The following is a 57,671-nucleotide window of genomic DNA, read 5'->3' on the forward strand; positions in this document are numbered from 1 at the left end:
GGAAAAGAATTAATTTTCTTTTCTTTGTTCTGAAAAAATATTTCATCTTTCTTTGAGATTCCTAACTTTCGCATTTATTAATTGAATTCAAGCTAAAAGAAATGTCAATTACTTTTTTTAGTGGTCTGAATTTTATTTCTTTCATGACTACCTTTTTTATTAGAGACAAATTATACGATAAAAAGTTTACTTTCAAAGCAAATTCAATCAATGAAACTAACGTTGAAGAAGTGCCAATTTTATTCGTTGATGGGGTTATTGTGAGGTAGTTCTGCACTACGTTCTCGTCTAGTTTTTTTCTTCCAATTTGAATATCCTACAATAAATATTCCTGCCAAAACAAAATAAAGCGTTCGGAGTAATTTTTCTTGGGATAAAAAAGCATCTTCAAAAGACATTTCGAATAGATCAATAATGGCGATGCAGAAGGAAACGATTAATCCCCAAATTCCACCATTCTTAATCTGAAATTGCCATCTTTCGCTCATAATAATTTATTTAGTTTCTCTTTTTATTTTGGACTTCCAAGAAGAGTACCCCAAAACAAATATTCCTAATAGGATATAAGCAACTGCTTTAAAATAAAAAAAAGGTTTACTAATTTGATCCATAAAAGAGACCTCTTTAATTTCAAATAAAATCATAAAAACAGTCATAAAAATACCCCATGGCAAACCTGTTTTAATCTGATATTTCCATCTTTCGCTCATAATAATATTGGTATGGGTTTAAAATTGGCTTTGTACTCCTTACTTTAATCCAGCTGATCCGTTAGTTTCTTAAAAACAGTTTTAGCATCTTTTCCTTCATATAGAATCGTATAAACAGCATCAATAATAGGAGTATTGGCACCATACGCCTGATTTAGTTTATAAGCGCTTTTCACCGCGTAGTATCCTTCGGCAACCATGCTCATTTCCATCATTGCTGATTTAACAGTATAGCCTTTTCCTATCATATTTCCAAACATTCTGTTTCTAGAGAAAATAGAATACCCCGTCACCAATAAATCGCCTAAATAGGCTGAGTCATTAATGTTGCGTTTCATTTTATGCACTTTCTTGATGAATTTTTTCATCTCCCGAATCCCATTACTCATCAAAACCGACTGGAAGTTATCCCCGTAGCCTAATCCATGTGCCATTCCTGCTGCAATAGCGTAGATGTTTTTTAACATGGCGGCATATTCCGTTCCTATAATATCGTCAGTAATTTTGGTCTTAATATAGTTTCCAGATAAATTTTTTGCAACAACCTTAGCTTTGTCCGGATCACCACAAGCAATCGTAAGGTAGGAAAGACGCTCCATCGCTACTTCTTCAGCGTGGCAAGGGCCAGTAATTACACCAATATTATAATAAGGAATATCATACTTTACATGAAAATGTTCCCCGACAATCAAACTTGTTTCGGGAACGATACCCTTTATTGCTGAAAAAATAATTTTATCTTGTAGCGAAACCGTTAGTTTTTCTAGTTCGGCATCTAAAAAAGCGGATGGAATAGCAAATATTATATAATCAGCATATGCTACAGCTTCATTAATATCGTTAGTCAGTTTTAGTTTTGTGGTATCAAATTCAACTGAACTTAAATAATTTGGATTGTGTTTAAAAGTTTTAATGTGCTCTATTGCAGCTTCGTTGCGCATGTACCATGAAATTTCGGTAAGGTTTACACATAACATTTTTGCTATCGCTGTCGCCCAACTTCCACCACCAATTACTGCAAATTTTATATTTTCGGCCATTTTTTATTGAATTTAATCAAAAGTACTTAAAAAACTATTAATCGAACAAATTAAATTAAAACGTGAAACCCAGTGTCTGCTCGGTTTTGAAATTTAATTATGTAACTATTTTGAAGTTAAAATAATTATTTTTGATTTTAGGTGCAATATAAGGAGGAGTATTTCGTTTTGTCTATAATTAATTTATTTTTTTAACAAAACTTCGAGAATTGATTTAGTTAGTTATATTTTAGAATTTTAAAAGGCGTCTCCATAGATAGGAAGACGCCTTTTTTATTTTATGCTGCTGTAAGTATTTGTAGTACTAAAGTTAATAACTCATTTCCACAATTGATTTTACCTTTTCCAAAGTGACATTTTGTTTTTCTCCTAATCCTAACCAGCCTCTTTCTTCAAAACGGTTTACAATGAAGTCAGCAGTTTTATCAAAATCTTTGGTGTAATCTGATAATTTAGTGTCCATTCCCATCGTATGGAAAAATTCAACTGTTTTGTTGATAGCTTCGTTGGCAATTTCATCTTCCGTTCCAGTCAAATTGAAAATACGTTTTCCGTATTGTGCCAATTTTCCTTTTTTGGTTTCAAACATCACTCGGTATAAATTTGGACCCACAACCGCCAATGTTCTGGCGTGATCGATTCCGTATAAAGCTGTTAATTCATGCCCAATCATGTGCGTTGCCCAATCCGAAGGAACTCCTTTTTGAATTAATCCATTCAACGCCATTGTGCAACTCCACATAAAGTTAGAAGCTAGAGCATAATCTTTAGGATTCTCAACTACTTCTGGACCCACTTGGATTAAAGTTTGCAGAATGCTTTCGGCAATTCTATCTTGAAGATATCCCTCGTGCGGATACGTTAAATATTGTTCCAAAACATGAGTGTAGGCGTCTACAACTCCGTTTTGTAATTGTCTTTTTGGTAAAGATTCAATTACCGTTGGATCGCATATAGAAAATTTTGGAAACAAAGCAGAACCACCAAAAGCTAATTTTTCCTGAGTAGCTTCAATGGTAACTACAGCTCCTGAATTCATTTCGCTTCCAGTTGCCGGTAAAGTCAATACAGTCCCAAAAGGAACCACTTTAGACAAATCTTTTATTAGTAATCTCTTTTGTAGAATATCCATTGGATTTCCTTCAAAATGAGCTGCTGCCGAAATGAATTTTACCCCGTCAATAACAGAACCTCCACCTACGGCAAGGATAAAATCGATGCTTTGTTCCTTGATTACATCAACCGCTTTCATCAATGTTTCGAAATGTGGATTTGGTTCAATTCCTCCAAATTCTACGATTTCAAAACCTTTTAGATTGTTGATTACTTGTTCATGAATTCCATTTTTGAAAATACTTCCACCACCATACGCCAAAAGGATTTTTGCTCCTGTTGGCACTAACGTGGATAGTTTTTCAATTTGTCCTTTTCCAAAAATTAAATTGGTAGGATTGTATAATTCGAAATTTAACATCTTTTTATTTTTTTGAATTCAATTGGTTTAATAATTTTTCCGCAACAAGTTTAGACGAAGCTGGGTTCTGACCTGTTATCAATAAACCATCTTCTATGGCGTACGGCTGCCAATCTCCAATTTTAGAATAGATCGCGCCATTAGCTTGTAAAGCATCTTCTAATAAAAAGGGTACTACATTCGTTAATTGTACCGCTTCTTCTTCGGTATTTGAAAACCCTGTTACTTTTTTACCTTTTACTAAAAATTCTCCATTTACTTTTACATTTTTAAGCGCTCCAGGGGAATGACATACAAAAGCGACTGGTTTTTTATTCGTGTAAAAAGCTTCAATTAATTCAATTGAGTTTTTATCATTTGCTAAATCCCACAATGGTCCATGACCTCCAGGATAAAAAACAGCGTCATAATCCGCTTGTTGAACATCAGCTAGTTTGTGAGTTTTACTAAGTTTAGCTTGTAATTCAGTGTCTTTGTCAAATCTTTTAGTGTCTTCAGTAGCTGCAGATGGATCGGAACTTTTTGGATCAATCGGTGGCTGTCCTCCTAGGGGCGATGCAATATCAATGATCACTCCTTTATCAGCTAACTCATAATAAGGAGCAGCAAATTCTTCAATCCAAAATCCTGTTTTTTCTCCTGTGTTCCCTAATTCTGAATGACTAGTTAGAACAAATAATACTTTTTTCATACCTTTTTTATTTTGTGCAGTTGCTGTAATACAACTTACGGTTAATGCTATAATGGCAAATAATGCTATTTTCTTCATTTCTAATTTTGTTTATGCAAATTTAAGGCGAATATGTTATTAGTAAAAATAATTTAAATTATGTTTGTGATAAATATATTTATATCATGGTTAATCTCGAATGGTATCGAACGTTTAAATCCGTTTATAAAAACGGTAATTTTTCTTTGGCTGCCAAAGAATTATTCATCAGTCAACCTGCTGTTAGTCAGCAAATAGTAATGTTGGAAGCCCATGTAGGATATAAACTTTTCAATCGAAAGTCTAAAGGAGTCGAACCAACTGAATACGCTAAGTTACTCAATAATTTAATTATAGAAGCGCTAGACCGACTGGAAAATGTGGAAAATGGTTTTCGTGCCAAAGCGTTCAATGCCAATCGATTAATTTCAATTGGAATCTCAAAGCATTTGATGCGAAGTTTGGGAGGTGCTTTGGTTTCCAAATTTGATTTTATCGATTTTAGCTTTCATGAAAATGATGCGCTTTTTGAATTGGTTGATTCTAAAAAACTTGATTTTGCAGTTGTCACCAAACAATATGATACGTTTGACACCATTCAAAAAAAGGTCGGAGAAATTAAGCAAGTGATTGTCGGTTCAAACACTATTGATGCTTCTCCATTGAAATGGAGTATTAAAACAAAGGATTTCTCTGCTATAGAAAATTGGCTAAACGACCAAAAATGGTTCAGTCACAATGCGCAAATTCCACACATCAAATTATTCTGGTTGCATGTTTTTAACAAAAAAAGACCGTCGATGATTCCCAATTACATCATTCCGTCCGAATATGAAATGCTAGAAATAATTTCAAAAAACTCAGGTATAGCTGTCGTTTGGGATTGCAATGCTAAAAGTTTAATCGAAGAAAATAAAATTCAATTGTTGTGGAATAGTAAGCAAATGCCAAGTACAGAAGTGTTTGTATTGTCTAGTAAAAACGATAATTTGAGTACTATTTTTGAGAATATTCAATTGGAATTGAAAAGGGTTTTGGAGTGATTATTTTTTATAAAAATTATTGTGATCAATATATTCCCAAACTTTTGCAGGCAATAAAGGCTGTACGTTTTTCCCTTTTTTAATATTATCCCGAATAAATGTCGATGATATTTCTACAACCGGAGCGTCAATCATGTGGATTTTTGAACCGAATTTTTGTGAAATTTTCAAATCCAAATTGTCCGTACTGGTTGAAATTGCTTCTTCAGCAGTACCTTTGGTCTCGAGCCTTGGATACACATAAATATGATGGTTTTCTAGAATCACTTCGTAGTTTTTCCATTTGTGCAAAGATCTTAAATTGTCTTCGCCCATGATTAAGGAGAACTCATGATTTGGATATTTTTCCTGTAAATGAACTAAGGTATTTACGGTATAATTGGGCTGTGACAACTTAAACTCAATATCCGAAGGTTTGATTTTTGGAAAATCTTCGGTGGCAAGATGCACCATTTGCAAGCGATGGTAATCATCAAGTAAAGTGCTTTTTTTCTTCAAAGGATTGTGTGGCGTAACCACCATCCAAATTTGGTCTAAATCCGCATGCTCCGCCATGTGATTGGCAATAATGAGATGTCCAACATGAATGGGATTAAACGTTCCGAAATAGAGTCCGATTTTCATTGTATTAGTAACTAGTTATTAGTGACAAGTCATTAGTTTTTCAGCGTTTTCGAAAAAGAATTAATCATCTTTGATTCTTCTTCAATTTGCCCTATAATTTCTTTGTACAAAGTTTGATTTGTTATAAAACCAAGTTCATTAGCGATTAGTAATTGAGTTTCAATCTCGTATAATGAACCTCTCGAAATATCTAAAAAATGACTAAATGATTTTTCTGTATTTCTTCCATAACCTTCGGCAATATTAGACGGAATAGATACCGAAGCTCTTTTTAATTGACTTGTGAGCGCATATAACTCTTCTTTGGGAAATGATTTTACTAACTGATAAACTAAACAGACAATTTTAATTCCTTTTTGCCAGATCAGTAGATCTTTATACGATTTAATTTCTCCCATTTTTAAGCTAATTACTCGTTACTCTTTACTAATCACTATTTTTTACCTACAAAATTCTTTACCAATTGATACGCTTCTTCAAGAGCAACCGGTAAATCATAATTTTTGATTATCTCATCAAATTGTGGTGCTGTTGCTAATTCAACAGAAGCCTTTGCAATCCGCATATTGATTTTGTCATCACTTTCGGTAGAGCGTTCTTTTAATCTTCTTTTGAGTTCATCCACGCTTGGTGGTTTCACGAAAACGGCTAAAGTTTCTTCAGGGAATTTATGCTTGATGCGCAATCCACCAGAAACATCAATATCAAAAATCACGTTTTTTCCTTTGGCCCAAATACGTTCCACTTCAGTTTTCAGAGTTCCGTAAAAGTTATCACGATATACTTCTTCCCATTCAAGGAAATCTTCGTTTTTGATGTGCTTTTTAAATTCTTCGGTCGACATGAAATAATAATCCTTTCCGTTTACTTCATCGCCTCTTGGCTCACGAGAAGCTGCCGAAATAGAAAATTCAAGATTCAAATCTTCTTTGCTTAATAAATGCCTAACGATGGTCGTTTTTCCTGATCCGGATGGTGCCGAAAAAACAATTAATTTTCCTCCTGTGCTCATTTTATGCTGAATTTATTTCAGTATCTGTTTATCTTTTCCTACAAAGTTTCAAAAACCTTGTAGGTATGTTATAAAATTAATCAACCTGCAAAGTTAAAAACAGTGCAGGTTGATAATTACAATACGTTTAATACTTGTTCCTTGATTTTTTCTAATTCGTCTTTCATCTGAACGACTAATTTTTGCATTTGTGCGTGATTGGATTTAGAACCCATCGTGTTGATTTCACGTCCCATTTCTTGGGTGATGAAACCTAATTTTCTACCATTGGCTTCGGTTCCGTTGATGGTTTCTAGGAAATAATCCAAGTGATTTGTCAAACGCACTTTTTCTTCGGTGATGTCTAATTTCTCTAAATAATAAATCAATTCCTGCTCGAAACGATTTTCATCTATATTCACTTTAAGTTCTGAGATTGCAGTTTGTAAACGGTCTTTTATCGCTTGAACGCGTTCTGGATCAAGTGCCAAAGCTTCGGTCATGTATTGACGAATGTTTCCAATTCGCAATTGAAATTCTTTCTCAAGCGACATTCCTTCATCTTTTCTAAAGGTCAAAATGTTTTGTAACGCTTCTTCGATAACAGTTTGGATTTGTACCCAGTCGTTTTCATCGATTTCGTCGCGTTCTATTTTCATGGTATCCGGCATGCGAACCGCCATTTTCATTAGTTCCGTTTCATCAGCATCAGCATACACTTCTCTCAATTGGTTGATATAGGCTTTTACAATCGGCACATTCACTTTCGTAGAAGTTTGTTCCGCGGTACTTTCGATAAAAATAGAAAAATCTACTTTTCCTCTTTCCAGTTTCAGTGCAATTTGGTTACGTAAACCCAATTCCATTTCGCGGTACAGCGAAGGCATTCTCACATTCAAATCCAAACCTTTACTGTTTAAAGATTTTACTTCTACCGTGATTTTTTTGGTTGGTAATTGCAAAGTAGCTTTCCCAAAACCCGTCATTGATTGTATCATATAATTTTCTAAAAGAGGTCAAAGATAATAAAAAAGTGGTCAGTGGTCCGTTTTTAGTGTTCAGTGCTTTTTTTATAAACAGTTTTAGACTCGTAAAAGGATTGAGATTAGAAGATTCTAAAGCAACGAGTGAACACTGATTACTGAACACTCCTTTTTTTTGTTACCAAATAAACGCCAACAAATATCAAAACTGCAGAACCAATTTTCACCAAACTCAATTCGTCTTTGCCCAAGCTTATCGCAAAAATAGTGGCGAAAAGCGGTTGTAAATAAATAAAAACGGCAACAGTCGTTGGTTTTAATTCTTTCATCGAAAGCAAATTCAGCAAATAGGTCAGGAAAGTCGAAAAAATAACCACAAATCCTATTTTCCAGCAAATATCCATTGGAACAATATTCCATTCAACAGCTTGAAATTGGCTCCAGCCAAAAGGCAAAACCATAATAAAACCGAATAGATAAATCCATTTTACAAACGTAAAGGCATTGTATTTGTCCATTAATTTCTTGACAATAATCAGGTAGAATCCATAAGAAATGGCGTTGATCAAAACTAGAAAATTTCCTAATCCGGCGTTTGTGGCGCTGCCAATGGATTTTCCGTACAGAATAAGAAAAGCAGTTCCAATGAGTCCAAGGATAATCCCAAAAACCATTCGTTTTTGCATGCGTTCCTTCATAATAATGGCCGAAAGCGTCAAAACAATCATTGGTGTGGAAACCATGATTACAGCCGCACTAATGGGAGAAGTAAGACTCAGTCCTTTGAAAAACGTAAGCATGTTAAAAGCCACGCCAAAGAAAGCAGCCGCAATAATTCGGGGAAAATCATTGAACGCAATTTTCTCTTTTGGCATAAAAAGCCAAATCAGCCAAAACAAAACTACTGAGCCGCCCACGCGCAACAAGATAAAACCATAAGCATCAATGTATAAAGGCATGACATCTTTGGCAATGGTAAACGTGACGCCATAAATTATAGATACAATTGTGGCGCCAATAAGTGCGAGATTTCTTTTGGACATTATGCCAACGCTTTCATTACCTGCAACATATTTTGTTGGGTATTGCCGATGTAAATTTTGTCTTTGATAATAAAAACAGGACGACTCAAAAACGTGTAATGTTCCAAAATATATTTCTTATAATCGTCTTCCGTCAACGATTTATTCTTTAAATCCATCGATTTGTACAACTGTGCTTTTTTGCTGAAAAGCGCTTCGTAACTTCCTGAAAGCTCACGCATTTTTTCTAATTCGGCAACAGTAATTGGGTCTTGTTTGATGTCGTGAAATTTAAAATCATGTTCTTTCGGTAATGATTTTATGATTTTTCTGCAGGTGTCGCAGGAAGCGAGATAGTATATTATGTCCATGTAAATAGCGATTTCTTTGTGCAAAGAAAATTCATTTGACACGGAAAATGATTATTTTTATCAAAAAAATATAAAAATGAATCAATTATTTGACGTCAGCACTACAAGCAGAAATATGGTTTCAAAATTTCTATCAGGATATACTCTTGAGCAACTCAACACGATTCCGGAAGGATTCAGCAATAATTTGATTTGGAATATTGGTCATATTATTGTTTCACAACAACTATTGGTTTACAAACTTTCGGGTTTGCCGATGTTGGTTTCAGATGAATTAGTGGAGAAATACAAAAAGGGAACCAAGCCGGAACATATCGTAACCCAAGCCGAAGTGGACGAAATCAAATCCTTATTGTTTGAAACTATTCAGCAAACCAAAGTAGATTATGACAATCAACTTTTCAAAACCTACATGGAATATACCACATCAACAGGCGATCACGTTTTAAGAAATGCTGAGGATGCCATGGCTTTTAGTAATTTCCATGAAGGAATACATATTGGGAATATGATGAGTATCCGTAAGTTCATTTAGGATTTATTAATGAATATCGGGAGCTATTTCCCGCCATCCGTTGCAATCTCTTGATCAAAACTCTTTTTTTCTACGTCATAAAAGGAGCTTCCTGCGGTCGCTCTTTTCTGCCAAGAAAAAATAGCGTTGTGGTCAAGAGGATTTTTACTGCTGTCGCGGCTAGGGAATATTTTTAATGAGATGATTTTAGTAAAAAAATCCCCTTTGTCAAAGCTCAACACTTTGATAAAGGGGATTTCAATTATCGTTGTTAAAGCCGTACTTTATCTCAGCTGCAAATAATCATTCACTTCAACATAAGACAGTAGCAGTTCTTTTGGTCCATCAGCATACGAAGCCACTTCATAGGAATTGTAATAAAGCAGCAAACCTTTATCGCTATAAAAAATGTTTTGGGGCAATTGGAATTTTTCTTTTTCAAACATTAGTCCGGTCGAATTGATTGATTTGTTAGCCGGAATTTTATACTTGGCTCTGAATTTTTTTTCGGCGAAAGCCTTGAAAGCAGCTTTATCATTAAATAATGCGTCATTGGAGATCGACTTGCCTGTACTTGGGTCAAACAGCAAAGAGCGCAGACCTTGGTATCCATGGGCGCCTCCGGTGTAAGTGTAATGTTTGATTTCAATATTCAGTAAGGCTTCTGATTGGTATTTTACGCTCCCTTGAATGTCAGCTTCCCAACCAAATTTGTCCTCTGGAAAATCTTTCTGAAGTTTTTCGTAGGAACCAATAAATGAATTTAATAACCCATTATAATCCTTGGCGGTATAAGGTTTTTCACCAAAATAAATAATCTCTTTTAATACCGAAAACACTTTTTTGTTAATGCTGTCTGCCACGATTGGGACGGCATTTGCAACAGGTATTTTTACACTAATTGAAGGGCAATCTTCTTTACAAGGCAAACTTGTCGTTTTTTGAAAAGATTCCTCTTCAAAAACCAATTCATTAGAACATTGAGCTACCGAAAAAAGAAGTAACGTATAAATTACAATGTGTTTCATCTCAAAATTGTTAATTAAATACAAAGGTATCACTTGTGGCTTGGTTAAAATAAATTAAAGGGTAAATTTGTAGAACAATTTTTTAGTTGAAAATGCAATCTATGAAATTGCCATTACTAATTTTGCGGAATCGAGCCCCTTTAAACAAAAGGGCAATTCGATAAATTACCGCTAAAAATAAATTTTACCTTTATGAAATTCAATACTAAAGTTATTCATGGTGGACAGCACCATGATCCAAGCACAGGAGCGGTTATGCCACCTGTATATCAAACATCAACATTTGTACAAACTAGTCCGGGCCAACCGATAAATCCCGATTATGAATACAGTAGAGCAGCAAATCCAACGAGAACTGCCCTTGAAAATGCTTTGGCGAGTATTGAAAACGGAACGCGCGGATTGGCTTTTTCGTCAGGATTAGCAGCCACAGATTGTGTTTTGCGTTCTTTCAAAGCAGGGGACGAAATCATTGCGATGGACGATTTATATGGTGGAACTTACAGAATGTTTACACGCATTTATAAAGATTCCGGAATAAAATTCCATTTTGTAGACATGAATGATTTGGATAAATTTAAGTCGTTAATCAACGAAAATACAAAGTTGGTTTGGGTAGAAACACCTACAAACCCTTTGATGAAACTAGCCGATGTTCAAGAAATTGCCAAAATTACCAAGGAAAACAAAATCCTTTTTGCAGTTGACAACACTTTTGCTACACCTTATCTGCAAAAACCATTAGACTTAGGCGCTGATATTGTAATGCACTCGGCTACCAAGTATTTAGGAGGTCATTCTGATGTAATAGCGGGAGCTTTAATTGTAAAAGACGAAGCACTTGGAGAACAGTTGCATTTTCAACAATTTGCAACGGGAGCTACATTGGGACCAATGGATAGTTTCTTAGTGCTGAGAGGAATTAAAACCTTGCATTTGCGCGTGGAAAGACATTGCGAAAATGGAGGGAAAGTGGTGGAGTTTCTAAACAACCATCCAAAAGTCAAAACAGTATACTATCCTGGATTACCAAGCCATCCGTACCATGAAATTGCCAAAAAACAAATGAGCGGTTTTGGTGGAATGGTGTCATTTACTTTTGTTTCAGGCAAAAAAGAAGATGCAATTGATTTTCTGGAAAAACTAAAAGTTTTCACATTGGCTGAATCTTTAGGCGGGGTAGAATCACTAGCAAATCATCCGGCTTTAATGACACATGCCTCTATTCCGGAGGAAAAACGCAAGGAAATTGGTATTACAGACGACCTTGTTCGATTAAGCGTAGGGATTGAAGATGCTGTGGATTTAATCGAAGATTTGAAACAAGCATTAGCGTAACCGAATATCTTTTTAAGCAAAAGCTCCAATTCTATCCCGAAGTGTCGGGAAGGGATTGGAGCTTTTTTATATGTCATTATGGGAATGCTATTGTAAGTAATAAATATAACCTACATTGAACCAAACCAACCAGTCATTTGCTTTGTTTTCTTTATAAATCTCCGGATTTGGATTTAAACCATCAACCCAATTTGAAAAGAAATATTGGAATCTTAAATCGACCATTAGATCTGATAATGGAGTTAATTTATAACGGGTTCCTACACTAGAAACAACAGACCACACGGTGCTACTTTCGGTAGAAAAACCGTAAGGTCTTCCATCAGTTGGGGTTAAATATTTTGGAAAAGTAGTTAAAGGAGTTCCTAGTGGACCTAGCGTTGATGAAGCCTTAGCATTGTAATAGCTAAATTGCCCGCCAAGACTTATAAATGGGCCTAAACTTCCTGTTCTAGCTGTAAAATCACGAATGCTCCATGGGAAAAATTCAAGTTGCATACCAAGATTAGTTACTGCGGTACTTCCAGTCATAGCTTTCAATTGCTCTTTTCCTAGTGAAGGTTTTCCTTCTACGTATTCTCCAAAATGGTGTAATTCGGTTTTATTATAGGATAGTTCGGACCTAAGTTTAAAATGGTCATTGAAATAGGTTTCAGGCGTATAGCAATTGCAGTCGGCTTTATAGGAAAAGTTTAAATAATGTATCAGTCCAATACCTATTCCCGTATTTCCGGCGTTAGTTGACAAGTCATAACGCTCTCCATAATCAGATTGAAAAGCAACCGGCCCAACAATTACTCCAACTTCATGCGAAAAACCGCCGAATTGAGCATGTGTATTAGTAGAAAACCCAATAAAGATTAGTAAAAGTGGTATTATCTGTTTGATCATTAGGGGTAAAATTTTCAAATCCCGACAAATATATAAAAACCTCATCCATTAATTAAATAAAATAAAAATTAAAAATAAGCAGACAAAATCGTATTTACTTACGAAAGTGGTGGTAATTAGCTTTAAAACGGTATATCTTAAATAGAATTGTTTGTGAATGGATATTAAAAAGATAATTCTATTGATAAATAAAAAAAACTACGGCCGAATATTTTTATAAAATGTATCTTTGTGCATAATAACGAAATCGTTTTCTTAATTAATAATTTATAATCTATGTTACTAAAAGTAAATGATTTTATGGCTCAAGTTGAAGCCAAGAATCCAAATGAACCTGAATTTATTCAAGCTGTTAGGGAATTTGCAGAAACTGTAATTCCATTTATTGCAGAGCAAAAAAAATACGACGGAAAAAACTTGCTATTAAGAATAACTGAGCCAGAACGTTCAATTATATTTCGTGTTCCATGGGTAGACGATATGGGTGAAATCCAGGTTAATAGAGGTTTCAGAATTCAAATGAACTCTGCAATTGGGCCTTACAAAGGAGGAATTCGTTTTCATCATACCGTAAATTTATCGGTACTTAAATTTTTAGCATTTGAACAAGTATTCAAAAATAGTTTGACCACTTTGCCAATGGGCGGAGGAAAAGGAGGATCTGATTTCGATCCACAAGGAAAATCGGATGGGGAAGTAATGCGTTTCTGTCAGTCTTTCATGACAGAATTGTGCAGACATATTGGTCCGCAATTAGACGTTCCAGCCGGAGATATCGGAGTGGGAGCAAGAGAAATTGGTTATTTATTTGGTCAATACAAAAGAATAAAAAACGAATTTACTGGAGTTCTAACAGGTAAAGGGTTGGCATACGGAGGTTCCTTAATTAGACCGGAAGCTACAGGATACGGCGTTGTTTATTTTGCAGAACAAATGTTAAAAACTATTGGTCAAAGTATAAATGGCAAAACCGTTGCTATTTCTGGATTTGGAAACGTAGCATGGGGAGTAGCACTGAAAGTAAACGATTTAGGAGGAAAAGTGGTTACTATTTCAGGGCCTGATGGTTATATTTATGACGAAGAAGGAATTTCTGGCGATAAAATTGATTTTATGCTTGAAATGAGAGCAAGAGGTGATAATAGAGCGGAAGCTTATTTAGAAAAATATCCAAAAGCAGTTTTCCATAGAGGCAAAAGCGTATGGGAAGTTAAAGTAGATATTGCAATTCCTTGTGCGACTCAAAATGAGTTAAACGAAGAAGATGCTATAAACTTAATTGCAAATGGTGTTATTTGTGTAACTGAAGCTGCAAATATGCCTTGTACGTTAGAAGCTATCAAACAATTCTTGAATGCTAAAGTGCTTTTTGCACCAGGTAAAGCAGCAAATGCTGGTGGTGTAGCAGCTTCAGGATTAGAGATGACTCAAAACTCGATTCGTTTGAACTGGACTAGCGAAGAAGTGGATGGTAGATTAAAAGAAATCATGGTTGGAATCCACAATCAATGTAAAAAATACGGTACAGACGAGGAAGGATATGTGAACTATGTAAAAGGGGCAAATATTGCTGGATTTGTAAAAGTGGCTGACGCTATGTTAGCGCAAGGAGTGGTGTAAATCAACAAGATCTATAATTTAAAATGCCTTCAGCCAATGTAATTGGTGGAAGGCATTTTTTTTATGTAACAAAATGCTAAGACTTTCGTTTGTTCTATATTTGTAAACTAATATTTATGCAAATAATGAAAAAGAACGTATTCTATCTTTTACTTCTACTTTCTACGCAATTAGGGTTTTCCCAAAATAATTTGTTGTGGCAGGGTTATTTCTCCTACAACGAAATTAAAGATGTCACAGAATCTGAGACGGCAGTTTTTGCCGCATCTGAAAATGCATTATTTTCTAAAAATACAACAACAAGCGGGATTAAAACAACAAATACTATTGATGGACTTTCAGGACAAACCATTTCTGCGGTATATCACAGCGTGAAATTCAATAAAACAATTGTGGGTTATGAAAATGGATTGATAATAGTGATTAATGAATTGGATGGTAGCCTGTTGAATGTAGTCGATATTATCAGCAAGCAACTTCCATCAGATATAAAAAAAATCAATCACTTCATGGAATTTGACGGCATTGCTTATGTTTCTTGTGACTTTGGAATTGTTCAATTCAATCTTAATACGCTGCAATTTGGCGACACTTATTTTATAGGGGATAATGGTGCCGAAATAATAGTAAATCAAACCACGCTATTTAATGGGTTTATTTATGCTGCTACTAACCAAGGAATAAGGAGAGCGTCTATTACCAATGTAAATTTAATTGATTTTAATCAGTGGACAACCATAGCAACAGGAGGCTGGTCTAGCACAACCACTTTTGGTACCGATTTGTATGCCATAAATAATTTTGGATTCATTCATAGATTTAATTCGGTTTCTAATTCCTTCAATGGAATTATCCAGCTCTCTCAGCCTGCATTAGACCTGAGAGCAACAGCAGGATATTTGATTGTAACAACTTTGAATAGTATCTATATTTACAACAGTCAAATGGCTTTAGTGCGCCAGATAAATACAGGCCAAATCCCGGAAAGTAATGTGGCATTCACTTGTGCCACCATAGTAGGGGATACTATTTTTATTGGGACAAAAGAAAACGGATTGATTGCAGCCTCACTTTCTTTAGCTTCAAGTTTTGAGAACATAACGCCTATTGGTCCTTCGAGAAACAACATATTTGCCCTTCAAACTACACCTAACGTTCTTTGGGCAGTATATGGAGATTATTCAGCTGATTATAATCCCTATCCTTTGAATAGTTATGGAGTGAGTAAGTTGAATGAAAGCGGATGGTTGAATATTCCGTATGAAAAAGTTTTTGGTGCGCAATCGATTACCAGAATTACAATAAATCCAAGTGATGAAAACCAAGTATACGCTAGTTCTTTTTTTTCGGGATTATTAAAAATTGAAAACGATGAACCTAAAATTTTGTATAACCAAACGAATAGCGGTTTAGAGTCTTTGACGTTTGTAGGTCCCAATTATATTGATATAAGAGTGAATGGAACCGTCTTTGATAAATCCGGGAATCTCTGGGTTACTACCAGCCGAATAAAAAATGGACTGAAAGTATTGAAAACAAATGGACAATGGCAAAGCTATGCAATGGACGTTATTCTAGAATCAGCCATAGATAATAATTTTGGCACAATCGCCATCGATAAAAATGGTACAAAATGGCTCTCCACTAGTGGAGATGGTGTTATTGGTTTTAATGAAAGTACTTCTAAATTCAAGAAAATAACAACAGGTCCAGATGCTGGAAATTTGCCGATTTCTAATGTCAGAACAGTTGCGGTAGATGCTAGAAACCAACTTTGGATAGGAACTACAAAGGGATTGCGGGTTTTACCCAATGTAGGGAGTTTTCAATTAGAAGATCAAATGACTGCTAATCCAATCATTATTTTAGACGATAATCTGGCTCAAGAATTATTGTACGAACAGTTTATTACTGATATTGCTGTAGATGGAGCCAATAATAAGTGGATAGGCACCGCTGATTCAGGGTTGTTTTTAGTTTCGCCAAACGGACAGGAAACGAAATACCATTTTACGATAAATAATTCTCCTTTGCCCAGTAATGTTATCAATGATATTGATATTAACAGTACCACCGGGGAAGTTTTTATTGCAACTGCTAAAGGCTTGGTTTCTTTTAAAGGCACTGCAACTTCGGCAAATGATGACTTAAGTAAGGCGTATGTGTATCCAAACCCAGTGCGACCGGAGTATCAGGGAACTGTTAAGATTGCAGGTTTAATAGATAGGGCGAACGTTAAGATTACGGATATTGGAGGAAATCTGGTTTATGAAACCACTTCGCAAGGAGGAACGATAGAGTGGGATACCACCGCTTTTGGCAAATATAAAGTGGCATCGGGTGTGTATATGATTTTCATTTCGGCACAAGACGGTGTGGAAACCAAAGTTAAAAAAGTTATGATAATCAGGTAATTGACAAGGGTGTGCTTACTTTTTCAATCTTTAAATTTTTTAATCTTTAAATTTTTCAATCTTTAAATTAAAATTGTGCAAGTTAAAACAAAAGCGATAGTTCTCTCCTCCTTAAAATTTCAGGAAAAAAGCTTGATTGTCAAATGCTTTACGCTATCTCATGGTTTGAAATCGTACTTTGTTCGGGATGCTTTTTCAGGACGAAAATCAAACCAGAAAATCGCTTACTTTCAGCCGTTGACGATACTCGAAATCGAAGCAGTTCATAAAAACAAAGGCACTTTGGAAAATTTTAAAGAGATAAAAATCGCTTCGGCTTTTCATTCCATTCACTCGGATATTTATAAAAGTACGATTGTGATGTTCATCTCCGAAATGCTGCACCATTCCATCCACGAAGAAGAAACCAACGAGCAGTTATTTACTTTTCTTGAAACCGCTTTGCATTGGTTGGATAATCATGATGAAATTGCTAATTTCCATTTAATTTTATTATTGGAAACCACTAAATATTTGGGTTTTTATCCAGATATTTCTGATATCGATATGCCTTTTTTCGAAATGAATGAAGGTGTATTTACTCCTTTTCACGCGATTAGTTCGCTCACAGAGCACGAAAGTAATTTACTTAAAAAACTGATTGACTTAAAATTCGATAACAATCAAAAAACATTTCATGTCCTCGAAAGACAAATCGTTTTACGAATTCTTATTGATTATTACAGTTTTCATTTGGATGGTTTCAAAAAACCAAAATCTTTGGATGTTTTGAAGGAAGTTTTTAGTTAAAATTCAATATTTGCTTGTATAGTTTTTTTTTTTTTAGTTATTTAGCTTGTATAACTTTAAAAAATTATACAAAATGAAAAATTTTATCTTTTCTTTAGCATTTTTGCTAATCGGGAGTTATGGATTTGCAAATTAAAATTCTATCTCTAAAACAACTAAAGAGTCTACTATTAATTTTATCTTTGAAGAAGCTAAATTTGACAATTTACTTGGAACTTGTTATGTCACAGTTACCTTTTATAATGCCGATGGTGAGGTTACGGGATCAAGATTGCATACTTTCTATAATGTAAATAGTGAAGCTGAATGCAGTACATGGGCAACAGTAGTAAAATTAAAATATATTTCTGAAGCATAATAATTTTGATCAAATATTGGCATCTTTAATAGGGTGCCAATTAATTTATAAATCATGAAATTTTTAGTCATATTTACAGTATTCTTTTGTAACTTTTCTTTTGGACAAAGGAATATGAAGATAAATTATATAATAAAGTACAATACTGAAATTTATAATGAAAAAAACGGGATTCTACTATTAGATGGTAAAAGTCAAAAATCTCTATTTTTAATATCTACAACTAATTTAAAAAATCAATTACCAAAAGAAGAAAACCAAATAAATGTTATTCAAAGTGAGATTGAGCGTTATGTAATAACAGATTTTGTTTTGGACTCATTGTTTTTTAAAGAGAAAATAAATAGTGATGTTTTAATTGTTTCAGAAAATATTCCAAAGATTAAGTGGGCACTTAATCAAAAAATTACAAAAGAAATAGATCAATTTTTATGTTATAAAGCTACCGCAAATTTTAGAGGGAGAAATTATACAGCTTGGTATTCATTGGACTTTCCCTTGCAATATGGGCCATGGAAATTTAATGGATTACCTGGTTTAATTATGGAGATTTATGATGAAACAAATCGATACTACTGGGGTGTAACAAGTATTGGGTTTACAGACCAAAAAATTGATTTTCCACAGGAAAATAATCTTTATAAAAAAATTGATATAAAAGAATATGTTGATTTCCGCTATGAAAAAATAATGGATAACATTGATATTAGATTACCGAGAGGTACACAAACACAAACAACTAAACCTAGCCGAAATGGCATTGAAATTAAATTTGAATGGGAAGAATAAATTATTTTCTCGCTCTTTTTCTAATTTTTAATTTTTCTATTTATTCACAAACTAAAATTCTTGGTCAAGTAAGAAGCGAATTAAATGAAGGAATTATTTCATCTAGTGTTCTTTTAAAAGACGGTAATAACAAAATTATTTTTTACACTTTTACTGGCAATACAGGAAAATATAGTTTAACTACTGATAAGCTGGGTTCTTTTGTTTTAACTGCCAGCGCAGTAGGTTTTGAGCCAAAAACGATAGAAATTATTATTGAAAAAATCAATGAATTAAAAACTATTGATTTTATATTAAGTCCAAAAGTTATAGCTCTAAAAGAAGTAATTTTAGAAACTAAACGCCCTATAACTTTTAAAAATGACACCATTATTTTTAATGCAGACTCCTTCAAACAAGGCAACGAACAAACGGTTGAAGATTTGCTAAAAAAAATACCAGGAATAAATATTGATGCAAATGGCACCATAAAAATAGGTAATCAAGAGGTTGAAAAAGTAATGATTGATGGCGATGATATGTTTGAAAAAGGATATAAAATCCTAACTAAAAACATGCCTGTCAATCCAATTGAAAACGTAGAATTACTTCAAAATTATTCCAATAATAAACATTTAAAAGGAATTGAAAATAGCAATAAAGTCGCTTTAAATCTTACACTTAAAGAAGATTACAAACGTGCTTGGTTTGGCAATACAACATTAGCCTATGGTTTTTTATCAGAAAACCGCTATGATATAAAAGCCAGTCTAATGAATTTTGGTAAAAAATATAAATACTACTTTCTAACCAATTTAAACAATGTCGGCTATGATGCAACCGGTGATATTAATCACTTAATTCGACCTTATCGTTTTGATGAACCTGGAAGTATTGGCGATAATCAATCTGTTAGAACCTTGTTAGGTTTAGGTTATGATACTCCAAATTTAAAACAAAGAAGAGTCAATCTCAATAATGCCGAAATGCTTTCTTTGAATAGTATTTTTACACTTTCTGATAAAATTAAATTTAAAACTTTAGGTTTTTTAAACACCGACGAAGTTGATTTTTTTAGAAAAAGTTTACAATCTTTTTCGGTTGGAAATACATCATTCAGAAATACCGAAGACTTTGTTGGTAGAAAAATACAGCTTACAGGTTTTGGCAAGGTTGATTTAAACTATGACATTTCAAAAACAAAAACTTTTGAATACTCGGGAAAATTTAATAAAACTAACGATAAAAGTAGAAGTAATTTGTCGTTTAACAATGATTTATTAAACGAAAGATTAAATGCAAACAACCAACTTTTTGACCAAAAAGTAGTGTTTACAAACAGGTTTGAAAACAATAAAGTTTTCTTGATCTCAGGTAGATATATTAACGAAAAAACACCACAAAGCTATTCGGTTAATCAGTTTATTTTTAATGAATTGTTCATTGAAAATGCTAATAATACCAAGCAGTTTAGCGAAAACAAAATGCAATTTGCAGGTGTTGAAGTTCATTTGTTAGACAAAAAGAAAAATGGCGATTTGTTAGAAATTAAAATGGGCAATCAATTACGAATAGATGATTTAAATACTCGTTTTGAGCTACTGGAAAATGAAATCAATCTTGCTTTTCCAAACGGGTATCAAAACAATTTGACTTATGCTTCAAATGATTTATACGTATCAGCCAAATATCGATTTAAATTAAAGAATTTTACATTATTTACCCAATCTGATTTTCATCAGTTATTTAATGAATTAAAAAATTTTCAAGCAAAAGTTAGTCAGAATCCGTTTTTCGTTGTTCCAAAAATTGGATTAGATTGGAAGATCAGTCAGAAAAATAAAATGACATCATCTTACTCATACAACACCACTAATTCAGGGATTTTAGATGTGTACTCTGGTTTTGTCCAAACGGGTTTTCGTTCGTTTTCTAAAGGTTTAGAAGAATTTAATCAGTTAAACGCATCGAGTGCTGTTTTGAATTACACCTATGGAAACTGGGGCGATAAGTTTTTTGCCAATACGTTTATTTTATATTCTAAAAACAATGATTTTTTCAGCTCTAGTTCTTTAATCGCGCAAAACTTTTCACAAACTGAAAAAATCATCGTAAAGGATAGAGAATTCTTATCAGTATCATCGGAATTAGATTATTACGTAAAAAAAGTAAAAAACAACTTTAAAGCTAAGTTTGGGCTAAGTGAGATTAATTTTAAAAATATTGTAAATAATTCTGAGTTGCGTGAAGTGAAAAATTTAAATGTTGATTATGGTTTTGAAGTACGTTCGGGTTTTAAAGGATTTTTCAATTATCACATTGGTTCAAAATGGACTTATAATCAAGTAAAAACGAGTGTTCAAAATGGTTTTACAAATAATATGACATTCCTTGATTTTTCGTTCATGATTAATAACAAATTCAATATCCAAGCTCAAACCGAGCGGTATTTCTTTGGGGATTTAGACAATAAAAAAAGTCAATATTATTTCCTTGATGTTGAGGCACGCTATGTTGTAAAAGAAAACAAACTAACATTTATGCTTTCAGGTAACAATTTGTTCAACACTGAAACATTTCGCAATTATAACATTTCCGACATTAGCATTTCACAAACTGAATATAAATTAATGCCAAGATATGTACTGTTGAAGATGGAATATCGTTTTTAAAAACCAAAATCATTGGATGTTTTGAAAGAAGTTTTTTTTTGAAGATAAATAGTAATTAAAATTTATTTTTTTATTTCAAAAAGTAAAGTATATTTGTCTTTTAATCAAGTTTGTTGTTCTTTATGGAAAACCAGCTTAAACAAAATTATTTATGGAACTAAAATCAAAACAAGAAAGAGATATTGAAAAAATCAATAAATTTACGGGTTATCAACTTTCAAATAAATTTAAAATTATTGGTTTAGGATTATCGATTATTTCGCTGGTTTCAATTGTGATGAATGCAGCCTATTTGGAGAACACAAAATACTACTATTTATTTGACAGAATAGCTTTGACCACAATGGTTTTGGGATTTCTTGTAATTTCATTATCTAAAGAAAAAATAGAAGATGAGTTAATTGCACAAATCCGTATGCAGTCTTTTAATTATGCTGTTATAGGGACAGTAATTATTTACTTAACAATGCCATTTATTAATTATATCCTTTATTTTAAATCCTTATTAGGGGGTGAAATCGAAGGAAGTAAAGACGTTGCAGTATTAGGACTTTTATTAACGATTCAGATTCTTACTTTCAGGAAGTTAAAAAAAGCATACAATGAAGAATAGACTAAAGGTAGAGCGTGCTATTTTGAATATAACCCAAGAAGAATTGGCGGAGCGAATAGGTGTTTCTCGACAAACTATTAATTCCATCGAAACCAATCGATTTGTGCCTTCAACTGTCTTAGCTTTAAAATTGTCAAAGTTGTTTGGTAAATCTGTGAATGATTTTTTTGAATTAGATTCAGACGAAAAGTAAGTGATGAATGGGTCTAATTTATAAAAATAGTTGAACAAAGTACTTTTTCTGATTTTTTTTGTCTTTAACAGCGCGATAAATTCGTGAAAATTAGTGAAATTCGTGTGCAATAATTCAAAATTCCTTACTTTCGCACTTCGATTAAAGAAAAGCATAAAATGAGCACAAAATTTACTGAATACAAAGGACTTGACTTACCAACAGTAGCATCAGAAGTACTAAATTTTTGGAAAAAAGAAAACATATTCGAGAAAAGTGTAACCACTCGTGAAGGAAACCCACCATTCGTATTTTTTGAAGGTCCGCCTTCGGCAAATGGATTACCAGGAATTCACCACGTCATGGCACGTGCTATTAAAGATATTTTTTGCCGATACAAAACGCAAAAAGGATTTCAAGTAAAGCGCAAAGCAGGCTGGGATACGCATGGTTTGCCGGTAGAATTGGGTACTGAGAAAGAATTAGGAATTACCAAAGAAGATATTGGAAAAACCATTTCCATTGAAGAATATAACGAAGCGTGTAAAAAAACCGTGATGCGTTATACCGATGTGTGGAATGATTTGACCGAAAAAATGGGATATTGGGTAGATATGGAAGATCCGTATGTTACTTATAAATCCAAATACATGGAAACGGTTTGGTGGATTTTGAAGCAAATCTACAACAAGGATTTGATGTACAAAGGCTACACTATCCAGCCGTACTCTCCAAAAGCAGGAACAGGATTGTCTTCTCATGAAGTGAATCAACCAGGAAGTTACCGTGATGTAACGGATACGACTGTTGTGGCACAATTTAAAGTGATTGATGCGCACAAAGACTTATTGTTCTCCAAGTTTTACGATTACATCAGTTCGAATAATTTACTGCATTATAAGTTAGAAGCTTTGGATTTAGACGAAGTTTTTATCTTGGCTTGGACTACTACACCTTGGACTTTACCAAGTAATACCGCTTTGACTGTAGGTCCAAAAATTGAATATGCATTAGTAAAAACATTCAATCAATATACGTTTCGTCCGGCAACATTGATTTTAGCTAAGAATTTAGTTGGAAAACAATTTGGAAAAGGGTTCTTCGAAAGTTCAGATCCTGCTGACTTTGAAAATTTTAAAGAAGGCGACAAAAAAATTCCTTATCAAGTTTTAGCAGAATGCAAAGGAGCGGATTTAGTAGATATTCGTTACGAGCAATTGATGCCAATAGTAGTGCCGTACCAAAATGCTGAAAATGCATTCCGAGTGATAGCAGGCGATTTTGTTACTACTGAGGATGGAACAGGAATTGTACATACGTCACCTACATTTGGTGCCGATGATGCAAAAGTAGCCAAAGAAGCAATTCCTGAAGTACCGCCAATGTTAGTTTTGGACGAAAATGGAACTCCAGTTCCGTTAGTAGATTTACAAGGAAAATTCACTTCGCACATGGGTGAATATGCAGGTAAATATGTAAAAAACGAGTATTACAATGATGGCGAAGCACCGGAACGGTCAATAGATGTTGAAATTGCCATTCGGTTAAAAGAAGAAAATAAAGCGTTTAAGGTAGAAAAATACGTGCACAGTTATCCGCATTGCTGGAGAACAGATAAGCCTATTTTATATTATCCTTTAGATTCTTGGTTTATAAAAATTACCGAAGTAAGAGATAGAATGTTCGATTTGAACGAAACCATCAACTGGAAACCAAAAGCTACTGGAGAAGGCCGTTTTGGGAATTGGTTGAAAAATGCCAATGATTGGAATTTATCCCGATCTAGATTCTGGGGAATTCCACTACCAATTTGGAGAACCGAAGAAGGGACCGAAGAAATTCTAATAGGTTCGGTCGAAGAATTATACAACGAAATAGAAAAATCAATCACTGCTGGCCTCCAAAAAGAAAATCCTTTTAAAGGCTTCGAAATTGGAAATATGGCCGAATCAAATTATGATTTGGTTGATTTACATAAAAATGTAGTGGATGAAATTATTTTGGTTTCTCCTTCTGGAAAACCGATGACTCGGGAAGCTGATTTAATTGATGTTTGGTTTGATTCGGGTTCCATGCCGTATGCACAATGGCATTATCCTTTTGAAAATAAAGATAAAATTGACCAAAACAAAGATTTCCCAGCTGATTTCATTGCTGAAGGGGTAGATCAGACACGAGGATGGTTTTATACGTTGCATGCCATTGGAACTTTGGTTTTTGATAAAGTTGCGTACAAAAATGTAGTTTCAAACGGATTGGTTTTAGATAAAAACGGACAAAAAATGTCTAAACGTCTAGGAAATGCCGCAGATCCATTTGAAACATTAAAAGAATACGGTCCTGATGCGACGCGGTGGTATATGATTTCCAATGCCAATCCTTGGGATAACTTGAAGTTTGACTTAGAGGGAATAGCTGAGGTCCGTAGAAAATTTTTCGGGACATTATACAACACCTATTCGTTCTTCAGTTTGTATGCTAATATTGACGGTTTTAAATTTGAAGAAGCGGAGATTCCAGTAAACGAAAGACCGGAAATTGACCAGTGGATTATCTCAGAATTGAATACGTTGATTAAAGAAGTAGATGGTTTTTATGCGGATTACGAACCAACAAAAGCGGCTCGTGCCATCTCTGAATTTGTTCAGGAAAACTTGAGTAACTGGTACGTTCGTTTGTGTAGAAGACGCTTCTGGAAAGGGGAATATGCACAGGACAAAATCGCGGCTTATCAAACTTTGTATACTTGTTTGTTGACCATAAGTAAACTCGGTGCACCTATTGCTCCGTTCTTCATGGACAAACTTTACAGAGACTTAACGTTAACAACACGGTCAGAAAAGTACGACAGTGTACATTTGGCAGAGTTCCCAATTTCGGTTGAAAACTATGTTAATAAAATGTTAGAGAGTAAAATGGAGAAAGCGCAAACCATTTCATCATTGGTTTTATCACTCCGAAAAAAGGAAATGATAAAGGTGCGTCAACCGTTGCAAAAGGTAATGATTCCGGTACTTGACAACAATCAAAGAGCTGAAATTGAAGCCATTTCTGAGCTTATAAAAGCTGAAGTAAACGTGAAAGAAATCGTACTTTTGGATGATGCTTCGGGTATTTTAGTAAAACAGATTAAACCTAATTTTAAAGCGCTCGGGCCCCGTTTTGGAAAGGATATGGGCTTGATTTCTAAGGAAATACAAGGTTTTTCGAAAGAGCAAATTGCTCAATTAGATAAGGAAGGAAGCCTGGATATTGTTATTGCAGGAAATAACGTAACTTTAACCGTAGAAGATGTAGAAATTGCGTCACAGGATATTGAAGGTTGGCTGGTCGCCAACTCAAATGGAATAACGGTTGCGCTTGACATTACAATTTCAGAAGCCTTGAAACAAGAGGGAATTGCTAGAGAATTGGTAAATAGAATTCAGAATATCCGTAAAGATTCTGGATTTGAAGTTACGGATAAAATCAAGGTTCAATTGAAAAGAAATGGACTCTTGGAAGAAGCGATTCTTAAAAATGAAGACTATATTAAATCGGAAACATTAACGAGTGATTTAGTTTTTGTTGATGTCTTAGAATTGGGTACTGAAATAGAATTTGACGATATAAAAACAATGCTATTAATTTCTAAATAATATAAAATGGTAGATGAAGCTACAAGATACTCTGATGCTGATTTAGCGGAGTTTAAAGTGATAATACTGAGTAAAATACAAAAAGCACAAGCCGATTTAGATTTGATTAAAAGTGCTTATATGAATGATTTGAATAATGGTACCGATGATACGTCTCCAACATTCAAAGCGTTCGAAGAAGGTAGTGAAACCATGTCAAAAGAGGCAAACTCACAACTGGCGATTCGTCAGGAGAAGTTTATTCGTGATTTGAAAAACGCCCTATTCCGTGTAGAGAATAAGACCTACGGCGTTTGTAAAGTGACCGGAAAATTGATAGGGAAAGAAAGATTAAAAATCGTTCCTCATGCTACCATGAGCATTGAAGCAAAGAACTTGCAACGATAAACCTTCTGTTAAACAAGATTTAACGCTCCTTTGGGAGCGTTTTTTTTGATTAAATTGCTATTTTTGCGCCATTAAAATTTATAAAATGTCATTACGAAAAGCGTATCTCCTTATTTTTATCTTATTGCTTGTTGATCAAGTTTCTAAAATTTATATCAAAACCAATTTTATTTTAGGAGAAGAAGTAGAAGTCTTCAGATGGTTCAAAATTCTATTCATTGAAAATGAGGGAATGGCCTGGGGAACTAAAATCCCGGGAACTTATGGTAAATTGTTCCTGACGCTTTTTAGATTAGTGGCCGTAGGCGGAATTGGGTATTGGTTGTGGGATTCCGTGGAGAAAAAACACAGCTCAAATTACTTAATTGTAGCAATATCTTTAATTTTTGCAGGTGCTTTTGGTAATATTATCGATTCTGTTTTTTACGGTGTCATTTTTGACGACAGTCAACAACAACTGGCTACCTTGTTCTCAGATCAACCGTATGGAACTTGGTTTCATGGTCAAGTAGTAGATATGTTTTACTTTCCTTTTTGGCACGGAACTTTACCTAGTTGGTTGCCAATTTGGGGCGGAAAAGAATTTACTTTTTTCAACGCCATCTTCAATATTGCCGATATGGCAATTTCTACCGGAGTTGGAATCTTGATTTTCTTTAATAAAAAAGCATTTCATCACGAATAGATTCAACGTTTTTTATAACGTACAAAAGAAGACCTGTTCATGATTTGAACAGGTCTTTTTTGGTTAATTTTTATTATGTCCCGGGGCGTAACGTTTTGCGCTTTTTCCTCCGTATATTTTTTTAGCCTGACCTGGTGGAAGTCTTTTAGCTTTATAGGTAGATCTGCTCGTTCCAGTGTGAATGCTGCAGTTTGAAAAGGAAACTGCAAAAAGAAGTACCATGATACTTACCGCTACTCTTGAATTTTTAAATGTTCTCATAACTTGATTAAATTTTATCTGGTGCGAAAGTACAGATTAAAAGTTAAAACGAGTAAACTCTATCTGGAGTAACACAATAATTTAGGGCTATATCACCTTCAAAAATACCTTCAATCAGTTCTTCAGCTTCAAAAAAAGAAAGGCCTATTTTGATAGTGTCGGGTTTGCATTCGGATAGAAATTTATCATAAAATCCTTTTCCATAACCCACACGATGTCCTTTTTTGTCGAATGTTAGAAGGGGGACAAATACAACGTCGATTTTAGTTGACGGAATTTCTATTCCATCGACAGGCTCTGGGATATTATATTCATTTTTCTTGATTTTTGTGTTGTCTGTCAGAAGAAAATGACTCATGTTTCTCGTCGTAAAATCACTTTTAGAAATAATAATGTCCTTGTCTTTTCCAGATAGCAAGTGTAAAATAAATTCGGTGTTGACTTCTTTGTGTTCGGAAATGGGCAGGAAAATATGAAAATAGTTTTTTTCCCAAATCGGAATGGTAAGCAGTTTATTGGCAACAGCCAAGCTCATTTCTTCCACTTCATCTTCCGAAAGGTTTTGTCGAAGATTTTTGTATTTTATTCTTAATTCTTTTTTAGTGCTTTGCATTTAAAATGGTCTTTGAAATATGATAAATGGCATCGCCTTGATACACGATTGGAGCTTGGTTTCCGTTGATGATAAACCCGTCATTTGGAGCTTTTATTTTGCGTTCAAATTTCCCAAATGGATCTGTTATTGTTGCCAATACAGTGCCTTTTGCAACAAATAAACCTATAAAACCGTTGTCGTGCAGTAAGCCTGAACATTTTGCACGGATCCAGGCTGATTTTTGAATGTAAATGGTCTTTTTTTCTGGACTCTTGACAACATGATTCTCAGCTAACATGTTAAGATGTGATAGAATGCGTTTAGCGCCTTCAACCCCAGCATGGGCTACTGGATAATCGATATTTAGTGATTTTCCACCTTCAAAAAGGAGCATTTTTACATCTAGCTTTTGACTGGCATTTCTAAAACTTCCAGCAATATTATTAGAAAACAAAGTGAAGGGAGCATTAAAGACATCGGCTAAATCTTTAAGCGCTTCGTTATTTGGAGCTAACCTGATTTGCGGAGCATTAAATCGACTGGCGCCACCAGCATGAAAATCAACGGCATAATCTATAATTGGCATTATTTCAGTTAGAATGTGATAGGCAAATCGACTCGCTAAAGAACCTTTTTTGCTTCCTGGAAAAACTCTATTCAAGTCTCTGCCGTCTGGAAATTCCCTAGATTGATTTACAAAACCAAACATATTGATTACGGGAATACAGATGATAGTGCCTATTTTTGGTTTATTTATTTTTTTGGTGATTAACTGCCTTACAATTTCAACTCCATTTATTTCATCACCATGAATTCCTGCTGAAAAGAGTATGGTAGGTCCTTCAATTTTTGACCGTTGAACAACTATAGGGATTTTGAGTTTTGTGGCATTGTGTAGTTTCGCAATTTCCATGTAAATAGTTTTACTTTGTCCAGGCAAAATAGTTTCTCCTAAAATACTAATGGTTTTTGAGTTTTTCATATTGAATTAAAAGCTAAAAATAGAAATAATTATTTTGAATTCGTAAATTTGAAACGAAATAATTAACGGTTTGTAAAATTAACAGCCTTGCTAAGGAAAGTCGCATAAAACGACACTTTTTTTGAAATAAATAAACCATGCAAAACCCAACTCTTGAACTTCAAATCCAAACTTTACCAGACAATCCTGGAGTATACCAGTATTATGATAAGGAAGGGAAAATTTTATATGTGGGCAAAGCCAAAAATCTTAAAAAAAGAGTTTCCTCTTATTTTAATAAAATTCATGATACGGCCAAAACCAATGTGCTCGTAAAGAAAATTGTAACCATCAGACACATTGTTGTTCCTACAGAAACGGATGCGCTTTTGTTAGAAAATAACCTGATAAAAACGCTGCAACCGCGCTATAACGTTTTGCTGCGAGATGACAAAAGTTACCCTTGGTTGTGTATTAAGAAAGAACCTTTTTCCCGAATTTTTGCCACACGCAGAATGGTCAAAGATGGATCGGAATATTTTGGGCCGTATACCAGTTTCAAAACCGTAAGTACTATTCTGGATCTGATTAAAAAGTTGTATCCACTCCGAACTTGTAATTATGATTTGAGTAAAAGCAATATTGAAAGTGGGAAATTCAAGGTGTGTCTCGAATACCATATTGGCAATTGCATGGGGCCTTGTGAAGGTCATGAGACTTTGGAAAATTACCAAAAACAAGTAGATGCGATTCGGGAAATCTTGAAAGGGAACTTCAAGGAAAGTATGAAGGATTTTAAAAGGGTCATGACGAATCTGGCAGCCGACATGCATTTTGAAGAAGCGCAGAAAATAAAAGAAAAAATAGAAATTCTGGAGAATTACCAATCGCGATCCACAATTGTAAATCCAAAAATCACCAATATCGATGTGTTTTCAATTGTCTCGGATGAAAGTGCGGCATACGTAAACTTTTTGCAAATTTCCCATGGTTCGATTATTCGTTCTCATACGATGGAAATCAAAAAGAAATTGGATGAAAGTGACGAGGAATTACTAGAATTGGCGATAATAGAACTGAGAGAACGTTTTCAATTGTTGTCTCGAGAGGTGATTGTTCCGTTTCATGTGGATTTGGGCGAAAACATCAAAATTACAATCCCGCAATTGGGAGATAAAAAACAAATTCTGGACTTGTCCGTTCGCAACGCTAAGTTTTATCGAATTGAACAACTCAAACAACTGCAAATTGTAGATCCGGATCGCCATACCAAAAGAATTATGGCACAAATGCAAAAAGACTTGAGGTTGCCTGTTGAGCCAAGACACATAGAATGTTTTGATAACTCGAATATTCAAGGAACGAATCCAGTCGCTGCTTGTGTAGTTTTCAAAGATGGAAAACCTAGTAAGAAAGATTACCGTCATTTTAATATTAAAACGGTTGAAGGACCAGATGATTTTGCTTCGATGACCGAAGTGGTTTACCGAAGATACAAACGATTAGTAGAAGAAGAACAGCCTTTGCCGCAATTGATTATTATTGATGGAGGAAAAGGGCAACTGTCATCCGCGTTGAAGAGTATAGACGCATTGGGTTTAAGAGGGAAAATCACCGTTATTGGGATTGCCAAAAGGTTAGAAGAGTTATTCTATCCTGGCGATTCTGTTCCGTTGTATTTGGATAAAAGATCGGAAACCTTAAAAATAATTCAACAATTACGAAACGAGGCACACCGTTTTGGGATCACGCATCACCGCGATAAAAGGAGTAAAACGGCATTGAATTCGTCGATTGAGTCTATTCCGGGAATTGGAGAAAAAACAATGCTGGCTTTGATTCAGCACTTTAAAAGTGTTAAAAGATTAAAATTAGCAACAGAAAAAGAAATTTCGGACGTTATAGGTATGTCAAAAGCCAAAAAAATTGTCGAATTTTACAAGACAACAAATGAAATTTAATACTACCTAATTCTGCTACGAGACAAATTGCTGCTTATGAAGAAAATCGCATTATTATTGATTGTTTTTACCAGTCTGACGGTATTTTCGCAAGAGCAAAAAAGACCTAAAATAGGTTTAGTTTTAAGTGGTGGTGGTGCAAAGGGATTTGCTCATATAGGTGTTTTAAAAGTACTAGAAGAAGCAGGAGTCAAGATCGATTACATTGGCGGGACCAGTATGGGCGCGGTTGTTGGGGGTCTTTATGCCTCGGGATATAATGCATCCCAAATAGATTCTATTTTTCAAGCTACAAATTTCAATGAGTTAATCAACGATTTTATTCCCAGATCTTCAAAGAATTTTTACGAAAGAAGAAACGACGAGTTATATGCGCTGGTTTTGCCGTTTAACAAAATGAAAATTGGGATTCCGGAAGCCTTGTCTAAAGGGATGTACAATTATAATTTATTAAGTAGGATTACCAGAAACGTGAGGGATGTTAAGGATTTTAACCAACTGTCCATTCCTTTTTTGTGTATTGCCACTAATGTTGAAACCGGTGAAGAAGTACTCTTGAACAAAGGGAATTTGGCTCAGGCTATGATAGCCAGTTCTGCTTTTCCCTCTTTATTTTCCCCTGTGGAAATTAATGGAAAAATTTTGGTAGATGGTGGAGTAGTCAATAATTATCCCATTGAAGAGGTACGAAAACTAGGCGCAGACATCATTATAGGTGTTGACGTTCAAGATGGTTTGCTAGATCGAACGCAGCTTAAAGATGCTACTAAAATTTTAGTCCAAATCACTAATCTTCATTCTATAGAACGAATGACGAAAAATATTGCGAATACGGATATTTACATAAAACCCGATATTTCACAATATGGTGTGATTTCATTTGATAAAGGCAAAGAAATAATTAAAAAAGGAGAAGAGGCTACATTTGCTGTTTTTGAGGAGCTAAAAAAACTAGTTGATGAATCTAATCCTTACATCAAGCCTAAACTGAAGCTACATTCTGATAGCCTACAAATTAGTGCTATAAACAGCAATGATTTAGATAATTATACGAAAGAATATATCAGTGGAAAATTAAGATTTAAGCCTGGAGCAAAAATTGTTTATGATGACTTATTAAAGGGGATTAATAATATCAATGCCTCACAAAATTTTAGCGCTATCTCTTATTCCTTGGAAACTAATCAAGGAGCGGTAGACTTAAATATTAATTTAAAGGAAAACGAAACAAAAACTTATCTGAAATTCGGAATGCACTATGATAATTTGTTTAAAAGCGGTGTATTAGTAAATTTAACTCGTAAAAAAACACTTTTTAAAAACGACATCGCCTCTTTAGATATTATTTTGGGAGACAATTTCAGGTACAATTTAGACTATTACATTGAAAACGGATTTAATTTGAGTTTTGGTTTTAAATCACATTACAACCAGTTTAATAGAAATGTAGCGAAAGAAATAAGCAGTATCGCTTTTAATAATCCCAATATCAACGCTGTCAATGTTGATTTTAGCGACATGACCAATCAAGTGTATTTCCAGTCTTTGTTTGTTCAGAAATTTTTGATTGGAGGTGGCGTGGAGCTCAAATATTTAAAGATAAAATCGGAAACATTGGCCAATGTGAATCCAACAATTGACAATAGTAACTATTTAAGTCTTTTTGGTTATTTGAAATTTGATTCTTTTGATAACAAATATTTCCCCAAAAAAGGGTGGTATTTTGCAGGTGATGTCCAATCCTATTTGGTTTCTTCTAACTATACGGGCGATTTTCAACCCTTCTCTATTGCTAAAGGGGACTTTGCAGTAGCAGCAACCTTATTTAAAAATGCTACTGTCAAATTCCAAACTGATGCAGGTTTTTCTTTTGGTCAGGAAAGTGTTGCTTTTTTCAACTTTATTCTGGGCGGTTACGGATACAATCCACTTAATAATTTCAAATATTTATATGGTTATGATTATTTGAGTTTGGTCGCTAATAGTTATATAAAATCAACAGGCACGGTCGATTATGAGTTTTATAAAAAGAATCACATCAACTTTTCAGCAAATTTTGCTAATATTGGAGATCGAATTTTTGAGACCGTGGATTGGATTTCTATCCCAAAATATTCTGGATATGCCGTTGGATACGGTTTAGAAACGGTAATTGGACCAGTAGAAATAAAATATTCGTGGTCCCCAGAACAGCCTAAAGGATTTACTTGGTTCAGTATTGGCTTTTTGTTTTAAATTTAATTTATTTCAATAATAATTCCGATATTTGTTATAATGAAAACAAAATGGCTAGGTTTATTAGAGTATCTTCAATTCCTTATCAAGAGAAATCCGGAATAAGGACTCTTTTTTTTGATTTAGCATAGCACTTAATAAAGTAATCTAAACTTTAATTTGTTACACTTTTAAAAAAAAAAATCATGCCTTTATATCATAAATTAGGGAGTTTTCCCCAAAAAAGACACACACAATTCGAAAAACCAAACGGCGGTTTGTACTACGAACAACTCTTTGGAACAGAGGGTTTTCATGGTCATTCTTCATTGTTATACCACGTTCACAGACCAACACAGGTAAAAGAAATTCTAAAATCTTATTCTGTTGAACCTAAAATTGCTATTGGAAAAAACATTAAATCACTACTGTTAAAAGGTTTTGAGTTAAAACCAGAAGATGATTTTCTAGACAGTCGGAAAGCGATGTTGGTCAACAAAGATTGTACGATAGGATTAGCCGCTCCAAGACAATCATTACGCAACTATTTCTATAAAAATGCCGATGCGGATGAAATGATTTTCATTCATAAAGGAAAAGGAAAATTGCGCACCATGATGGGTAATATTCCTTTCGAATATGGAGATTATCTGATTATTCCTCGCGGAATGATTTACCAAATTGATTTTGATACTCTAGAAAACAGATTGTTTTACGTAGAATCATTCGCTCCTTTTTACACACCAAAACGCTATAAAAATGAATCGGGTCAACATCTTGAGCATTCCCCGTTTTGTGAACGCGATTTTATTTTGCCAAACGAGTTAGAAACACACGATGAAAAAGGGGATTTCCTGATCAAAATTAAGAAGGAAGGGATGATGCATGAAGTGGTTTATGCCACGCATCCTTTTGACGTTGTGGGTTGGGACGGCTACAATTTTCCTTATGGATTTAGCATTCATAATTTTGAACCTATAACGGGGCGCGTTCATCAGCCGCCACCAGTGCATCAAACCTTCGAGACAGCAACTTTTGTGGTTTGTTCTTTTGTTCCAAGGTTGTACGATTACCATCCAAAATCTATTCCAGCACCATACAATCATAGCAATATCGACAGTGATGAGGTTTTGTATTACGTGGATGGCGATTTTATGTCACGCAACAATATCGAGCAAGGACATATTACTTTGCATCCAAAAGGGATTCCGCATGGGCCTGCGCCCGGGACGATGGAGCGTAGCATAGGCCATAAAGAAACGCACGAATTAGCGGTAATGGTGGATACGTTTCGTCCATTGATGGTAACCGAAGAAGCGATGGGACTGGACGATGGTCAGTACTATAAATCTTGGGTAGAATAATTCATTGCAAGGGACGAAGTAATCGCATTACAATTGTCATCCTAAGAGTAGTCGAAGGAAGGAGCTATTTCCTGCTATTCGTTGCAATCTTTTTTTCGGTTAAAAAACCTCAAAAAAGGATTTTCACTGCTATCAGGGCTATGGATTTAGAGTAAACAACAACATAATTTTAAATTAATAAATCCGTGTACATCAGTTTTATCCGCGGTATCCGCGTTCCAAAACTAGAAGTGCCGAATCAAAAAATAAATTACAATGAGCAAAGAAGTAAAATCAGTAGAATACGGACTAGAAAAAATATTTGAAGGAGCACAAGATTTCCTTCCTTTACTAGGAACCGATTATGTAGAATTCTACGTAGGAAACGCAAAACAATCGGCACATTATTACAAAACCGCTTTCGGTTATCAGTCATTGGCGTACGCCGGATTAGAAACCGGAGTTCGAGACAGAACCTCGTATGTGTTAAAGCAAGATAAGATTCGTATTGTTTTAACAACGCCTTTAACACAGGATTCTCCTATTCATGACCATTTGCAAAAACACGGTGATGGAGTGAAAGTGGCGGCTCTTTGGGTTGAAGACGCTACAAGCGCTTACGAAGAAACTATGAAACGTGGAGCGCGCTCTTTTATGGAGCCAACGGTTGAGAAAGATGAATTTGGAGAAGTAGTACGTTCCGGAATTTATACCTACGGAGAAACGGTACATATTTTTGTGGAGCGTAAAAATTATACGGGTGTTTTCCTTCCGGGCTACAAAGAATGGAAATCCGATTACAATCCAGAGCCAACAGGATTAAAATATATCGATCACATGGTGGGAAATGTAGGTTGGAACGAAATGAATACTTGGGTGAAATTTTATGAAGATGTGATGGGATTTGTGAATTTCCTATCTTTTGATGACAAACAAATCAATACCGAATATTCGGCCTTGATGAGTAAAGTAATGTCTAATGGAAATGGTAGAATCAAATTTCCAATCAACGAACCAGCTGAAGGAAAGAAGAAATCACAAATTGAAGAATATTTAGATTTTTATGGTGGACCTGGAATTCAGCACATCGCTATTGCTACGGATGATATTATTAAAACAGTGTCGCAATTAAAAGCAAGAGGAATCGAATTCTTATCTGCTCCGCCTCATACGTATTATGAAGCTATACCAGAGCGACTGGGAGCCCATATGAAAATGATGAAAGAAGACTTGAATGAAATCGAGAAATTAGCCATTATGGTTGATGCGGATGAAGAGGGCTATTTACTGCAGATTTTCACTAAACCGGTACAAGATAGGCCTACCTTGTTTTTTGAAATTATTCAAAGAATGGGTGCCAAAGGTTTTGGTGCAGGGAACTTCAAAGCGCTTTTTGAATCAATTGAACGAGAACAGCAATTGCGAGGAACGTTGTAAATAGGTGTTATTTTTACACATTGTGAAAAAATAACCGATGAACAACCTATATTTTTGTAAATGTTGTGTTAAACTTTATTTTTAACAAATATAACTAGTTTTGTTAACTACCTTTGCACTCGCAAAAAGGGAAGGGGTGGTTTCCTTCCTGATTTCATATAAATTTCATAGTTTATAGTTTTTTGGTTAGTTAATAGCATAAAAACTCAGTCATTATTTGACTGAGTTTTTTTGTTTTGATATATTTGGAATAAAATTTGCTAGTACAGTCCATAAATAGACAAATCAAGTAATGAAAAAACTATTCTTATTCTTTTTATTGATTATAACTGTAAGTAGCTTTGATTCCCCTCAGGAAGATGCTTATGCTGTTGGCGAGTGGTTCAAATTTAGAATCCATTACGGAATAGTAAATGCGGGTTATGCCACGCTAGAAGTCAAAGATGCGACAATAAATAATAAAAAAACGTTTCATGTTGTCGGTAAGGGATACACTACCGGAATGTCTCGATTTTTCTTCAAGGTTGACGATTTATACGAAAGTTATATTGACAAAGAAACCAGAAATCCATATCAGTTTGTTCGAAAAATTGATGAAGGAGGATACACTAAAAATCAAGAAGGTTTTTTCAATCAATCCAGCAATAGAGTGGTTGTAAAAGATTATAAACACAAGACAGAAAAAACGCTTTACATTCCAAAAAACACACAAGATATTTTATCCACTTTTTATTATTTAAGGAATCATCCTAATATTGATAAGTTAAAAATTGGCGAAGCCGTGGCCATTGACATGTTTTTTGATGATGAAACGACAAAATTTAAGCTAAAGTTTATTGGGCGCGAAAATATTACCACTAAATTTGGCGTTGTTCCAGCGATGATTTTTAGACCTTTAGTACAATCAGGTCGTGTTTTTAAGGAGCAAGAAAGTCTTACCGTTTGGATTTCGGATGACGATAATAAATTGCCACTTAGAATAAAAGCTAGTTTAGCTGTAGGTTCAATTAAAGCAGATATTGATGCATACAAAGGATTAAAGACTCCTTTTAAAACAAAATAATAATGAATAATAACGAGAATTCAGAAGCTATCTTAAAAGAAATTGAGCTTAAATACAATGCAATAAATCAAAAAACAGAGACGCAGTTAGAAGGATTGCTTTGGTCTAAACCTATTACGTATTGGGATTATATTCAAACAGACGCTTTGTTAAACCTTCAAATCCAAAGAACGACGCTTCCTGATGAAATGGTTTTCATCATGTATCACCAAGTAAATGAATTAATATTCAAAATGATTCTGTGGGAAATGCAGCAGATCTCTTATTGTAAGGAGATCAATACGGTGTTTTTTACAGAAAGATTAATGCGAATTAGTCGTTATTTCGATATGTTAACCACCTCCTTCAGTATTATGGGCGATGGGATGGAAGTTGAGCAATACATGAAGTTTAGAAATACGTTAACTCCTGCTAGTGGTTTTCAAAGCGCACAATACCGTCTGATAGAATTTTCGTCCACAGACCTAATAAATCTGATCGATCATCGTTATAGAGATTCAATTGATAGAAATACACCTTATGAATTTGCCTTAGAGCATTTGTACTGGCAAGCAGCGGGAAAAGAGTATCATACCGGAAAGAAATCTTTTCTATTAGAGGAGTTCGAAAGAAAATATAAAAAGATATTCTTATCACACATGGAAGAATACAACACCATTAATATTTGGCAAAAATTCAAGCAATTGCCTGAATTAGATCAAAAAAATCCAGAGCTAATTCAAGCCATGCGTCATTATGATCATACGGTCAATATTACTTGGGTAATGCAACATTTGAATACGGCAAAAAAATATATTGATCAAAGCGGAAAAGGAGATGGCGAAGCTACGGGTGGAAGTGATTGGAAGAAATACATGCATCCTAAATACCAAAGAAGAATTTTCTTCCCGGATTTATGGAGTAGCCATGAATTAGAAAATTGGGGAGTAGAAATGTAGGTTGAACTAAAAAACAAGGTTTGAAACAAATATTTATAGTTGTTATAGCGCTATTTTCTTTAGTATCATGTAAAAAAGTAGAGAAAATAAAGGAGGAAAAGATCGTAAAATTAGTCCCTAAAAAAAGTGAGTTTGGGTTTGTGTATGCTGATTTTAATGTAGTTCAGGACACTGTGAAAAGAGGGGACACTTTTGGCACGTTGCTAGAAGAGCAAAATATTGGAGATCGAAAAGTATTTGATATTGTCGCTAAAGTAAGAGATAGTTTTGATGTAAGAAGCATCAGGATAAATAAGCCTTTTACATTGCTTCGCTCCAAAAATAAAAAGAATGACTTACAGGTTTTTATATATCAACCGGATGCGTTAACCTATTACGTAATTGATATGCGAGATAGCGCAGTGGTTGTTTACAAAAAAATAAAACCCATTACGATTAAACGCCGGACCATTGGCGGAGTTTTAAAAGAATCATTGTCTGAAACCTTAGGCAATGCAAAGATAGAAGGAGCGCTAGCCAGCAAAATTGCTAAAATTTATGCCTATTCTATTGATTTTATGAAGCTCAAAAAAGGCGATCGGTTTGCAATAACTTTTACGGAACGATTCATAAATGATAGCATCTATGACGGCGTGGAAGAGTTGGAAGCTTCCTTTTTTGAATACAGAGGTAAAATTATCTATGCATTTCCTTTTGCGAAGAATCTCAATTCAGATAAAAAAGAGTACTATGATGAGCAAGGAAAAACCCTAAAAAATTTCTTTCTTAAATCACCCATCAAATTCAGCAGAATTTCATCCCGATTTTCATCCAGTCGCTTTCATCCAGTGCAACACCGATGGAAAGCGCACAAAGGAACGGATTATGCTGCTCCACGAGGTACTCCTATTACGACCACTGCGGGAGGGATTGTAGAGCAAAGCGGTTTTACTGCTGGGAACGGAAATTTTGTAAAAGTGAAACATAACGGCACCTATTCTACTCAATACCTGCACATGTCTAAAATATTAGTAAGACGTGGGCAACGGGTCAATCAAGGACAAGTTATAGGTTTAGTGGGAAGTACAGGTCTCGCTACTGGACCTCATGTGTGTTATCGATTCTGGAAAAATGGCAGGCAAGTAGATGCCCTTAAGCTTAAATTACCAACCGGAGAGCCGATGAGTGGTGCCAGTAAAAATCGGTTTATTAAAGCAATTACGCCGTTGAAATTTGTACTGGACAGTGTTGCCAATTTATAATTGGGTCCTTTTTTCTAGACTTTGGATTGTTTTTGGTTATAAATCACCATCCTTTGGTTTATTTCGTACTTGACAAATTAACTGTTTTGCCGCAAAATTGTGATATAATTCAAAACTCATTTTTCATTAAAACTAATTTGAGTATTTTTGGCAGAATTTAAATACTACTACAAATCCTTTATAAATGGCTTTAAATACGATAAACCCGACGGAAACAATTGCTTGGAAGAAACTAGAAATGCATTTCAACAAGATGCAAAAAGTGTCTATGCAGGAATTATTTCAACTGGATCCTACGAGAATTGATAAATTCAATCTGCAGTGGAATGATTTTTTACTTGATTATTCTAAAAATTGTATTGATCAGGAAACCATTCAATTATTAATAGAACTAGCTGATGAAATGGGGCTTAAAAGTGCTATTGCGGATTATTTTGATGGTGCCATAATCAATCAAACTGAAAACCGAGCCGTATTGCATACTGCCTTGCGTGCTAAGGAATCTGCGGTTGTTACTGTTGATGGAATTAATGTAATTCCTGATGTGTATAATGTAAAACGTAAAATAGAGACATTTACAAACGAAGTTACCTTAGGCAGTAGAACCGGTTTTACAGGGAAACCGTTTACAGATGTTGTGAATATAGGTATTGGCGGTTCAGATTTGGGACCCGCTATGGTGGTAGAGGCATTACAGTTTTATAAAAATCATTTAAATGTTCATTTCGTTTCCAACGTTGATGGTGATCATGTCAATGAAATCATTAAAAAGTTAAATCCTGAAACAACCTTGTTTGTTATTGTTTCTAAAACGTTTACCACACAGGAAACCTTGACTAATTCTGAAACCATTAGAAAATGGTTTTTGTCCCCAGATTTTGGAACAACTCAAGCGGATGTAGCGAAACATTTTGTTGCGGTTTCCACCAATATTGATAAAGTAACTGAATTTGGTATAAATCCAGACAATGTTTTTCCCATGTGGGACTGGGTTGGCGGTCGATTCTCATTGTGGAGTGCAGTTGGCCTTACGATAAGTTTAGCGGTAGGATACGATAGTTTTAATGATTTGTTGAAAGGGGCAAATGAGATGGACGAACATTTTAAAACAGCCGATTTCGATAAAAACATGCCCGTGATTTTAGCTTTGTTAAGTGTTTGGTACAATAACTTTTATGGTGCCGAAAGTGAAGCTTTGATTCCGTACACACAATACTTGCAAAAATTAGCACCTTATTTGCAGCAAGGAACAATGGAAAGCAATGGTAAAAGTGTGGGTCGTGATGGCAAGCCGGTCCACTATCAAACCGGAACTATTATCTGGGGAGAACCAGGAACGAATGCACAACATGCTTTTTTTCAATTAATGCATCAAGGAACTAAATTGATTCCAACTGATTTTATTGGATTTGTGAATCCTTTATATGGAGATGAAGATCATCATAATAAGCTGATGTCTAACTTTTTTGCGCAAACCGAGGCATTACTTCATGGTAAACCGGAAGCACAAGTACAAGCGGAATTTGATAAGCAAGCGCTTGCAGCAGAGAAAGCTAAATTTCTTTTGCCTTTTAAAGTATTCGCAGGAAACAAACCAACGAATACTATTTTAATTCAAAAACTAACACCAGCAACCTTGGGATCTTTAATTGCGTTGTATGAACACAAAATTTTTGTTCAAGGTATTATTTGGAATATTTTTAGTTTTGATCAATGGGGAGTCGAGTTAGGTAAACAATTGGCAAACTCTATACTAGAGGAAATTAATACGGAAAAAGTTCAAAGTCATGATAGTTCTACGGCATTTTTATTGAATCATTTTTTAAGGAGTAAAAAGAACTAGAAAATTTATATTTTTCATAAATTTTCACATAATTTGAATTGATAGCTCTTTTTAGAGCGGTAAATATAGTTTTTAAGGCCCTGATTGGAGTGAAATCAGGGCTTTTTTATGGCTAAGTGTCTCTTTTTTAATAGTTTTATTGAGTTTTTTGAGTTTTTTTTAATGGTTGCAATATGATAAATAGTGACAATAGTTTAATAAAAACAGTTATTTATTGATACAAAACCTTTTTATTGTTAAAAATACCGATAAAATTATTTTTAATTGAATTCCTCATTTTTTCAAAAACAGGAATTCTTAACGTTGTATTAACTTATTAAACTAAAAATGTTATAATTTTGCCAAATATTTTTAAACTAATCAATATGAAAAAATTATTAAAGTTATTTTTTGTGCTGGCGGTGTTCTTTTACGCGAACTCTAATATTTATGCTCAGGGTAACACAAATTCTTCTATTAGTGGTAATGTTTACGATAAGGATACGCAAACCTTACCAGGGGCCTCTATTCTTGCAGTACACACTCCATCCGGTACTCGTTACTCAGCATCTACGGATGGTACAGGAAATTTTAGTATTTCAAATATGAGAGTTGGAGGACCATACAAGGTTACTGTAACATTTGTAGGTTTCTCGGATTTTGTAAACAGTGATGTTTATCTTCAATTAGGTGAGAACAAAACTTTTAAGGTTGTTTTGTTAGAAGAGTCAAATGAGTTACAAGAAGTTGTAGTAAAATCTTCTAGAGATAACACATTTAATACTCAAAGAACTGGAGCTCAGACAGTAATTAATGCTGACAAGATTAATGCATTGCCATCTTTGTCTAGAAATATTTCTGACTTTGCAAGACTTACACCTCAAGCTCAACTGAGAGGTGATGATGTTTTGTCTATTGGTGGTCAAAACAACAGATTTAATGCAATTTATATTGATGGAGCGGTAAGTAATGACGTTTTTGGTTTGGCTGCAAACGGAACTAATGGGGGTCAAACAGGAGTTAGTCCTATCTCTATTGACGCTATCGAACAATTCCAAGTAAGTGTAGCCCCCTATGATGTAAAGCTATCAGGTTTTGCAGGTGGAGCGATTAGTGCAATTACTCGTTCTGGAACCAACAATTTTGAAGGATCGGCTTACTTTTTAAATAGAGATGAATCTATTGCAGGTAAAACACCTCCTTCTTTAGCTGGAACAAACGGTAGAAAAAAACTGGCAGATTTCTCAGCTCAGACTTATGGAGTTCGTGCTGGTGGAGCACTTGTAAAAGATAAATTGTTTTACTTCATAAATTATGAAAAACAAAATAATGAAACTCCACAGCCTTTTGAATTATCTACTTACACAGGTTTGTCAGGAAATAGAATAGGAGAATTAAGAGCTAAATTAGCTACTTATGGTTATGATCCAGGTTCTTTTGATAATAACGTGCGTACGCTTGTAAGTGATAAAATTATTGGTAAAATAGACTGGAATATTAATGATAACCACAAATTGTCTTTTAAACATAGTTATGTTACTGCAGAGCAATTTTCTCCAGGCCGTTCTTCCGCAACTGCAATCAGTTTCGGTAATGGTGGTCAATTATTCAATTCTGTAACTAATTCAACCTCTTTAGAATTGAACTCAAGATTTGGAAATAAATTCTCAAATAATTTAGTTGTTGCTTACACTAACGTTGCTGATGATAGAGATGCAGCTGGAGATCCTTTTCCAACTGTTCAAATTTTTGATGGAGCTAATCAAAGTATTTTCTTTGGTGCGGAAGGATTTTCTACAGCAAATCTTTTAGATCAAAAGATATTAACGATTACTGATAATTTTGAAATCAATACAGGTATCAATAAAATTACAATTGGTACTCACAATGAATTTTCACAATCTAAAAATGTATTTTTTGGAAATAATTTTGGATCTTACAGATATTCTAATCTTGACGATTTCTTACTTGACAGAAAACCGAACAGATATATTTTGAATTACTCTTTGATCGGAGGAAGTGGAGATGGGTCTCTAGGAGCGGCTGAATTTGGTACTAAGCAATTTGGTTTCTACTTACAAAATGACATGAGATTATCAGATAATTTTAAATTATCTTACGGTGTTAGGGTTGACGTACCAGTTTGGGAAAATGGTCTAGGTAATGATGATTTTAATAACAGAACTATTCCTTTGTTAGAAGCTGCAGGTAAAAATTTACAAGGTGCTAGAGTAGGAGAAAGAATTAACACTACAGCTCATTTTGCACCGCGTTTAGGATTTAATTATGATGTAAATGGTAAAAAATCTACTCAAATTAGAGGTGGTGTAGGGATTTTTACTTCAAGATTACCGTTAGTATGGCCAGGTGGAACATACAACAATAATGGTGTTACTCAAGGAGCTATCCAAATAACATCAGCAGCGCAAATGCCTGTTTTTAATCCTAATACTAGTGTTGATAGTCAGATTGCACCGCTTCCTGCTTCATATCCTCGCCCAGGTTCAGGACGTACAGGAGGAAATATCGATTTGTTTGCAAAAGATTTCAAATTGCCTCAAGTTTTCAAAGCGAGTTTTGCTGTTGATCAAAAACTACCTTTAGGTTTTGTTTTGACTTCTGAAATCACGTACAATGATAATATTAGTGCCGTTACCTACGAAAACTTAAACATCAGAAGTTCAACTAGTAACTTGACAGGTGCTGATACAAGACCTCGTTATAATGGTAATACTAGAGTTGATAACTCTTATTTAGGAGTGTATTTAGGCTCTAATACAGGTGAAGGGAAAGCTTATAATGTAGCTTTTACATTAGCTAAGAACTTCAGATCTGATTTTATTGATGGTAATATCTCAGGAACTTACTCTTATGGTAAATCGACTGTTTTATTAGACGCAACGTCTTCTCAAAATAGTTCTCAGTGGAACAACACGGAAACTGTTAATGGTGCTAATTATTTATCACTTTCAAGATCTGATTTTGATCCAGGAAGAAGAATTATTTCTAATGGTAATGCGACATTAAAATGGAGTAAATTCACTAAATCTAGAATCGGTTTCTTCTATGAAGGTGCTCAAGGAACTCCAATCAGTTATGTTTATAATGATGCAGGGCGTTTATTACAGGATACATTCTCTAACTCAGCGTTAATTTATGTTCCTGCTGCGCAAAGTGATATTAGACTTGTTTCTACTTCTTCAAACACTTTGACTCCACAACAACAATGGGATGCTTTAAGTGCTTTTATCGAAGGTAATGAATATTTAAAAGGTAGAAAAGGAGATTATGCAGAACGTAATGGAGATCGTTTGAAAACGAGTCATATAGTTGATTTAAAATTCGCTCAAGAGTTCTCTTTTAACATAGGTAAAAAGAAACATACACTGGAATTCACAGCAGATATTTTTAACTTTACCAATCTTTTAAATAAAAATTGGGGTAAGAGATACTTCACCAATAATGACCAAGTTCAGTTACTACAACAAGTTGGTTTCGTAACAGGTACAAATACACCTACTTTTAGTTACAATCCTGCAGTAGGAAACAATATTAATCAAGTTGACGATGTAGGTTTGAATTCATCAAGATGGCAAATGCAAACCGGTGTTCGTTATACATTCAACTAATTTAGTTTATAATTTAAAAACCCTCATTTCAATTGAAATGAGGGTTTTTTTTATGCCTTTTTTTGTTATATTTGTTAAAACAAAAATAATAAATATGTACGATTTTATTCAAAAATTTCATTCTGGCTGGGCTTATTTGGCACTTCTAGTATTGGTGGTTGCGGTGGTAAATTCCTTAATTGGAATGTTTTCTAAAAAAGAATTTTTTTCTAAAGATCGAAAAATTGCCTTGTTTGCCTTGATTGCAATTCACATTCAGTTTTTAGTGGGTATCATTTTATATTTTGTTTCTCCTAACGGATTAAATATGATAAAAGCGGTGGGAATGGGAGGTTTAACAACGGAAAGCCGATTGTTAGCGCTCGAGCATCCGTTAATCAATGTTATTGCTATTGTATTAATCACTATAGGTTGGTCTAAACATAAAAAATTGATGACTAGTGAGTCAAAGTTTAAAACCTTTTCTATTTTCTATGGTTTGGGATTATTGCTTATATTGAGTAGAATTCCATGGAAAATATGGTTATAAAAAACCTAATAAAAAGCTCTAGAAATAGAGCTTTTTTTTTCTAGGTATGGTTTTTGTAAAATAGGTTTAACTAACACAAGATATATGAAAAAATCAATTACTTTATTTTTTTTACTGGTAATAATTTGCGCAGTTTATAGTCAAAGTTCAGTAAGACAGAAAACCTTAGTTCAAAAAGACTCCATCAAAAAGAGTAAAATGGGAATTCAAATTGAGGAAAAAAAATTGGATTCTTTAGTAGCGGTATTGGGCGTTTTTAAGCCTTTCAAAAAAGCAGCCCATGCTTCTTATTATGCAGATAAATTCAACGGAAGACGCACTACTAGTGGTACAAAATTTGACAATAACAAATATACGGCTGCACATAAAAAACTTCCTTTTGGGACAAAAGTTAGAGTCACTAATGAAAAAAATGGAAAATGGGTAATTGTGGAAATCACAGATAGAGGACCTTTTGTAAAGTCTAGGGAAATTGACCTCTCAAAACGGGCATTTATGGATATTACTTCTAATAGAGGGAGTGGAGGAATGCTGGTAACTATTGAAGTGTTGAGCAAATAATCACCATTTCTGGAAGGGAATTTTGCTTAAATAAGCATTGTAATAGCGGATATCACCGGTTACTTCATCACCAAGCCATTCTGGTTTATCAAAAGAATCCGTCTCAGCGTTAAGTTCGATTTCTGCAACAATTAACCCTTCATTTTTACCGTAAAACTCATCTACCTCAAAAGTGTGATTCCCAGATTTTATTTCAAAACGGGTTTTCTCAATGACGCCTTCTTCACATAATAGTAGTAATGCTTTAGCCTCAGCAATAGGGATTTCTTTTTCCCATTCAAATCGGGACATCCCTGTTTTATTTGAATTCCCTTTTATGGTCAAAAATCCTTTGCCACCTTTGATTCGAATTCGAACTGTACGTTCGGGAATTGAACTCAAATAGCCTTGCGCAATAGGATTCTGAGCAAAAGCAACTTCCTTGAACGATTCATTTTTAACTAAAAATTTTCTTTCTATTTCAATCATATCGTTTTGAATTTTTACTGCTTGCAATTGTTTGTTTGGTCAGCAATAGTAAGTTTATTTGCTGAAACAGATATTTCCTAATATTCTTTTTTCTACTAAAAAAAACAGCTTTAGTATTGGAAGATTTTCTTTGTTATTGTTTCTAATCTCAGAATTCAAAGGTATTAAATATTTTTACTTTAGTCGGTTTCTATCTTTTTACTGCAAACGAATTGCTACTTTAGGTTGTAGATGCGAAGTTGCGTTTCATTTACTAAGGTTGTACAGCACTATAATTGTAATCTCGAAAATATAAAAGAAGGCAATTCAAAAAAGCAATGGTATTTATTTACTTTTTTTGCCCTTACGTATCAATTTTTTATGAATAAGTTCGCTGAATTTGTTTGGCCTATTTGTATTTTTACAAAAATTGAACTAAAAGAATGAAGGAATTTTTCAAAGCTAAGCCTAAGGCCACTATTGCAGGACTTTTAACTGAATTTTTTGGTGAGGCACAATCTTGGCGCGAGACAAACGACAGCTTGGAACCTTTAGTTGAGTTAATTCGTCTGATACGCCCTTTAAAAGTCAAAAAGGGACAAAAGGTAGATTTGCAAGAAATTATTTCTTTTTTAAAAGAAAATTATGCGTGTAGGAAGCAGTTTTCTATCTACCTCAAAGAGATCTTAAAAGACAGGAAATTTAATAAAATTCTTTCTGATGCTGCTATTTTGCAAGATGTAGATTTTCTTTTTGAAGTAAAAAAGAGAATTTTCGCTAAGTTCTTGCCTTATCAGCCACAGATTGATACTTTAGAATATGTGCTGAATCAGGTTTTTTATCTTGCCAATGATGGGATTTGGATTAACCAAATACCATTGAACCAATTAGGTGAAGTTTACGATCTTTTGGGATTCAAGTCGATTTATGAAAGTGCGGAGCCTGATTCTATTTTGTCGGAAGTATTAGTCGCTATGCATTTGATTACGCAGCGCATCAGTGGTCGCGCTATGGAAACGGATGTAATCAAAATGGTACCCGAATTTGATGATCTCGAAAGTCCATTTTCTGCTTTTGAAAAGGAATTGTTTTTGTTGGAAGATCGAATTAGAATGTCAGACAGGCATTACATTACGTCAAATGATTTATCATATGCGCAGTTATTAGTTTTGCACAAGCAATGCGAAGAATTTGTGGAGAAAGCATTTCATAATAGTTCAAAATACGGTATTTCACTTCGTGTAAACCAGAATTTATTAAAAATTAGACAGCAATTAAAGCGCCTGAAATTTTTAATTTCATTACTGATAGTAGACAGTGAGAAAGATAAAAAGAACAATGGGATTATAGTAGCTTCGCGATTAATAAAGTTTAATTGCTACAAAAACAATGTTCGAAAATTTGTAGCAGAAAGTACCCAATTGATTTCATACGAGATTACACAGCATACGGCTAAAACAGGCGAGCAATATATTACAGAAGGTCGTAATGAATATTTTAAGATGTTCAAAACAGCGTTAGGAGGTGGTTTGATAGTAGGAATTTTGTGTGTTATCAAAGTATTGCTTTCTAAGGCCGACACCAGTTTTTTTGGACATGCTTTTCTTTACAGTATGAATTATGCTTTTGGTTTTATAGCAATTTATCTGTTAGGCTTTACTTTGGCAACTAAGCAACCTGCAATGACTGCTGCTGCTTTGATTAAAGCACTTGAAGAGGGCGTGCTGAAGCAGGGTAGAGATGCTGAAAAGTATAAAGCTTTTGCTATTTTATTTGCACGGGTATTTCGGTCTCAGTTTATCGCTTTCGTAGGAAATGTAATTATGGCTTTTCCAGTTTCCTTATTGGGAATCTGGCTTATTGATTACACGATGCAGTACAATATTGCTGCAACTAAATGGGAAGGTTTACTTATTGATTTGAGTCCCATTCACTCTTTAGCCATACTTCATGCAGCTATAGCTGGGGTCTTTCTATTTTTATCGGGGATTATCTCGGGCAGTGTGGCCAATAGAGACAAACACAATCAGGTTTATTTTAGAATTACAGAACATCCTTTCCTTAAAAGGAATTTAGGAAAAATAAAAACTTTGAAACTAGCAAAATTGTATGAAAAAAGATGGGCAGGAATTATTTCTAATTTCTGGTTTGGAATATTCATGGGTAGCACGGCATCCATTGGGTTGTTTTTAGGATTAAATCTTGACATTAGACACATCACCTTTGCCAGTGGGAACCTTGCTTTAGCTTTGTATGGCGCCAATTATGAAGTTAGTGATTCGATGTTATTTTGGGGTATTTTTGGCATTGGAATTATAGGATTAGTCAACTTTATGGTAAGTTTCAGTCTTTCATTAGGCTTGGCATTCCGTTCGCGAGCGATCTCATTATTTGAACTTCGATTTGTTGCTGTGTCGATTTTAAATCATTTCAAGTCAAGACCCTTTAGTTTCTTTTTTCCAACAGAAATTAAAAATAAATCAGCTGTAGCCGAAAATTATTTGCATGTCAAAGAGGTTAAAAATTTGTAGTGTAAAGAGTCGTTGAAAAAGCAGAATTATTATTCAATTCGATTAAGATGCAGGATTTAATTCCAATTAGGAAAATTATACACGTTGACATGGATGCTTTCTATGCTTCTGTTGAGCAACTGGACAATCCGGCTTTACGCGGAAAACCCATTGCCGTTGGAGGTTCTGAAACCCGTGGAGTCGTTGCTGCAGCAAGTTATGAGGCTAGGAAATTTGGAGTTCGTAGTGCCATCAGTGGAGTTATGGCTAAAAAAAATTGTCCAGAGCTCCTCTTTATACAACCACGATTTGAGAGGTACAAGCAAATATCTAGCAAGATTCAAAAAATATTTTATGAGTATACGGATCTTGTAGAGCCTTTATCGCTTGATGAAGCGTACTTAGACGTCACTGTTAATAAAAAAGGAAATCCAAGTGCAACCTTATTGGCAAGGGAAATCAGAGAACGCATTTTTGATGAAGTCGGTTTGACCGCTTCGGCTGGAATTTCAGTTAATAAGTTTGTGGCTAAAATTGCCAGCGATTACAACAAGCCGAATGGTCAAAAAACAGTTAATCCAGATGAGGTTGTTTCTTTTTTAGAGGTACTAGCCATCCGGAAATTTCATGGCGTTGGAAAAGTCACAACCGAAAAGATGTACCAGCTAGGAATTTTTACAGGACTGGATTTAAAAAATAAGTCTTTAGATTTTTTAGAGAAACACTTTGGTAAATCTGGTAATTTTTATTACAATGTGGTGAGAGGCATTCACAACAGTGAAGTTAAATCAAATCGAATTACTAAATCAGTTGCTGCAGAGCATACTTTTGATGTTAATCTTTCTTCGGAAATTTTTATGATGGAGAAATTGGAGAGCATAGCGAATGCTTTGGAAAAAAGATTAAAAAAACACACTGTTGCTGGTAAAACAATAACTTTAAAAATAAAGTACAGCGACTTTTCACAGCAAACTCGTAGTAAAACGATGCCTTATTTTATATCTGATAAAACCTTACTATTAGAAATTGTTAGCGAGCTTTTGTATCAAGAACGAATGAAGGATTCTGTACGATTGCTTGGTATTTCAGTAAGCAATTTGAATACAGAGCAGAAGAAATTCGTTGTGGTACAGTTAAAATTCGATTTCTAAATGATACGCATTGCGTTCAACAAGGGTTAAAGTTTGAAAAGTATTATTTTATTGTCGTAAATAAAATTACATTTGATCTTTAAATCAATATATCATGAGTGATTTTAGACAATATGAAGAGGCTATTGCGATGTACCACAGGAATTTAACAATTAAGACTGTGCCAGTATATTCGTGGGATTTTCACAGTGATTTTTTGTCTGCAATTAAAAACTTTTTTGCAGATTTGAGTAAATTGAATGCAATCGCAGTACAAAATAAATGGGCTCAAAACAATTGGGATCTTAAAAAAAGCCTTAAAGAGGAAGTAATTGTAGTAACGGATGTAAAATTACAAATTGTTTTTGCATCACATAACATGATGACAATGAATGGATATTCTGCAGCAGAAGTGCTGGGTAAAAGTCCAAAGATGTTTCAAGGTGAAGCCACAAACCAGATTACGTCAAATGAAATTCGTAAGGCAATATTACACCAACAGCCTTTCGAAAAAACAGTTATGAATTATAAAAAGAATGGTGAGGTCTATGTTTGTTTGATAAAAGGATTTCCCGTTTTCAACAGTAAGGGTGAATTAAGGCATTACATAGCTTTTGAAAAAGCTGCATAATATAAAAATCCTTTTGATTTAAAGGCGCAGTCATACTTTACTTTTCCTTCCTTAAAAAGTGCCCCAAGTAGTTTCTAACTTTTTGGGGCATTTTCATTCTGTAAAGGGTTTTCCTTTTTTAAATTTTTGCATGAGTGTTAATTTCTGCTATTCAGTTTAGAAAGCAGCCTTAAAAATTCAATGTACAGCCAAACTAACGTTATCATCAATCCCATGGCGCTGTACCATTCCATGTATTTTGGCATTTTTTGCTCAGCTCCTTTTTCAATTCGGTCAAAATCTAAGAATAAGTTTAAAGCGGCTATGACGATTACAAAAATACTGATTCCAATACTCATCAGTGAGTTCCCATAATGCACGGGTGTAAAACTGCTAAACATCGAAAAAACCCACGAAATAAGGTAGTACGTTGCAATGGCAAGTGTTGCAGCCACAACGACTGATTTGAATTGTTCTGTTACTTTGACAATTTTATATTTATACAATACGAGGCAAACCATAAAAGTTACAAATGTTGCACCAACGGCTTGAATTACGATTCCAGGATACTTTGCTTCAAATAAAGCTGAAATTCCACCAATAAATAAACCTTCAAACAAAGCATAACCAGGAGCAAGGTAAGGGGAATAGTGTGGTTTGAAAGCAGCAATGAGAACTAAAACTAATCCCATGACGGCACCTCCAATTGCTGGAGCCATTGGGTTCATACCATTAAATGTCATCCACCAAATTACGGTTGCGGAAGCTGTGAGAAGTAAGAATAAAATCAAGCTTCTATTTATAGTTCCTGATAATGTCATCTCGTCATTATAATCGATAATAGTGGCCGGATGTACTTGGTCTTTTTTTGAAACTGCAGTCGAAAAAGTTTTATTATTTAAAAATGGATTTTTAGAACTAAAATTCATAATTGTAGTGATTTTTTGTTAGTCAAATATAAATTTTATTTTGCACAAGAGTGTTTAATTGTTCTTAATTTTTTTTGCAAAAGAGCGGTCTTTTATGAAAATAAAAAACCGTCTTGCAACATTAGCAAGACGGTTTTATAATGGTCTCCATAAACGGATAACCTATTCTATTTCTGAAACTCTTAAGGTGTTCACCATTCCTTTATCCTTAATTGGCATTGCTGCTAAATTAATAAGAAAATCTCCTTTTTTGACAAATCCTTTTTCTTTTACAATTTCGTTAACGTCAGTAACAGTATCATCCGTACTTTCGTCTTTATTGTAAATAAAAGATTTCACTCCCCAAAGTAGATTAAGTTGAGTAAGGATTCTTTTGTTTGAGGTAAATACTAAAATATGTGCATTTGGTCTCCAAGCTGAAATTTGAAAAGCAGTATACCCACTGTTTGTCAATGTACAAATGGCTTTTGCTTTGATTACATTTGCCATAGTGGCCGCATGATGACAAATCGTTTTAGTTATAAATCGTTTTGTTTTTATTTGTGGGGTGTTTTGTGGCACTTGAATAAGTGGAGAATCTTCAACTGCTTCTATGATTTGTGTCATTTTTTGGATTACTTGAACGGGATAATTACCAGTCGCGGTTTCTCCAGAAAGCATGACAGCATCAGCACCATCCATAACAGAGTTCGCCACGTCATTTACTTCGGCACGTGTCGGTGTCAAGCTAGTGATCATTGTTTCCATCATTTGTGTGGCAACAATTACAGGAATACGAGCAGTTTTGGCTCTGCGAATCAATTCTTTTTGTACTAAAGGTACTTCATGAGCAGGAAGTTCCACACCTAAATCACCACGTGCTACCATCAAACCATCGCAGTAGGCAACGATTTTGTCGATATTCTCTAGTGCTTCAGGCATTTCGATTTTGGCAATAATTGGAATTTTGTAGTCCGAATGTTTAGCAATTAATTCCTGCAAGTCTTGCAGGTCTTCTGGTGTTTTTACAAATGATAATGCAATCCAGTCGACATGTTGTTCTATAGCAAATATCGCATCTGCAATATCTTTCTCCGTCATTGCAGGGAGAGATATTTTAGTGTTTGGTAAATTAACTCCTTTTTTAGATTTCAATTCACCACCTTGAATTACTCGTGCAATAACTTCTGATTTTTTATCAGTTTCCACAATTTCAAAGATAAGTTTACCGTCATCAAGTAAAATTCTTTCGCCAGGATTTACATCATTTGGAAAGTTTTTATATTTCATGAAAACTTTTTTGGCAGTACCAAGGAGGTCTTCGGCGGTAGTAAAAGTAATTAAATCGCCATCTTGCACTACAACTCCTTCTTCCATTACTCCAACTCGAAGTTTAGGGCCTTGTAAATCGCCAAGGATAGCAGTGGTATAACCAAACTCTTCATTTAAACCTCTTATAAGGTTTATCTTTTCTTTTACATCTTCGTAGTCAGCATGTGAAAAATTTACTCGGAACACATTTACACCTGCGTCAATCATGTCTTTTATGATTTCTCTTGTACTACATGCGGGCCCAAGTGTGGCTACAATTTTAGTTTTTTTGTTTGTAAGCATTTGTATTAAAAAATTAAATTGTTTTTAGATTTTATTTTATTTGTTTCTACTATGTAAACTGCGGATATGCTGTCTATGGTATTTAATAGTAGTTGTATTTTGGATATGTCCATAGCATCGTTGTTCTTTTCAATTTTCAAAAAATAATCTACTTTTTTAAATTCAGGAAGTAAAAAAACTTTTGTTGCTACTTCTACAGTCACATTTGAAAATAGATTGTGAGTGATTCCTTTATTAAATTGGAGCACCTCATTTTTATTCTGAATTAAATTCCAGGAAATGCTACTTTCTTGAACATTATAATAAAATCTGGAAAAATTTGTTTGTCCTTCTTTTATAGTGATCTGAATTTCATTTTCACTTTTACTAAGATTCACTGGTAATTTTTGATTAATAAAAAAGGCCAATCGATAGTCCTCTAATGAAGTATGAATTGCAAAAAGATAGTAATCTATTTCGTCAAATTCGCCAAGATCCAGTTTATGAATAGCCATTTTATGAAAAAATAAGATGTAAATATAGTATTTCTAGCGAAGTATTGGTCTCTTGAGAGAGGATGTTTTTGTTAATTTATGAACGATAACGTTATAGTTTTAAGAATAGTGAAGTTATTTTCTGTCCATTTTTTCTTGAAATGCAAAATAAGCACGCTGTGATGCTTTTTCTTCTGCTTTCTTTTTTGAAGTGGCTCTGGCTTTCGCAATTACTTTATCATCGATACTAAGCTTAACACCAAAAAGGCGTTGTCCATCGATGGCATTGTCTTCGAAAATATCAAAATGAAATATTTTTTTTTCTTTTTGGCACCATTCGATGACTAAGCTTTTATAGCTGATTACTTTGCCTTCCAATCTGGCAATGTCCACGTACGGAATTATAACTCTCTTTTGAATGAATTTTTCGCAATATACATAACCACGGTCTAAGTATATTGCTCCCACTAGTGATTCAAAAATATTGCCATGAATGTTTTCGCCAAAATGCTGAAGAGGCACTTTACTTTCGATATATTGGACTAAATTTAGATCTTTTCCTAGTTCGTTTAAATGTTCTCTGCTTACAATCTTGGAGCGCATTTTAGTAAGATAACCTTCGTCACCTGCTGGGGCTTTATTGAATAAATGAGCAGCAATAACAGAACTTAGCATGGCATCTCCTAAAAATTCTAAACGTTCATAATTAATAGGATTCCCTAATATATCCAAACGATTTGAGGAGCGATGGGTGAATGCCTTTTTGTAACAATCAAGATTTATGGGTGCAAATCCTAAGATCTTCTGAATAGAATCAAAAAAAATCCCGTCTTCTAGAGAACGGGATTTTGAAAATATTTTTCTGATTATACGCATCTATAATTAGATTTCTAATTTTTTTACTAATACACAAGCATTGTGACCTCCAAAACCAAAAGTATTACTCATAACAACGTTCATGTCTCTTTTCTGAGCTTTGTTGAAGGTGAAGTTTAGTTTAGAATCGATGTTTTCATCATCTGTAAAATGATTAATGGTAGGAGGTACTATTCCATATTTTAACGAAAGAATCGAAGAGATAGTCTCTACTGCTCCGGCTGCGCCAAGTAAATGACCTGTCATGGATTTAGTAGAATTTAGATTCATCGTGTAGGCATGTTCACCAAAAACATGCAATATTGCTTTAGATTCTGCCATGTCACCAAGGGGAGTAGAAGTTCCGTGCATATTCACACCATCTACATCAGTAGCTTGAAGACCAGCATCTCTTAAACAATTTAGCATTACGTTTTTAGCGCCTAATCCATCAGGATGAGGTGCAGTTATGTGATAGGCATCAGCAGACATACCGCCACCGCCTATTTCGCAATAAATTTTAGCTCCACGCGCTATTGCATGTTCGTACTCTTCCAATACTAACGCGCCAGCACCTTCACCTAAAATAAAACCATCTCGGTCTTTATCCATGGGACGAGAAGCTGTTTTGGGATCGTCATTTCTGGTTGATAAGGCATGCATGGCATTAAAACCACCCATTCCTGCAATAGTTACTGCGGCTTCTGAGCCTCCAGTTACCATAGCGTCGGCATGACCTAATCTTATGTAATTAAAAGCATCTATAATTGCATTAGTGGAAGAAGCACAAGCAGAAACCGTTGTGAAGTTTGGACCTCTAAATCCGTATTTTATAGAAATGTGTCCACCGGCAATGTCAGAAATCATTTTAGGTATAAAGAAAGGATTGAATTTTGGTGTGCCATCTCCTGCCGCAAAGTTCAACATTTCGATTTGAAAGGTTTCCAAGCCTCCAATTCCAGAACCCCAAATAACACCTACACGATCCTTGTCTAATTTTTCGAAATTAAAACCAGCATCAATCACCGCTTCATCAGAGGAAACCATTGCGTATTGTGCATAGCGGTCCATTTTTCTAGCTTCTTTTCTATCTAAAAAATCTTCCGCATTAAAGTTTTTTAATTCACATGCAAACTGAGTTTTAAATTTTGAAGCATCAAAATAGGTTATTGGTGCGGCTCCACTAACACCGTTAATAAGTCCGTTCCAATATTCTTCAATATTATTTCCAATAGGTGTAAGAGCGCCTAAACCTGTTACTACAACTCGTCTTAATACCATAAAATCTTTATTTTTGTTAACTTTAAACAAATAAAACCCATGCTTTCTTTACTGTATTATATTACAAAAGAGCCATGGGTGTTACAATAAATATAGTTTTGATTGAATTTCAATCTCGAATTTAATTTTAAAAAAATAATAACACCCGTTTACAGGATTGCAAACGGGTGTGTCTTTATTATTTTTTAGCTTCCTCGATGTAAGAGATTGCTTGACCTACAGTAGCGATGTTTTCTGCTTGATCATCTGGAATTTGAATGTCAAATTCTTTTTCGAATTCCATAATAAGCTCAACAGTGTCTAATGAGTCAGCTCCTAAATCATTAGTGAAGCTTGCTTCTGTTACAACTTCGTTTTCGTCAACACCTAATTTGTCTACGATAATCGCTTTTACTCTTGATGCAATGTCTGACATAATCTTTAATTTTAGAATTTAATTTGTTGGCAAAAATAAAAAACTTTATTTTAAAACAACTATTTAGTTAATAAATGTGACATCTAATTTATGAAATTTATTTTAACAAAGCAGACGCAATGTTATTTATTTTCAATTATTATGCTTTTTTTTGTACAATTAAAAGAGACTAGGTTATGAAAAAAATTGTTGTTTTTGCTTCTGGATCGGGTACTAACGCTGAAAACATCATGCAGTTTTTCGAAAAAACTGAAACTGGAAGTGTCGTGGCTGTTTTTACAAACAACCCAACTGCTGGTGTAATTGAGAAAGCAAAAAAGTATAGCGTACCATTAGAAATTTTCTCGAAAGAAGACTTAAATGAAGGTGAAGTATTACAAATATTAAATAATTTCAAACCGGATTGGATTGTTTTGGCAGGATTTTTATTGAAATTTCCCAAAAACATCATAAGTGCTTATCCCAATAAGATCATAAACATTCATCCCGCCTTGTTGCCTAAGTATGGAGGAAAGGGAATGTATGGCATGCATATTCACAGATCAGTTGTTGAAAATAAGGAAAAGGAAACGGGAATTACCATTCATTTTGTAAATGAAAATTATGATGAAGGGAATATTATTTTTCAGCAAAGTTTTGTTTTAACGGGCGACGAAACAGCAGAAGAAGTAGCCACAAAAATACATCAATTAGAACAAAAATATTTCCCGGAAATAATTAAAAAATTGCTAGAAGAGTAAGTTAAAAGATTTCCTAAAAAGCTATTAGTATGATTATAAAAAAATCTGGTAATTTAAAAAGTTCACTAAGTCTAAAAATTCAATATGGAACACGAAGTGCATATATACACAGATGGAGCTGCTAAAGGAAATCCCGGAAATGGGGGTTATGGAGTAGTGATGGAATGGGTAGGAAAACCGTACAAGAAAGAATTCTATGAAGGGTTTAGATTAACAACCAATAATAGAATGGAGCTTTTGGCGGTTATTGTCGGTCTTGAAAAATTGAAAAACGCGAATACCAAAGTCTTAGTTGTGTCTGATTCTAAATATGTGGTCGATTCGGTAGAGAAAAAATGGGTTCTGGGATGGGAGAAAAAAGGATTTGTAAACCGGAAAAATTCCGATTTGTGGGAACGTTTTTTAGTGATATATAGAATACAGAAAGTTGATTTCAAATGGATCAAAGGACATAACAATCATCCTCAAAACGAGAGATGTGATGAATTAGCCGTTATGGCTTCGATGCAAAATCAACTTTCTGTGGATTCTTTTTATGAAACTATGGCTTCTAAAGAATAAAAAAATAACGTACAAAAAAACAATGTTTTTGATACGTTATTTTATTTGCTTATTTGAGCTTTATTTATCCTTTATCTAAATCTTTAGCATTACGAAATCCTAACAGTAAGCCAATTCCTGCCATGATAAAAATAATCGAAGGATAAACTGCGCCATCTTTTAGAGACGTGTAAGTTGTTATTAGTAAAGCAATAAAAATTCCAACGCCACAGCCGATTAGTAAAAAGGCCAGGTTAACAACAAAGATTTTCCACATCGGGATACCTTTTTCTCTGGCTTGCAAAAAAATACTGGCATCAACACCTTTTTCAATTAGTGCTAAACGTTCTCTGTTTCTTGTTGAATAAATAAGATAAACGATCCCGAAGATCATTAGAAAAAAACTAAGTGGTATTAAAATTCCTGCTAACATAATATTTTGTTTTAATTGATTTGATACTTCATATGACGAGAGAAGTTTAAATAAGGTTACAGATTTTTTGAAAAAAGTTTCAAGTTTCAGGTTTATTTCTTTACAGAACTACTTGCGGGGATTTCATGTTCTCCGGAATGGCAATATTGCGCTGAAAAGCTAAATCACGTCTTTACTTTGAGTCTTGAAATAAAACTTATATTTACTTATATTACTTACATGTTTTAATTTTTATTGTATTTAAATATTTGTAATTTATTGTAACCTAAACCAGCAAGGTGTCGTCCTATAGAATATGAGTACATT

55 protein-coding genes (1 of these 55 running past the window's edge) are annotated in these 57,671 nt (G+C 34.3%); 30 read left to right on the plus strand and 25 right to left on the minus strand.

Features of this window, described 5'->3' with window-relative positions:
• Nucleotides 1-239: 239 nt before the first annotated feature.
• The 5 genes from BUC11_RS06290 to BUC11_RS06310 all read right to left on the minus strand — a co-directional run bounded on the left by BUC11_RS06290 (nt 240) and on the right by BUC11_RS06310 (nt 3,993).
• Nucleotides 240-488 (minus strand): hypothetical protein, encoded by a 249-nt coding sequence (locus BUC11_RS06290; RefSeq protein ID WP_073352820.1) that lies wholly within the window; start codon nt 486-488, stop codon nt 240-242.
• A gap of 6 nt (nt 489-494) precedes the next feature.
• Nucleotides 495-710 carry a hypothetical protein gene (locus BUC11_RS06295; protein ID WP_073352821.1) on the minus strand — a complete coding sequence of 72 codons (216 nt, stop codon included), beginning with the start codon at nt 708-710 and terminating at the stop codon, nt 495-497.
• Between the two features lie 44 nt (nt 711-754).
• Nucleotides 755-1,750 (minus strand): NAD(P)H-dependent glycerol-3-phosphate dehydrogenase, encoded by a 996-nt coding sequence (locus BUC11_RS06300; protein ID WP_073352822.1) that lies wholly within the window; start codon nt 1,748-1,750, stop codon nt 755-757.
• A 310-nt stretch (nt 1,751-2,060) separates the two neighbouring features.
• Nucleotides 2,061-3,224, minus strand: coding sequence for an iron-containing alcohol dehydrogenase (locus BUC11_RS06305; protein WP_073352823.1), 1,164 nt, complete (start codon nt 3,222-3,224; stop codon nt 2,061-2,063).
• A 4-nt stretch (nt 3,225-3,228) separates the two neighbouring features.
• Complete coding sequence (locus tag BUC11_RS06310) at nt 3,229-3,993, minus strand: type 1 glutamine amidotransferase domain-containing protein (RefSeq protein ID WP_073352824.1); 765 nt, start codon at nt 3,991-3,993, stop codon at nt 3,229-3,231.
• A gap of 86 nt (nt 3,994-4,079) precedes the next feature.
• Between BUC11_RS06310 and BUC11_RS06315 the strand changes: the two genes are divergently transcribed.
• Nucleotides 4,080-4,976: a LysR family transcriptional regulator gene (locus BUC11_RS06315; protein ID WP_073352825.1), complete on the plus strand. Its 897-nt coding sequence runs from the start codon at nt 4,080-4,082 to the stop codon at nt 4,974-4,976.
• Here BUC11_RS06315 and nadD read toward each other — a convergent pair whose 3' ends face one another.
• From nadD to BUC11_RS06345, 6 genes are all read right to left on the minus strand, one after another.
• The gene (nadD, locus tag BUC11_RS06320) at nt 4,977-5,600 is read right to left on the minus strand and encodes a nicotinate (nicotinamide) nucleotide adenylyltransferase (RefSeq protein WP_073352826.1); all 624 of its coding nucleotides are present in this window, start codon (nt 5,598-5,600) and stop codon (nt 4,977-4,979) included. It lies immediately after the preceding gene.
• A 32-nt stretch (nt 5,601-5,632) separates the two neighbouring features.
• Nucleotides 5,633-5,998: a four helix bundle protein gene (locus tag BUC11_RS06325; protein ID WP_073352827.1), complete on the minus strand. Its 366-nt coding sequence runs from the start codon at nt 5,996-5,998 to the stop codon at nt 5,633-5,635.
• A 35-nt stretch (nt 5,999-6,033) separates the two neighbouring features.
• Entirely contained in the window at nt 6,034-6,612 is a 579-nt protein-coding gene (gene gmk, locus BUC11_RS06330; RefSeq protein WP_073352828.1) for a guanylate kinase, read from the minus strand.
• A gap of 116 nt (nt 6,613-6,728) precedes the next feature.
• Nucleotides 6,729-7,589, minus strand: coding sequence for a YicC/YloC family endoribonuclease (locus tag BUC11_RS06335; protein ID WP_073352829.1), 861 nt, complete (start codon nt 7,587-7,589; stop codon nt 6,729-6,731).
• 140 nt (nt 7,590-7,729) lie between these two features.
• Complete coding sequence (locus tag BUC11_RS06340) at nt 7,730-8,617, minus strand: DMT family transporter (protein ID WP_073352830.1); 888 nt, start codon at nt 8,615-8,617, stop codon at nt 7,730-7,732.
• Nucleotides 8,617-8,967 (minus strand): arsenate reductase family protein, encoded by a 351-nt coding sequence (locus BUC11_RS06345; protein ID WP_073352902.1) that lies wholly within the window; start codon nt 8,965-8,967, stop codon nt 8,617-8,619. Before BUC11_RS06345 ends, BUC11_RS06340 begins: the two co-directional genes overlap by 1 nt.
• A gap of 76 nt (nt 8,968-9,043) precedes the next feature.
• Between BUC11_RS06345 and BUC11_RS06350 the strand changes: the two genes are divergently transcribed.
• A complete protein-coding gene (locus tag BUC11_RS06350; RefSeq protein ID WP_073352831.1) occupies nt 9,044-9,502 on the plus strand; it encodes a DinB family protein in 459 nt (152 codons plus the stop codon).
• A gap of 23 nt (nt 9,503-9,525) precedes the next feature.
• Here the strand turns inward: BUC11_RS06350 and BUC11_RS06355 are convergent, their stop codons facing one another.
• Both BUC11_RS06355 and BUC11_RS06360 read right to left on the minus strand, forming a co-directional pair.
• Complete coding sequence (locus BUC11_RS06355; protein WP_139259433.1) at nt 9,526-9,720, minus strand: hypothetical protein; 195 nt, start codon at nt 9,718-9,720, stop codon at nt 9,526-9,528.
• Between the two features lie 45 nt (nt 9,721-9,765).
• Nucleotides 9,766-10,509, minus strand: coding sequence for a DUF3298 and DUF4163 domain-containing protein (locus BUC11_RS06360; protein ID WP_073352833.1), 744 nt, complete (start codon nt 10,507-10,509; stop codon nt 9,766-9,768).
• Nucleotides 10,510-10,701: 192 nt separating this feature from the next.
• Between BUC11_RS06360 and BUC11_RS06365 the strand changes: the two genes are divergently transcribed.
• Complete coding sequence (locus BUC11_RS06365) at nt 10,702-11,847, plus strand: cystathionine gamma-synthase (RefSeq protein WP_073352834.1); 1,146 nt, start codon at nt 10,702-10,704, stop codon at nt 11,845-11,847.
• A gap of 87 nt (nt 11,848-11,934) precedes the next feature.
• On the opposite strand, the gene BUC11_RS06370 is transcribed toward BUC11_RS06365, so the two are convergent.
• Nucleotides 11,935-12,738 (minus strand): THC0290_0291 family protein, encoded by an 804-nt coding sequence (locus BUC11_RS06370; protein ID WP_073352835.1) that lies wholly within the window; start codon nt 12,736-12,738, stop codon nt 11,935-11,937.
• A gap of 276 nt (nt 12,739-13,014) precedes the next feature.
• Between BUC11_RS06370 and gdhA the strand changes: the two genes are divergently transcribed.
• The 10 genes from gdhA (at nt 13,015) to BUC11_RS06420 (ending at nt 26,854) form a co-directional block, all read left to right on the plus strand.
• Nucleotides 13,015-14,358: an NADP-specific glutamate dehydrogenase gene (gene gdhA / locus BUC11_RS06375; RefSeq protein ID WP_073352836.1), complete on the plus strand. Its 1,344-nt coding sequence runs from the start codon at nt 13,015-13,017 to the stop codon at nt 14,356-14,358.
• 125 nt (nt 14,359-14,483) lie between these two features.
• Nucleotides 14,484-16,772, plus strand: coding sequence for a type IX secretion system anionic LPS delivery protein PorZ (gene porZ, locus BUC11_RS06380; protein WP_073352837.1), 2,289 nt, complete (start codon nt 14,484-14,486; stop codon nt 16,770-16,772).
• A gap of 75 nt (nt 16,773-16,847) precedes the next feature.
• Nucleotides 16,848-17,561, plus strand: a complete 714-nt coding sequence (gene recO, locus BUC11_RS06385) for a DNA repair protein RecO (RefSeq protein ID WP_073352838.1) — start codon at nt 16,848-16,850, stop codon at nt 17,559-17,561.
• Nucleotides 17,562-17,973: 412 nt separating this feature from the next.
• Entirely contained in the window at nt 17,974-18,708 is a 735-nt protein-coding gene (locus BUC11_RS06390; protein ID WP_073352839.1) for a GLPGLI family protein, read from the plus strand.
• Nucleotides 18,696-21,359 (plus strand): TonB-dependent receptor, encoded by a 2,664-nt coding sequence (locus BUC11_RS06395; RefSeq protein ID WP_073352840.1) that lies wholly within the window; start codon nt 18,696-18,698, stop codon nt 21,357-21,359. The genes BUC11_RS06390 and BUC11_RS06395 overlap by 13 nt, the downstream gene beginning before the upstream one ends.
• Nucleotides 21,360-21,510: 151 nt before the next feature.
• On the plus strand, nt 21,511-21,972 hold the full coding sequence (locus tag BUC11_RS06400; protein ID WP_073352841.1) for a hypothetical protein: 462 nt from the start codon (nt 21,511-21,513) through the stop codon (nt 21,970-21,972).
• A complete protein-coding gene (locus tag BUC11_RS06405) occupies nt 21,962-22,165 on the plus strand; it encodes a helix-turn-helix transcriptional regulator (RefSeq protein ID WP_073352842.1) in 204 nt (67 codons plus the stop codon). The genes BUC11_RS06400 and BUC11_RS06405 overlap by 11 nt, the downstream gene beginning before the upstream one ends.
• A gap of 158 nt (nt 22,166-22,323) precedes the next feature.
• Entirely contained in the window at nt 22,324-25,782 is a 3,459-nt protein-coding gene (gene ileS, locus BUC11_RS06410) for an isoleucine--tRNA ligase (RefSeq protein ID WP_073352843.1), read from the plus strand.
• Between the two features lie 6 nt (nt 25,783-25,788).
• A complete protein-coding gene (locus BUC11_RS06415; protein WP_073352844.1) occupies nt 25,789-26,169 on the plus strand; it encodes a TraR/DksA family transcriptional regulator in 381 nt (126 codons plus the stop codon).
• Between the two features lie 85 nt (nt 26,170-26,254).
• Nucleotides 26,255-26,854, plus strand: coding sequence for a lipoprotein signal peptidase (locus BUC11_RS06420; RefSeq protein WP_073352845.1), 600 nt, complete (start codon nt 26,255-26,257; stop codon nt 26,852-26,854).
• Between the two features lie 63 nt (nt 26,855-26,917).
• On the opposite strand, the gene BUC11_RS06425 is transcribed toward BUC11_RS06420, so the two are convergent.
• Genes BUC11_RS06425 through BUC11_RS06435 form a run of 3 tightly spaced genes read right to left on the minus strand, consistent with a single transcriptional unit; the run spans nt 26,918 to nt 28,692 of the window.
• Nucleotides 26,918-27,115, minus strand: a complete 198-nt coding sequence (locus BUC11_RS06425) for a hypothetical protein (protein WP_073352846.1) — start codon at nt 27,113-27,115, stop codon at nt 26,918-26,920.
• A 43-nt stretch (nt 27,116-27,158) separates the two neighbouring features.
• Nucleotides 27,159-27,728, minus strand: coding sequence for a 5-formyltetrahydrofolate cyclo-ligase (locus BUC11_RS06430; protein ID WP_073352847.1), 570 nt, complete (start codon nt 27,726-27,728; stop codon nt 27,159-27,161).
• Nucleotides 27,715-28,692 (minus strand): succinylglutamate desuccinylase/aspartoacylase family protein, encoded by a 978-nt coding sequence (locus BUC11_RS06435; RefSeq protein ID WP_084129542.1) that lies wholly within the window; start codon nt 28,690-28,692, stop codon nt 27,715-27,717. The genes BUC11_RS06430 and BUC11_RS06435 overlap by 14 nt, the downstream gene beginning before the upstream one ends.
• 137 nt (nt 28,693-28,829) lie before the next feature.
• On the opposite strand from BUC11_RS06435, the gene uvrC reads away from it, so the two are divergent.
• The 11 genes from uvrC (at nt 28,830) to BUC11_RS06490 (ending at nt 45,409) form a co-directional block, all read left to right on the plus strand.
• Entirely contained in the window at nt 28,830-30,632 is a 1,803-nt protein-coding gene (gene uvrC / locus BUC11_RS06440; RefSeq protein WP_073352848.1) for an excinuclease ABC subunit UvrC, read from the plus strand.
• 36 nt (nt 30,633-30,668) lie between these two features.
• Nucleotides 30,669-32,867 (plus strand): patatin-like phospholipase family protein, encoded by a 2,199-nt coding sequence (locus BUC11_RS06445; protein WP_073352849.1) that lies wholly within the window; start codon nt 30,669-30,671, stop codon nt 32,865-32,867.
• 185 nt (nt 32,868-33,052) lie between these two features.
• Complete coding sequence (locus BUC11_RS06450; RefSeq protein ID WP_073352850.1) at nt 33,053-34,210, plus strand: homogentisate 1,2-dioxygenase; 1,158 nt, start codon at nt 33,053-33,055, stop codon at nt 34,208-34,210.
• A 255-nt stretch (nt 34,211-34,465) separates the two neighbouring features.
• Nucleotides 34,466-35,626: a 4-hydroxyphenylpyruvate dioxygenase gene (gene hppD, locus BUC11_RS06455; RefSeq protein ID WP_073352851.1), complete on the plus strand. Its 1,161-nt coding sequence runs from the start codon at nt 34,466-34,468 to the stop codon at nt 35,624-35,626.
• A gap of 292 nt (nt 35,627-35,918) precedes the next feature.
• Nucleotides 35,919-36,689 (plus strand): DUF3108 domain-containing protein, encoded by a 771-nt coding sequence (locus BUC11_RS06460; RefSeq protein WP_073352852.1) that lies wholly within the window; start codon nt 35,919-35,921, stop codon nt 36,687-36,689.
• Nucleotides 36,690-36,691: 2 nt separating this feature from the next.
• A complete protein-coding gene (locus BUC11_RS06465; protein ID WP_073352853.1) occupies nt 36,692-37,627 on the plus strand; it encodes a tryptophan 2,3-dioxygenase family protein in 936 nt (311 codons plus the stop codon).
• A 20-nt stretch (nt 37,628-37,647) separates the two neighbouring features.
• The gene (locus BUC11_RS06470; protein ID WP_066075472.1) at nt 37,648-38,868 is read left to right on the plus strand and encodes a M23 family metallopeptidase; all 1,221 of its coding nucleotides are present in this window, start codon (nt 37,648-37,650) and stop codon (nt 38,866-38,868) included.
• A gap of 184 nt (nt 38,869-39,052) precedes the next feature.
• A complete protein-coding gene (gene pgi / locus BUC11_RS06475; RefSeq protein WP_073352854.1) occupies nt 39,053-40,711 on the plus strand; it encodes a glucose-6-phosphate isomerase in 1,659 nt (552 codons plus the stop codon).
• 365 nt (nt 40,712-41,076) lie between these two features.
• Nucleotides 41,077-44,319: a TonB-dependent receptor gene (locus BUC11_RS06480; RefSeq protein WP_073352855.1), complete on the plus strand. Its 3,243-nt coding sequence runs from the start codon at nt 41,077-41,079 to the stop codon at nt 44,317-44,319.
• A 94-nt stretch (nt 44,320-44,413) separates the two neighbouring features.
• Nucleotides 44,414-44,848 (plus strand): hypothetical protein, encoded by a 435-nt coding sequence (locus BUC11_RS06485; RefSeq protein ID WP_066076017.1) that lies wholly within the window; start codon nt 44,414-44,416, stop codon nt 44,846-44,848.
• 198 nt (nt 44,849-45,046) lie between these two features.
• Nucleotides 45,047-45,409 (plus strand): septal ring lytic transglycosylase RlpA family protein, encoded by a 363-nt coding sequence (locus BUC11_RS06490; RefSeq protein WP_394332904.1) that lies wholly within the window; start codon nt 45,047-45,049, stop codon nt 45,407-45,409.
• Here BUC11_RS06490 and BUC11_RS06495 read toward each other — a convergent pair whose 3' ends face one another.
• A complete protein-coding gene (locus BUC11_RS06495; protein ID WP_073352904.1) occupies nt 45,410-45,877 on the minus strand; it encodes a CYTH domain-containing protein in 468 nt (155 codons plus the stop codon).
• 422 nt (nt 45,878-46,299) lie between these two features.
• Here BUC11_RS06495 and BUC11_RS06505 point away from each other — a divergent pair, with 422 nt between their 5' ends.
• The 3 genes from BUC11_RS06505 to BUC11_RS06515 all read left to right on the plus strand — a co-directional run bounded on the left by BUC11_RS06505 (nt 46,300) and on the right by BUC11_RS06515 (nt 50,127).
• On the plus strand, nt 46,300-48,387 hold the full coding sequence (locus BUC11_RS06505) for a recombinase (RefSeq protein ID WP_073352858.1): 2,088 nt from the start codon (nt 46,300-46,302) through the stop codon (nt 48,385-48,387).
• Nucleotides 48,388-48,434: 47 nt separating this feature from the next.
• Entirely contained in the window at nt 48,435-49,517 is a 1,083-nt protein-coding gene (gene dinB, locus BUC11_RS06510; protein ID WP_073352859.1) for a DNA polymerase IV, read from the plus strand.
• A gap of 94 nt (nt 49,518-49,611) precedes the next feature.
• Nucleotides 49,612-50,127 (plus strand): PAS domain-containing protein, encoded by a 516-nt coding sequence (locus tag BUC11_RS06515; RefSeq protein ID WP_073352860.1) that lies wholly within the window; start codon nt 49,612-49,614, stop codon nt 50,125-50,127.
• A 137-nt stretch (nt 50,128-50,264) separates the two neighbouring features.
• On the opposite strand, the gene BUC11_RS06520 is transcribed toward BUC11_RS06515, so the two are convergent.
• The 6 genes from BUC11_RS06520 to BUC11_RS06545 all read right to left on the minus strand — a co-directional run bounded on the left by BUC11_RS06520 (nt 50,265) and on the right by BUC11_RS06545 (nt 55,652).
• The gene (locus BUC11_RS06520) at nt 50,265-51,035 is read right to left on the minus strand and encodes a Bax inhibitor-1/YccA family protein (protein ID WP_073352861.1); all 771 of its coding nucleotides are present in this window, start codon (nt 51,033-51,035) and stop codon (nt 50,265-50,267) included.
• Nucleotides 51,036-51,197: 162 nt separating this feature from the next.
• Nucleotides 51,198-52,628, minus strand: a complete 1,431-nt coding sequence (pyk, locus tag BUC11_RS06525; protein WP_066075453.1) for a pyruvate kinase — start codon at nt 52,626-52,628, stop codon at nt 51,198-51,200.
• Between the two features lie 5 nt (nt 52,629-52,633).
• Nucleotides 52,634-53,122 (minus strand): IPExxxVDY family protein, encoded by a 489-nt coding sequence (locus BUC11_RS06530; RefSeq protein ID WP_066075451.1) that lies wholly within the window; start codon nt 53,120-53,122, stop codon nt 52,634-52,636.
• 114 nt (nt 53,123-53,236) lie between these two features.
• Nucleotides 53,237-53,977: a ribonuclease III family protein gene (locus BUC11_RS06535; RefSeq protein WP_073352862.1), complete on the minus strand. Its 741-nt coding sequence runs from the start codon at nt 53,975-53,977 to the stop codon at nt 53,237-53,239.
• 6 nt (nt 53,978-53,983) lie between these two features.
• A complete protein-coding gene (fabF, locus tag BUC11_RS06540; protein WP_073352905.1) occupies nt 53,984-55,237 on the minus strand; it encodes a beta-ketoacyl-ACP synthase II in 1,254 nt (417 codons plus the stop codon).
• A gap of 178 nt (nt 55,238-55,415) precedes the next feature.
• Nucleotides 55,416-55,652: an acyl carrier protein gene (locus BUC11_RS06545; protein ID WP_007137004.1), complete on the minus strand. Its 237-nt coding sequence runs from the start codon at nt 55,650-55,652 to the stop codon at nt 55,416-55,418.
• A gap of 176 nt (nt 55,653-55,828) precedes the next feature.
• Between BUC11_RS06545 and purN the strand changes: the two genes are divergently transcribed.
• Both purN and rnhA read left to right on the plus strand, forming a co-directional pair.
• A complete protein-coding gene (gene purN / locus BUC11_RS06550; protein WP_073352863.1) occupies nt 55,829-56,392 on the plus strand; it encodes a phosphoribosylglycinamide formyltransferase in 564 nt (187 codons plus the stop codon).
• An 84-nt stretch (nt 56,393-56,476) separates the two neighbouring features.
• Nucleotides 56,477-56,953, plus strand: a complete 477-nt coding sequence (gene rnhA, locus BUC11_RS06555; protein ID WP_073352864.1) for a ribonuclease HI — start codon at nt 56,477-56,479, stop codon at nt 56,951-56,953.
• A gap of 64 nt (nt 56,954-57,017) precedes the next feature.
• On the opposite strand, the gene BUC11_RS06560 is transcribed toward rnhA, so the two are convergent.
• Nucleotides 57,018-57,365 (minus strand): DUF6249 domain-containing protein, encoded by a 348-nt coding sequence (locus BUC11_RS06560; RefSeq protein WP_073352865.1) that lies wholly within the window; start codon nt 57,363-57,365, stop codon nt 57,018-57,020.
• A gap of 295 nt (nt 57,366-57,660) precedes the next feature.
• Between BUC11_RS06560 and BUC11_RS06565 the strand changes: the two genes are divergently transcribed.
• Nucleotides 57,661-57,671, plus strand: the 5' end (the start) of a protein-coding gene (locus tag BUC11_RS06565) for an RNA polymerase sigma factor (RefSeq protein WP_073352866.1). It continues 577 nt past the right edge of the window; only the first 11 of its 588 coding nucleotides appear in the window; the start codon lies at nt 57,661-57,663; the stop codon falls past the right edge of the window.

This window comes from Flavobacterium xanthum, from assembly GCF_900142695.1.
GTDB lineage: Bacteria > Bacteroidota > Bacteroidia > Flavobacteriales > Flavobacteriaceae > Flavobacterium > Flavobacterium xanthum.

Bases quoted from the DNA above. Each gene is read 5' to 3' on its own strand.
- BUC11_RS06290 (WP_073352820.1), bottom strand. From the start codon at position 488: ATGAGCGAAAGATGGCAATTTCAGATTAAGAATGGTGGAATTTGGGGA.
- BUC11_RS06295 (WP_073352821.1), bottom strand. From the start codon at position 710: ATGAGCGAAAGATGGAAATATCAGATTAAAACAGGTTTGCCATGGGGT.
- BUC11_RS06300 (WP_073352822.1), bottom strand. From the start codon at position 1,750: ATGGCCGAAAATATAAAATTTGCAGTAATTGGTGGTGGAAGTTGGGCG.
- BUC11_RS06305 (WP_073352823.1), bottom strand. From the start codon at position 3,224: ATGTTAAATTTCGAATTATACAATCCTACCAATTTAATTTTTGGAAAA.
- BUC11_RS06310 (WP_073352824.1), bottom strand. From the start codon at position 3,993: ATGAAGAAAATAGCATTATTTGCCATTATAGCATTAACCGTAAGTTGT.
- BUC11_RS06315 (WP_073352825.1), top strand. From the start codon at position 4,080: ATGGTTAATCTCGAATGGTATCGAACGTTTAAATCCGTTTATAAAAAC.
- nadD (WP_073352826.1), bottom strand. From the start codon at position 5,600: ATGAAAATCGGACTCTATTTCGGAACGTTTAATCCCATTCATGTTGGA.
- BUC11_RS06325 (WP_073352827.1), bottom strand. From the start codon at position 5,998: ATGGGAGAAATTAAATCGTATAAAGATCTACTGATCTGGCAAAAAGGA.
- gmk (WP_073352828.1), bottom strand. From the start codon at position 6,612: ATGAGCACAGGAGGAAAATTAATTGTTTTTTCGGCACCATCCGGATCA.
- BUC11_RS06335 (WP_073352829.1), bottom strand. From the start codon at position 7,589: ATGATACAATCAATGACGGGTTTTGGGAAAGCTACTTTGCAATTACCA.
- BUC11_RS06340 (WP_073352830.1), bottom strand. From the start codon at position 8,617: ATGTCCAAAAGAAATCTCGCACTTATTGGCGCCACAATTGTATCTATA.
- BUC11_RS06345 (WP_073352902.1), bottom strand. From the start codon at position 8,967: ATGGACATAATATACTATCTCGCTTCCTGCGACACCTGCAGAAAAATC.
- BUC11_RS06350 (WP_073352831.1), top strand. From the start codon at position 9,044: ATGAATCAATTATTTGACGTCAGCACTACAAGCAGAAATATGGTTTCA.
- BUC11_RS06360 (WP_073352833.1), bottom strand. From the start codon at position 10,509: ATGAAACACATTGTAATTTATACGTTACTTCTTTTTTCGGTAGCTCAA.
- BUC11_RS06365 (WP_073352834.1), top strand. From the start codon at position 10,702: ATGAAATTCAATACTAAAGTTATTCATGGTGGACAGCACCATGATCCA.
- BUC11_RS06370 (WP_073352835.1), bottom strand. From the start codon at position 12,738: ATGATCAAACAGATAATACCACTTTTACTAATCTTTATTGGGTTTTCT.
- gdhA (WP_073352836.1), top strand. From the start codon at position 13,015: ATGTTACTAAAAGTAAATGATTTTATGGCTCAAGTTGAAGCCAAGAAT.
- porZ (WP_073352837.1), top strand. From the start codon at position 14,484: ATGAAAAAGAACGTATTCTATCTTTTACTTCTACTTTCTACGCAATTA.
- BUC11_RS06390 (WP_073352839.1), top strand. From the start codon at position 17,974: ATGAAATTTTTAGTCATATTTACAGTATTCTTTTGTAACTTTTCTTTT.
- BUC11_RS06395 (WP_073352840.1), top strand. From the start codon at position 18,696: ATGGGAAGAATAAATTATTTTCTCGCTCTTTTTCTAATTTTTAATTTT.
- BUC11_RS06400 (WP_073352841.1), top strand. From the start codon at position 21,511: ATGGAACTAAAATCAAAACAAGAAAGAGATATTGAAAAAATCAATAAA.
- BUC11_RS06405 (WP_073352842.1), top strand. From the start codon at position 21,962: ATGAAGAATAGACTAAAGGTAGAGCGTGCTATTTTGAATATAACCCAA.
- ileS (WP_073352843.1), top strand. From the start codon at position 22,324: ATGAGCACAAAATTTACTGAATACAAAGGACTTGACTTACCAACAGTA.
- BUC11_RS06415 (WP_073352844.1), top strand. From the start codon at position 25,789: ATGGTAGATGAAGCTACAAGATACTCTGATGCTGATTTAGCGGAGTTT.
- BUC11_RS06420 (WP_073352845.1), top strand. From the start codon at position 26,255: ATGTCATTACGAAAAGCGTATCTCCTTATTTTTATCTTATTGCTTGTT.
- BUC11_RS06425 (WP_073352846.1), bottom strand. From the start codon at position 27,115: ATGAGAACATTTAAAAATTCAAGAGTAGCGGTAAGTATCATGGTACTT.
- BUC11_RS06430 (WP_073352847.1), bottom strand. From the start codon at position 27,728: ATGCAAAGCACTAAAAAAGAATTAAGAATAAAATACAAAAATCTTCGA.
- BUC11_RS06435 (WP_084129542.1), bottom strand. From the start codon at position 28,692: ATGAAAAACTCAAAAACCATTAGTATTTTAGGAGAAACTATTTTGCCT.
- uvrC (WP_073352848.1), top strand. From the start codon at position 28,830: ATGCAAAACCCAACTCTTGAACTTCAAATCCAAACTTTACCAGACAAT.
- BUC11_RS06445 (WP_073352849.1), top strand. From the start codon at position 30,669: ATGAAGAAAATCGCATTATTATTGATTGTTTTTACCAGTCTGACGGTA.
- BUC11_RS06450 (WP_073352850.1), top strand. From the start codon at position 33,053: ATGCCTTTATATCATAAATTAGGGAGTTTTCCCCAAAAAAGACACACA.
- hppD (WP_073352851.1), top strand. From the start codon at position 34,466: ATGAGCAAAGAAGTAAAATCAGTAGAATACGGACTAGAAAAAATATTT.
- BUC11_RS06460 (WP_073352852.1), top strand. From the start codon at position 35,919: ATGAAAAAACTATTCTTATTCTTTTTATTGATTATAACTGTAAGTAGC.
- BUC11_RS06465 (WP_073352853.1), top strand. From the start codon at position 36,692: ATGAATAATAACGAGAATTCAGAAGCTATCTTAAAAGAAATTGAGCTT.
- pgi (WP_073352854.1), top strand. From the start codon at position 39,053: ATGGCTTTAAATACGATAAACCCGACGGAAACAATTGCTTGGAAGAAA.
- BUC11_RS06480 (WP_073352855.1), top strand. From the start codon at position 41,077: ATGAAAAAATTATTAAAGTTATTTTTTGTGCTGGCGGTGTTCTTTTAC.
- BUC11_RS06485 (WP_066076017.1), top strand. From the start codon at position 44,414: ATGTACGATTTTATTCAAAAATTTCATTCTGGCTGGGCTTATTTGGCA.
- BUC11_RS06490 (WP_394332904.1), top strand. From the start codon at position 45,047: ATGGGAATTCAAATTGAGGAAAAAAAATTGGATTCTTTAGTAGCGGTA.
- BUC11_RS06495 (WP_073352904.1), bottom strand. From the start codon at position 45,877: ATGATTGAAATAGAAAGAAAATTTTTAGTTAAAAATGAATCGTTCAAG.
- BUC11_RS06505 (WP_073352858.1), top strand. From the start codon at position 46,300: ATGAAGGAATTTTTCAAAGCTAAGCCTAAGGCCACTATTGCAGGACTT.
- dinB (WP_073352859.1), top strand. From the start codon at position 48,435: ATGCAGGATTTAATTCCAATTAGGAAAATTATACACGTTGACATGGAT.
- BUC11_RS06515 (WP_073352860.1), top strand. From the start codon at position 49,612: ATGAGTGATTTTAGACAATATGAAGAGGCTATTGCGATGTACCACAGG.
- BUC11_RS06520 (WP_073352861.1), bottom strand. From the start codon at position 51,035: ATGAATTTTAGTTCTAAAAATCCATTTTTAAATAATAAAACTTTTTCG.
- pyk (WP_066075453.1), bottom strand. From the start codon at position 52,628: ATGCTTACAAACAAAAAAACTAAAATTGTAGCCACACTTGGGCCCGCA.
- BUC11_RS06530 (WP_066075451.1), bottom strand. From the start codon at position 53,122: ATGGCTATTCATAAACTGGATCTTGGCGAATTTGACGAAATAGATTAC.
- BUC11_RS06535 (WP_073352862.1), bottom strand. From the start codon at position 53,977: ATGCGTATAATCAGAAAAATATTTTCAAAATCCCGTTCTCTAGAAGAC.
- fabF (WP_073352905.1), bottom strand. From the start codon at position 55,237: ATGGTATTAAGACGAGTTGTAGTAACAGGTTTAGGCGCTCTTACACCT.
- BUC11_RS06545 (WP_007137004.1), bottom strand. From the start codon at position 55,652: ATGTCAGACATTGCATCAAGAGTAAAAGCGATTATCGTAGACAAATTA.
- purN (WP_073352863.1), top strand. From the start codon at position 55,829: ATGAAAAAAATTGTTGTTTTTGCTTCTGGATCGGGTACTAACGCTGAA.
- rnhA (WP_073352864.1), top strand. From the start codon at position 56,477: ATGGAACACGAAGTGCATATATACACAGATGGAGCTGCTAAAGGAAAT.
- BUC11_RS06560 (WP_073352865.1), bottom strand. From the start codon at position 57,365: ATGTTAGCAGGAATTTTAATACCACTTAGTTTTTTTCTAATGATCTTC.